This is a genomic window from Cypionkella psychrotolerans, from assembly GCF_001294535.1.
In the GTDB taxonomy this organism is placed as follows: domain Bacteria; phylum Pseudomonadota; class Alphaproteobacteria; order Rhodobacterales; family Rhodobacteraceae; genus Cypionkella; species Cypionkella psychrotolerans.
This window is the reverse complement of sequence record NZ_LGIC01000052.1, coordinates 1-55822: the sequence shown is the minus strand read 5'-3', so window position 1 is coordinate 55822 and position 55822 is coordinate 1. Positions and strand designations below refer to the sequence as shown.

59 protein-coding genes, 1 tRNA gene and 1 pseudogene (1 of these 61 cut by a window edge) are annotated in these 55822 nt (G+C 59.0%); 19 read left to right on the top strand and 42 right to left on the bottom strand.

Going from position 1 to position 55822, the window contains the following annotated elements; translation table 11 throughout:
• From AKV04_RS10495 to AKV04_RS10460, 8 genes and pseudogenes are all read right to left on the bottom strand, one after another.
• Nucleotides 1-469, bottom strand: a pseudogene (locus tag AKV04_RS10495) (ParB N-terminal domain-containing protein); its annotated part reaches 432 nt to the left of the window's first position; the annotation flags it as partial.
• 148 nt (nt 470-617) lie between these two features.
• On the bottom strand, nt 618-3665 hold the full coding sequence (locus AKV04_RS10490) for a bifunctional DNA primase/polymerase (protein WP_054006380.1): 3048 nt from the start codon (nt 3663-3665) through the stop codon (nt 618-620).
• On the bottom strand, nt 3665-3865 hold the full coding sequence (locus tag AKV04_RS10485; RefSeq protein ID WP_054006379.1) for a helix-turn-helix transcriptional regulator: 201 nt from the start codon (nt 3863-3865) through the stop codon (nt 3665-3667). The genes AKV04_RS10490 and AKV04_RS10485 overlap by 1 nt, the downstream gene beginning before the upstream one ends.
• On the bottom strand, nt 3862-4770 hold the full coding sequence (locus AKV04_RS10480; RefSeq protein ID WP_235815601.1) for a hypothetical protein: 909 nt from the start codon (nt 4768-4770) through the stop codon (nt 3862-3864). Before AKV04_RS10480 ends, AKV04_RS10485 begins: the two co-directional genes overlap by 4 nt.
• Before the next feature lies 1 nt (nt 4771).
• A complete protein-coding gene (locus tag AKV04_RS10475; protein WP_156317471.1) occupies nt 4772-4951 on the bottom strand; it encodes a hypothetical protein in 180 nt (59 codons plus the stop codon).
• Entirely contained in the window at nt 4941-5621 is a 681-nt protein-coding gene (locus AKV04_RS10470) for a sigma-70 RNA polymerase sigma factor region 4 domain-containing protein (protein ID WP_054006377.1), read from the bottom strand. The genes AKV04_RS10475 and AKV04_RS10470 overlap by 11 nt, the downstream gene beginning before the upstream one ends.
• 238 nt (nt 5622-5859) lie before the next feature.
• Nucleotides 5860-6075, bottom strand: a complete 216-nt coding sequence (locus tag AKV04_RS10465; protein ID WP_054006376.1) for a hypothetical protein — start codon at nt 6073-6075, stop codon at nt 5860-5862.
• A 91-nt stretch (nt 6076-6166) separates the two neighbouring features.
• Nucleotides 6167-8338 carry a hypothetical protein gene (locus tag AKV04_RS10460; RefSeq protein ID WP_156317470.1) on the bottom strand — a complete coding sequence of 724 codons (2172 nt, stop codon included), beginning with the start codon at nt 8336-8338 and terminating at the stop codon, nt 6167-6169.
• Nucleotides 8339-8672: 334 nt separating this feature from the next.
• Here AKV04_RS10460 and AKV04_RS10455 point away from each other — a divergent pair, with 334 nt between their 5' ends.
• The 4 genes from AKV04_RS10455 to AKV04_RS10440 all read left to right on the top strand — a co-directional run bounded on the left by AKV04_RS10455 (nt 8673) and on the right by AKV04_RS10440 (nt 13252).
• A complete protein-coding gene (locus AKV04_RS10455) occupies nt 8673-9125 on the top strand; it encodes a DUF2924 domain-containing protein (RefSeq protein WP_054006374.1) in 453 nt (150 codons plus the stop codon).
• Nucleotides 9122-10444, top strand: a complete 1323-nt coding sequence (locus tag AKV04_RS10450) for a recombinase family protein (protein ID WP_054006373.1) — start codon at nt 9122-9124, stop codon at nt 10442-10444. Before AKV04_RS10455 ends, AKV04_RS10450 begins: the two co-directional genes overlap by 4 nt.
• The gene (locus AKV04_RS10445) at nt 10441-10830 is read left to right on the top strand and encodes a hypothetical protein (RefSeq protein ID WP_054006372.1); all 390 of its coding nucleotides are present in this window, start codon (nt 10441-10443) and stop codon (nt 10828-10830) included. Before AKV04_RS10450 ends, AKV04_RS10445 begins: the two co-directional genes overlap by 4 nt.
• Before the next feature lie 208 nt (nt 10831-11038).
• Nucleotides 11039-13252, top strand: a complete 2214-nt coding sequence (locus AKV04_RS10440; protein WP_054006371.1) for an adenylate/guanylate cyclase domain-containing protein — start codon at nt 11039-11041, stop codon at nt 13250-13252.
• A gap of 28 nt (nt 13253-13280) precedes the next feature.
• Here AKV04_RS10440 and AKV04_RS10435 read toward each other — a convergent pair whose 3' ends face one another.
• Together AKV04_RS10435 and AKV04_RS10430 are read right to left on the bottom strand one after the other, a co-directional pair.
• Nucleotides 13281-13793 carry a YHS domain-containing (seleno)protein gene (locus AKV04_RS10435; RefSeq protein ID WP_202905601.1) on the bottom strand — a complete coding sequence of 171 codons (513 nt, stop codon included), beginning with the start codon at nt 13791-13793 and terminating at the stop codon, nt 13281-13283.
• Nucleotides 13794-13807: 14 nt separating this feature from the next.
• Nucleotides 13808-14398: an ankyrin repeat domain-containing protein gene (locus tag AKV04_RS10430; RefSeq protein WP_054006370.1), complete on the bottom strand. Its 591-nt coding sequence runs from the start codon at nt 14396-14398 to the stop codon at nt 13808-13810.
• 166 nt (nt 14399-14564) lie between these two features.
• Between AKV04_RS10430 and AKV04_RS25535 the strand changes: the two genes are divergently transcribed.
• A protein-coding gene (locus AKV04_RS25535; protein WP_268871788.1) for an IS5 family transposase occupies nt 14565-15334 on the top strand; the annotation gives its coding sequence in 2 pieces (ribosomal slippage) (nt 14565-14901 and nt 14901-15334; 771 coding nt in all).
• A gap of 20 nt (nt 15335-15354) precedes the next feature.
• Here the strand turns inward: AKV04_RS25535 and AKV04_RS10415 are convergent.
• Nucleotides 15355-16440 carry a glycosyl hydrolase family 8 gene (locus tag AKV04_RS10415; RefSeq protein WP_054006368.1) on the bottom strand — a complete coding sequence of 362 codons (1086 nt, stop codon included), beginning with the start codon at nt 16438-16440 and terminating at the stop codon, nt 15355-15357.
• Between the two features lies 1 nt (nt 16441).
• Here AKV04_RS10415 and AKV04_RS10410 point away from each other — a divergent pair, with 1 nt between their 5' ends.
• Nucleotides 16442-17668 (top strand): cache domain-containing protein, encoded by a 1227-nt coding sequence (locus AKV04_RS10410; RefSeq protein ID WP_156317469.1) that lies wholly within the window; start codon nt 16442-16444, stop codon nt 17666-17668.
• A gap of 17 nt (nt 17669-17685) precedes the next feature.
• On the opposite strand, the gene AKV04_RS10405 is transcribed toward AKV04_RS10410, so the two are convergent.
• The 6 genes from AKV04_RS10405 to AKV04_RS10380 all read right to left on the bottom strand — a co-directional run bounded on the left by AKV04_RS10405 (nt 17686) and on the right by AKV04_RS10380 (nt 25007).
• A complete protein-coding gene (locus AKV04_RS10405) occupies nt 17686-19674 on the bottom strand; it encodes a glycosyltransferase family 2 protein (protein WP_054006366.1) in 1989 nt (662 codons plus the stop codon).
• Nucleotide 19675: 1 nt separating this feature from the next.
• Nucleotides 19676-21013 (bottom strand): HlyD family efflux transporter periplasmic adaptor subunit, encoded by a 1338-nt coding sequence (locus AKV04_RS10400; RefSeq protein WP_235815600.1) that lies wholly within the window; start codon nt 21011-21013, stop codon nt 19676-19678.
• A gap of 215 nt (nt 21014-21228) precedes the next feature.
• Nucleotides 21229-21305 (bottom strand) — tRNA-Arg (locus AKV04_RS10395).
• Between the two features lie 106 nt (nt 21306-21411).
• A complete protein-coding gene (locus AKV04_RS10390) occupies nt 21412-22833 on the bottom strand; it encodes a sensor histidine kinase (RefSeq protein WP_054006364.1) in 1422 nt (473 codons plus the stop codon).
• Nucleotides 22834-22901: 68 nt separating this feature from the next.
• Complete coding sequence (locus tag AKV04_RS10385) at nt 22902-24311, bottom strand: dihydrolipoyl dehydrogenase family protein (RefSeq protein ID WP_054006363.1); 1410 nt, start codon at nt 24309-24311, stop codon at nt 22902-22904.
• Complete coding sequence (locus AKV04_RS10380; protein WP_054006362.1) at nt 24312-25007, bottom strand: TVP38/TMEM64 family protein; 696 nt, start codon at nt 25005-25007, stop codon at nt 24312-24314.
• A 262-nt stretch (nt 25008-25269) separates the two neighbouring features.
• Between AKV04_RS10380 and rpmH the strand changes: the two genes are divergently transcribed.
• The 7 genes from rpmH (at nt 25270) to yihA (ending at nt 31150) form a co-directional block, all read left to right on the top strand.
• Nucleotides 25270-25404 carry a 50S ribosomal protein L34 gene (rpmH, locus tag AKV04_RS10375; protein WP_008032609.1) on the top strand — a complete coding sequence of 45 codons (135 nt, stop codon included), beginning with the start codon at nt 25270-25272 and terminating at the stop codon, nt 25402-25404.
• A gap of 39 nt (nt 25405-25443) precedes the next feature.
• On the top strand, nt 25444-25857 hold the full coding sequence (gene rnpA, locus AKV04_RS10370; RefSeq protein WP_054006361.1) for a ribonuclease P protein component: 414 nt from the start codon (nt 25444-25446) through the stop codon (nt 25855-25857).
• Nucleotides 25854-26102, top strand: a complete 249-nt coding sequence (gene yidD, locus AKV04_RS10365) for a membrane protein insertion efficiency factor YidD (protein WP_054006360.1) — start codon at nt 25854-25856, stop codon at nt 26100-26102. The genes rnpA and yidD overlap by 4 nt, the downstream gene beginning before the upstream one ends.
• A 163-nt stretch (nt 26103-26265) precedes the next feature.
• On the top strand, nt 26266-27810 hold the full coding sequence (locus AKV04_RS10360) for a putative bifunctional diguanylate cyclase/phosphodiesterase (RefSeq protein ID WP_054006359.1): 1545 nt from the start codon (nt 26266-26268) through the stop codon (nt 27808-27810).
• A gap of 138 nt (nt 27811-27948) precedes the next feature.
• Complete coding sequence (gene yidC, locus AKV04_RS10355) at nt 27949-29754, top strand: membrane protein insertase YidC (RefSeq protein WP_054006386.1); 1806 nt, start codon at nt 27949-27951, stop codon at nt 29752-29754.
• A complete protein-coding gene (locus AKV04_RS10350) occupies nt 29751-30497 on the top strand; it encodes an MOSC domain-containing protein (RefSeq protein WP_054006358.1) in 747 nt (248 codons plus the stop codon). The genes yidC and AKV04_RS10350 overlap by 4 nt, the downstream gene beginning before the upstream one ends.
• Entirely contained in the window at nt 30494-31150 is a 657-nt protein-coding gene (yihA, locus tag AKV04_RS10345) for a ribosome biogenesis GTP-binding protein YihA/YsxC (RefSeq protein WP_054006385.1), read from the top strand. The genes AKV04_RS10350 and yihA overlap by 4 nt, the downstream gene beginning before the upstream one ends.
• 51 nt (nt 31151-31201) lie before the next feature.
• Here the strand turns inward: yihA and AKV04_RS10340 are convergent, their stop codons facing one another.
• Nucleotides 31202-31933, bottom strand: coding sequence for an SDR family NAD(P)-dependent oxidoreductase (locus AKV04_RS10340; protein WP_054006384.1), 732 nt, complete (start codon nt 31931-31933; stop codon nt 31202-31204).
• Between the two features lie 227 nt (nt 31934-32160).
• On the opposite strand from AKV04_RS10340, the gene argB reads away from it, so the two are divergent.
• From argB to AKV04_RS10320, 4 genes are all read left to right on the top strand, one after another.
• Nucleotides 32161-33039 (top strand): acetylglutamate kinase, encoded by an 879-nt coding sequence (argB, locus tag AKV04_RS10335; protein ID WP_156317474.1) that lies wholly within the window; start codon nt 32161-32163, stop codon nt 33037-33039.
• A gap of 139 nt (nt 33040-33178) precedes the next feature.
• On the top strand, nt 33179-33967 hold the full coding sequence (locus AKV04_RS10330) for a sterol desaturase family protein (RefSeq protein ID WP_054006383.1): 789 nt from the start codon (nt 33179-33181) through the stop codon (nt 33965-33967).
• Nucleotides 33910-34614, top strand: coding sequence for a hypothetical protein (locus tag AKV04_RS10325; RefSeq protein WP_054006356.1), 705 nt, complete (start codon nt 33910-33912; stop codon nt 34612-34614). The genes AKV04_RS10330 and AKV04_RS10325 overlap by 58 nt, the downstream gene beginning before the upstream one ends.
• Nucleotides 34611-35114, top strand: coding sequence for a SixA phosphatase family protein (locus AKV04_RS10320; RefSeq protein ID WP_054006355.1), 504 nt, complete (start codon nt 34611-34613; stop codon nt 35112-35114). The genes AKV04_RS10325 and AKV04_RS10320 overlap by 4 nt, the downstream gene beginning before the upstream one ends.
• A gap of 125 nt (nt 35115-35239) precedes the next feature.
• On the opposite strand, the gene AKV04_RS10315 is transcribed toward AKV04_RS10320, so the two are convergent.
• The 18 genes from AKV04_RS10315 to rplO form a co-directional block, all read right to left on the bottom strand.
• Entirely contained in the window at nt 35240-36019 is a 780-nt protein-coding gene (locus AKV04_RS10315) for an amino acid ABC transporter ATP-binding protein (protein ID WP_054006354.1), read from the bottom strand.
• A gap of 16 nt (nt 36020-36035) precedes the next feature.
• On the bottom strand, nt 36036-37478 hold the full coding sequence (locus AKV04_RS10310) for an amino acid ABC transporter permease (protein WP_054006353.1): 1443 nt from the start codon (nt 37476-37478) through the stop codon (nt 36036-36038).
• 1 nt (nt 37479) lies between these two features.
• Nucleotides 37480-38742, bottom strand: a complete 1263-nt coding sequence (locus AKV04_RS10305; protein WP_054006352.1) for an amino acid ABC transporter permease — start codon at nt 38740-38742, stop codon at nt 37480-37482.
• A 130-nt stretch (nt 38743-38872) separates the two neighbouring features.
• Complete coding sequence (locus tag AKV04_RS10300) at nt 38873-39889, bottom strand: amino acid ABC transporter substrate-binding protein (protein ID WP_054006351.1); 1017 nt, start codon at nt 39887-39889, stop codon at nt 38873-38875.
• Between the two features lie 234 nt (nt 39890-40123).
• The gene (locus AKV04_RS10295; RefSeq protein WP_054006350.1) at nt 40124-40831 is read right to left on the bottom strand and encodes an ATP12 family chaperone protein; all 708 of its coding nucleotides are present in this window, start codon (nt 40829-40831) and stop codon (nt 40124-40126) included.
• Nucleotides 40828-41868, bottom strand: a complete 1041-nt coding sequence (locus tag AKV04_RS10290) for an RluA family pseudouridine synthase (protein WP_054006349.1) — start codon at nt 41866-41868, stop codon at nt 40828-40830. Before AKV04_RS10290 ends, AKV04_RS10295 begins: the two co-directional genes overlap by 4 nt.
• Nucleotides 41865-42215, bottom strand: a complete 351-nt coding sequence (gene crcB / locus AKV04_RS10285) for a fluoride efflux transporter CrcB (RefSeq protein WP_054006348.1) — start codon at nt 42213-42215, stop codon at nt 41865-41867. Before crcB ends, AKV04_RS10290 begins: the two co-directional genes overlap by 4 nt.
• Nucleotides 42216-42372: 157 nt before the next feature.
• The gene (locus tag AKV04_RS10280) at nt 42373-43683 is read right to left on the bottom strand and encodes a replication-associated recombination protein A (RefSeq protein ID WP_054006347.1); all 1311 of its coding nucleotides are present in this window, start codon (nt 43681-43683) and stop codon (nt 42373-42375) included.
• 193 nt (nt 43684-43876) lie between these two features.
• Entirely contained in the window at nt 43877-44515 is a 639-nt protein-coding gene (locus tag AKV04_RS10275; protein WP_054006346.1) for a glutathione S-transferase family protein, read from the bottom strand.
• Nucleotides 44516-44755: 240 nt separating this feature from the next.
• Nucleotides 44756-45346 carry an acyl-homoserine-lactone synthase gene (locus AKV04_RS10270; protein WP_054006345.1) on the bottom strand — a complete coding sequence of 197 codons (591 nt, stop codon included), beginning with the start codon at nt 45344-45346 and terminating at the stop codon, nt 44756-44758.
• Nucleotides 45347-45397: 51 nt separating this feature from the next.
• Complete coding sequence (locus AKV04_RS10265) at nt 45398-46009, bottom strand: autoinducer binding domain-containing protein (RefSeq protein ID WP_054006344.1); 612 nt, start codon at nt 46007-46009, stop codon at nt 45398-45400.
• 244 nt (nt 46010-46253) lie between these two features.
• Nucleotides 46254-46673 (bottom strand): 50S ribosomal protein L17, encoded by a 420-nt coding sequence (gene rplQ / locus AKV04_RS10260; RefSeq protein WP_054006343.1) that lies wholly within the window; start codon nt 46671-46673, stop codon nt 46254-46256.
• A 137-nt stretch (nt 46674-46810) separates the two neighbouring features.
• Nucleotides 46811-47827 carry a DNA-directed RNA polymerase subunit alpha gene (locus AKV04_RS10255; protein WP_054006342.1) on the bottom strand — a complete coding sequence of 339 codons (1017 nt, stop codon included), beginning with the start codon at nt 47825-47827 and terminating at the stop codon, nt 46811-46813.
• 114 nt (nt 47828-47941) lie between these two features.
• A complete protein-coding gene (gene rpsK, locus AKV04_RS10250) occupies nt 47942-48337 on the bottom strand; it encodes a 30S ribosomal protein S11 (protein WP_054006341.1) in 396 nt (131 codons plus the stop codon).
• Nucleotides 48338-48352: 15 nt separating this feature from the next.
• Nucleotides 48353-48721 (bottom strand): 30S ribosomal protein S13, encoded by a 369-nt coding sequence (gene rpsM / locus AKV04_RS10245; protein ID WP_054006340.1) that lies wholly within the window; start codon nt 48719-48721, stop codon nt 48353-48355.
• A gap of 197 nt (nt 48722-48918) precedes the next feature.
• Complete coding sequence (locus tag AKV04_RS10240; RefSeq protein ID WP_054006339.1) at nt 48919-49569, bottom strand: adenylate kinase; 651 nt, start codon at nt 49567-49569, stop codon at nt 48919-48921.
• A 63-nt stretch (nt 49570-49632) separates the two neighbouring features.
• Nucleotides 49633-50994: a preprotein translocase subunit SecY gene (secY, locus tag AKV04_RS10235; protein ID WP_054006338.1), complete on the bottom strand. Its 1362-nt coding sequence runs from the start codon at nt 50992-50994 to the stop codon at nt 49633-49635.
• 116 nt (nt 50995-51110) lie between these two features.
• On the bottom strand, nt 51111-51605 hold the full coding sequence (gene rplO, locus AKV04_RS10230) for a 50S ribosomal protein L15 (RefSeq protein ID WP_054006337.1): 495 nt from the start codon (nt 51603-51605) through the stop codon (nt 51111-51113).
• A gap of 529 nt (nt 51606-52134) precedes the next feature.
• Here rplO and AKV04_RS10225 point away from each other — a divergent pair.
• A complete protein-coding gene (locus AKV04_RS10225; protein WP_156317468.1) occupies nt 52135-52638 on the top strand; it encodes a hypothetical protein in 504 nt (167 codons plus the stop codon).
• Nucleotides 52639-52679: 41 nt separating this feature from the next.
• A complete protein-coding gene (locus AKV04_RS10220) occupies nt 52680-53027 on the top strand; it encodes a hypothetical protein (protein WP_156317467.1) in 348 nt (115 codons plus the stop codon).
• 57 nt (nt 53028-53084) lie between these two features.
• Here the strand turns inward: AKV04_RS10220 and rpmD are convergent, their stop codons facing one another.
• The 6 genes from rpmD to rpsN are packed head-to-tail and all read right to left on the bottom strand — an operon-like array spanning nt 53085 to nt 55494.
• The gene (gene rpmD, locus AKV04_RS10215; RefSeq protein ID WP_054006382.1) at nt 53085-53273 is read right to left on the bottom strand and encodes a 50S ribosomal protein L30; all 189 of its coding nucleotides are present in this window, start codon (nt 53271-53273) and stop codon (nt 53085-53087) included.
• 14 nt (nt 53274-53287) lie between these two features.
• Entirely contained in the window at nt 53288-53866 is a 579-nt protein-coding gene (gene rpsE / locus AKV04_RS10210; RefSeq protein ID WP_054006334.1) for a 30S ribosomal protein S5, read from the bottom strand.
• An 11-nt stretch (nt 53867-53877) separates the two neighbouring features.
• Nucleotides 53878-54237: a 50S ribosomal protein L18 gene (gene rplR / locus AKV04_RS10205; RefSeq protein WP_054006333.1), complete on the bottom strand. Its 360-nt coding sequence runs from the start codon at nt 54235-54237 to the stop codon at nt 53878-53880.
• Nucleotides 54238-54248: 11 nt separating this feature from the next.
• Nucleotides 54249-54782: a 50S ribosomal protein L6 gene (rplF, locus tag AKV04_RS10200; RefSeq protein ID WP_054006332.1), complete on the bottom strand. Its 534-nt coding sequence runs from the start codon at nt 54780-54782 to the stop codon at nt 54249-54251.
• Nucleotides 54783-54792: 10 nt separating this feature from the next.
• Complete coding sequence (gene rpsH, locus AKV04_RS10195) at nt 54793-55191, bottom strand: 30S ribosomal protein S8 (RefSeq protein ID WP_156317466.1); 399 nt, start codon at nt 55189-55191, stop codon at nt 54793-54795.
• A gap of 12 nt (nt 55192-55203) precedes the next feature.
• The gene (gene rpsN, locus AKV04_RS10190) at nt 55204-55494 is read right to left on the bottom strand and encodes a 30S ribosomal protein S14 (RefSeq protein ID WP_054006331.1); all 291 of its coding nucleotides are present in this window, start codon (nt 55492-55494) and stop codon (nt 55204-55206) included.
• Nucleotides 55495-55822: the final 328 nt, after the last annotated feature.

Here is a 55822-nt window from a genome sequence, read left to right as displayed (position 1 = left end):
CCGTCGCATCACCCCTGAGCAACCGATCGATTTCCGCACTTTCAAAGCCAAGGTCGGTGAGTTCAACGCCCAGGGCCTCAAGATCCCCCATCTCAAGCGCAAGCAGGTCCGCGTCCCACCCCGCCTGTTCGGCCAAGCGATTGTCGGCAAGAATATACGCGCGCTTTTGTGCCTCGGTGAGATGGGCAAGCTCAATCACCGGCACCGTAGCCAGCCCCAACTTCTGCGCCGCGAGGACCCGGCCATGGCCTGCGATGATGCCGTTTTCCCCATCGACCAGCACCGGATTGGTAAAGCCGAACTCCCGGATCGAGCCTGCGATCAGCCCCACCTGCGCCGGACTGTGCGTGCGGGCGTTCCGCGCGTAGGGGATCAGATTGCCGATCGGGCGGTAGGTGATGTGCAAGGCCTTGCCGCTGGCGTGGTCCAACTCCGCACCCGGGGCTGTTCCGCCGCCACTTTCGCTCATCACCGTTGCCACCATCGCTCGATCTCCGATCCCCCCTTTGCAAAATCGCGGGGGTAAAACATCTCGTGGCGACAGTATATCATGGGCTTAAGCTATTGTCTTTACGACATTAAATGACAATTGACGACATGGCGCGACATGTTGGCCGCTACTCAGGAATGTCGGAGACCCACTCGGCCAACGCCCCAAGGGCTGCCTCGACTTGCGCCCGCCGTTCGTCGGCAGAGCCGTTTACCCACCAGGCCCGTTGCCAGCCACGACCGCGGCCGGACCGTCGATATGCAGCCGATTTAAGGGACATTTCCCTATAGGTACCTCTTATAGGGAAATGTCCCTTAAATGCCCCTCGTTGGAATGCTTTCTTAGCCTGCTCCTGCCCCGAGAATAATCCCGGATGAAGCATTGCCGCGTCGGCAGGGCTATCCACCGCCATCCCGCACAGAAGCATGCGCTGCACAATATCAGGACAAACCATCTCCCAAGCCATCACACGATCATATGCGAGGGGCAAAACAACGTGGGCCATCAGATGAACCTCGAGCGGGGTTGCATCCGTGCGATTGATCCCACGCCCCCGCCCCATCGCCTGCATCACCTCGTCATCGCAGATTGCGGCACGCAAGATTTCTGCGGCAGGGTCGGTGTGGCGTATCGCTTGGCCCGACAGTTTGCGCCCGGTCTCGGTTAGAATGCCAACCGCAGACGTTTGATATTTGCCATGAGCAGAGTGATCGAGCACTGCCCCAGTCAATTCGTGCAATTCCACCGATGATGGCAGCGGGCGGCCGATCAAAAACAAGCAGCCAATGTCCCCCCAGCAGTCCAAGCCTGCGACAGCATTGTAATGTGCAACCTCCACACCCGGAATATCGGCAAACGCCGCTTCAATCGCCTTGTAGGTAATGACAAGGCAGCGCTGCGGCGCATGCCGCTTGGCATGCCACCGCACATAATCGAGGCAATCGCGCAAACGATTGGCGCGACGATTGATCTCTGCGGCGTCTGCTTGTGGGGCAGGACAAAGCGAGCCCATGCCAAAACCGCCCCCGATCAGCCGCACATGTTGATGGGGTGCCGCAGCCTCGATCGTCACGATCTCTAACCTTGGCAGCACGGCCTTGGCGATTTCGGGGCGCAGCGTCGCATCGAGATGAAGTAAGGGCAGGCTGATGAGATCAGGGGCCATTGCCTTGCGCCGCCACATGCGGATCGGCCTTTGCCCAGATTGCGCGGCCGGCCCATCCAGCCAGACCTTAGCGAGCGCCGCAGGATCACCCCGCAACAGCGCCGCAAGCGCATCCCAAAGAGCAATGATCTGAAGCCCCAGCGCCCGGCGCACGCTCGTGGCGAGAGCCGCCCTACGCGCGCCCGCGCTCTGACCAGGCACAAGCCCACAGCGCGCCAAAGCCGCAACCTCCAACCGGGAGGCATCCTCGCAAAAGCGGCCATCAATGTGCAGCGCCGCCAGATCAGCCGCTCTGACCTGCCCCAGAGGCAATGAGGCAAGAGCAGCCGACAACCGCTGCCGGCAGATCACAGCATCTGCCATGTCGGCTCCTCGGGCATCTTGTTTGCGCGCGCCCCCAAGCCCGGTGATCCCAAGCAGCGGAAGCGCCTCGATCGTCAGCCCCGTGGTCTCTTCCAAGCTCCGCGACCAGCAGGCTTCATCGACCAGAACCAGCGCAAGCTCCTCGGCATCGCCTGCAAAGCCAGTGTACATTGCGTCATAGGCCGCAACCACCACTTGGACTTTTGCAACCTCGCGACGATTGGATTGCTTGGCACACCCTGCATAATGTGCACATTTCTCTTTTTCGCTCCTGAAGCAGACCGAGGATTGAATATCTAAGCCCGCAGCAACAGCGGCCCTGACGGACGGTACATCGCGGCACATCGGCGCACGCGTGGTCAGCTGCAAAGCCTCATAGCCACGCAGCACCTGAGCCTCCACGCCCAGGCTCTGCCAAGCCGCTGCCGTCTCATCGGCCAGCGCCAGCGACGGTACGAAGTTCAGCAACCGCGCTGGTTGCCCTTCTTCCGCGAGTGTTGCGAGAAGCTTCACGACATGACGTCGAGCAGCTGTGCTTTTGCCAAGCCCAACTGTCGCACGAACCCCCAAGCACGGGGCCTCATCCACACGCCCACCCCGATGCCAGTTGGCAATCTCGGTCATTGCGGCGTCAAAAACGTGGTCCAGCTCCACCCGCGCGCGATCAACCGGGAGTGTGGGCAACACGTAGCTGGGTTCTATCCGCGGCCTTTGGCGCTCCGGCAACTGGCCAAGACCCAAAAGGCGCAGCTTGTCGCGCACTTTCTTGAGGGCATCGTCAGGTCCATATCGATGCCGACCATCCTGTTTCGGGCGATCGAGATCAGTGCTTGCCAAAAACCGCTGCCAAACCGCGGCGGCAATCTGATGCGCGTCAAGCGTCTCGCCGCGATCCACCGCGTCGTACACGCCATGATAGGCGATCAGCGAAAGCCATTGGTCGCGCCCGTCGATGACACGTCCGTCCGCCGCCCTGATCGGACCACTTTGCGTATTGTCGCCACCACGCGGCACACGCGATCCGGACGGTGCAGGCCCGGCAATTGGCTGCAGCGGCGCAAGCAGCGTTTCTATTGCCCCTGCATCCACAAGAGGCAGCGCATCTAACGGCACGTCCAGCGGGCTTTCGCCCAAGGGCCAATCGTAAGGCTGGCCGGTATCGGGGTGGATGCCGAAGGCCACGAACTGTTGTCCGAGGCCGAGGATCTCCACCTTGCCAACAGCCCGCTTTGGCTCCGGGCTGCGCGTGCGGTACAGCAGCAACCGCTTGGGCCAACGCCCAACCCGCAGCAGCGTATCGCCGAGATGCAGCCGCGTGATCTCTGCAGCGTCGTGCGCAAGATCAGGATCGAGCAGGTCGATATCTACGGCAACAAGCTTGCCGGTGCGCAGCCCGATGCCGCAATGGCCAAATCGCTTTATCCAATCCTCAACCTGTGCCTCGTCAATTGTAACCGTCGTCCAGTTTCTTGCGGCCACCTTTTTGGCATGCGGCAGGATCGGCACCGGCTCATAGCCGTTGTCCACCAAGCGCATGGCGATTTCTGCAAAAGTGGGGACGGACACGCCTTCGGGGCGGCGCTCGGCCACCCTGTCAGTCGTTTCGTCATGCTTCGGCAGGTCCCGATGGGGGCCCGCCTTGTCCATCAATCGAGCGCCTCGCCAGTTTGCCCGCGTTCCCAAGCGAGTACATCTTCGCGGCGGTAAAGTATGCGGCCCCCCATTCGCAGCGGGCGCGGACAGAGCCCGGTAGCTGACCACCGCTCAATCGTGCGCACGCTGACCCGCCAATGATGGGCCAATTCTTCACGCGTCAGGCGCAGCGCAAGATCCTCTGCGCCGTTCATGCCAGCCCCCCGACAAAATCAAGCAGAGTGGCGCGCTCCAGAGCCTCGATGTTCTTGAGGTAGGCAAGCTGCACTTGCGGCAGGTGATCTTCGATCGCGTCCCGCACGATGCGGCGCAATTCGTCCGGCGGCAGCGCGTCGAGTTCGGCCGCAAAGGCATGCGGCCAGCGCCGGTCTGCCTTGGTCCCATCTTTGGCCGGGCGCGTTGGCAGTTTGAACTGCGTGACCTGGTCAAAAGACAGCCCAAGCGATCTGAACTGGACGGGGACACCGTAGTCGTGGCCGAAACGCTCGACTTTTTCGCACAAGGATCGTGACGCGTCACCGCCAGACCGGTCAAAGTCGTAAAGCGCGTGCACAATCAGCGTGCGTCCTGAGCCACGCAATCGCGCAACTGCCTCATGAGCGAAGGTTTCGGAGCTAAAGCCGCCCGTGCACATCAACGGCACGTCGTATTCCGACGTGACCGGAAACAGGACGCCCGCCAGCGCATTTTTCTCCAGCCATATCTCGACTTCAAGATCGGTGTCGGCCCACAGATCCTTGCGGTAGAACCGTGCCGTGTCGCGCAAAGCATCTTCCCAGCCGTTAAACGTTTGCGGCTTGCGCATGAAGCGTGATGAATCTGCGATGGCTTCGTAGTTCAGCCGACCCTCACGCCGCAGCTTCAGAACCTGTGCCTGAACCTTGCGGTAGCCGCTTTCGGTCTTGTCGATGCCTGCAACGGCGTGCACCTCGGCCTGGTAGTAGAGGCCGCGCACGGTGATCGGACCGTGCGCGTGTGCATAGTTGATCAAGAACGCGTCGCGATCCGCCATTTCGGCATGGCTTGCGCGCTGACGCTTTATAGTGCCAGCACGATAAAGCGGAGTGTTGGTATCGGGGTTCGCATCGTTATGCTTCATCTCAGTGCACCATTGCCGAGACGAGGACCTGATAGATGGCAAAGAGCGTGGCTCCGTCCCGCGTCAGCCCGGCTTCTTCGATCCGGTAAATCGCGCCCGGCACGATCACCCGTGCCAGATCCCAAACCCGAAACAGGCCCGGCAAGCGCTCGAAGTCCTCTTGCTCGTTTTCATGCACCATGACCACCTCCATCGCGAGGCACATCCGCGGCCTCTCGATCTGCAAAAGCCAAACGCGACCGCGGAATGGGACAGGGCGGAACGAATTGTGCGGGTGCAGGCAGTCGCGCCAGCGCACGCTGATGACGCTTGCGCGCTGCCGCATGGGACAGCCCTAATGCGCGTCCTGCCTCGGCTTGGGTTTCGCCCAAGAGCATGATGCGCAAGAACAGCTCGGTATCTTTGCCGAGTAGCGGGACCAGCCGCTGACGCCACTCCATCGCAGCTATGAGTTCAACATCGTCTGTTGGCCCGATGAGCGCATAACCGCATGTGTCATCCCACGAGATCTGATCGCGGCGTTCATCGCGCAGGCGTTTAAAAGAGCGGTGGATGTCGCGCTGGGTGTTCATAACGAGAGTCGCCGCCACCTTTTGCACGGCGTCCAAGTCCATGTTCAGAATGCCCAAGGTGACGCGGCCAAGGATTTCTGCCCCGACCTCATGCCGCTCGTGCGGGTAGTATCGACACAGCCGCCCGTGGACCGCATCAAGCCCAGGCCAAAGTGCGAGCAGCAACAAGGTGGTGGCTACCTCGGAGCGCCGCGCATCGCCCTGCGCAACGATCACGAGCGCGCGAAGCATGTCGTTGCGGATCGCCGGGTCCCCAACGGGCGCATGCAAGCGGTCCATCAGATCGCCCGGATCCCGCCCACCGCACAGGGCGCTGTGGTCTTGGCATATTTGGCAAAATTCCGTTTGGAAACGGAGACGATTGGTCGCCTGGACCAAGTCAGAATAGAGTGCTTGCCAACTGGCTCGCATGTGACGCCTGCCTTACGGCCGGGCGTCACGCGCCTCACGGGGGACCAGTTAATTTTGTGAGGGGGCTGGATGACAAAACGGGCGCCCTGAAAGGCGCCCGCTCATGTCAGGTCCGGTTGTGTGTGCCGCAGCCGCGACAGATAGCTTCAGCGGGCAAGCTCACGGTGTAATCGTGACCTTGAACCCGCACGTGCAACTTTGCGCCGCGGCGCACGCCCAGCAGCTTGCCACATTCAAGGCAGCGCCAGTCGTTTTGCAGAAAATCAGCGGGATGTTTGCGCGCTAGGCGCTGTGTCAGTTGATCGGGATCGACATAGGCCATTTTAGGCTCCTGCGATTACGGGAGCCGTGGAATTGTCATGGCGAATCGGAGTTCGTCAGTCCCCCGCAACGGAGTTGCAACGGAGTTGGGTCTAGGTGGCGATTTCCCAAAACGGTTTCTTGGGTGATCGAATGAAGTCTGCCTTCAACTTATCCCAAAGCGGCTGATTGAAGATATTTGCCAGAGATTGGTCCAAGATCCCTTTTCGCAGATCGTCACTCGCGGTTGGGGACGAGCCGCTGTTATGGGCGTCGACAAGCCGCTGGATCACCCTAACTTTATGCTCTCCCGATATGTAAATGCTGCCCTTTTTAGGCACGAATAACGTACCCGCCGTGTCGCCCAGCGGGACAAATTCCACGATCGCGCCCCCATTTGCCAACACGCAATTGCGCTCGTAGACAGAGCGCAGGCTTGCCAGGTTCAAACCAATTGCGGGCAACGTGCCCTCCAAGTGATCAATCAGGCGCGTCAACACATTGCCAGAAATAGAGCTGCCCAGCGCAGATCCCGCCTGCAAAACCAATCCAACCTTGCCACCTGGGCGCGATCTTAGTTTTGTATCGATGGACTCGCGTGCTCGCTCGTCATCAAGCCCGCGGACAAGGTAGACCGGCACATCCCGACCTTCGATCTGCAATGTTCCCAGCGCCACAAGATTGGCGTCATCGTCGGGCACTGCAGAATTATCGAATGATTTGGCAGTAAATTCGCGGACGTACTGCGCAACCCAACCTTTTCGAACGCGATAGCGGCAGTATCGATCAGCGGGGCCACCGGGAGCCTCTTGGCCCCGTATTGTTTTGACACCGATCCCATCCGACCTTGTTACAACCTCGGCGGTAGCTTGGCCGATGCCATCTTCATCGTCGATCACGTCGCCGTCATCCGCACCAGACGGAACAAGAAAGCCAATTTCGATCAAGAGTTGAGGATCGATCTGCCGCTCAAACAACCAAGCCCCGGAGAGCGTCTCCGCCCCGATATCCCAAATTTCCAACAGGGCTGGCAAAACCGACATCGCGTCAGTCTCACTTGGCGCGCGACCTTCCCGAAGAATGCCCCAATGCCTCAATAGCCGATGCCCCAGAACCCGCTCAAACGGATCGTCGACGCTGAGAAGGCTGCATGTATTTCGATCCGTCACTGTAAATGACAGTGTCCGTGTCTCGTCTTTGTCCTTGCGCCGGTATCGCACGGCAATTTCAAGAAACCGTGTCGCGATCGCCCGTTCGAATATGCGCGCCAGCCCCGGCTGGTTTTCGACGAGTGTTGCGAGATCACTCTCTATCGACGTCGAGACGGAAAGTCGGCTTGCAAGGTCTTCCACGCTTACTTGGACTTGAATAACCTTGGCCGCCACGATTTCCACATCGGCCATCGCAGGCCGAGCCAGATCAAACTCGGATCTGAATTTCGATATATCGTAAGCTTGGAAGTCGACCGGTTGACGCGAGGGCTCTTGGCTAAGGACCTTTTCGATGAAGGCATCAGCGATTTTATGGCGCAGTGAACGCGTCCCGGCCCGAACATGCACCCTGCCCGTCGACGGCGTGTAGACGATCATCGCCTCGCCAGGCGGGCGGAAATATATCCGAGCACTATTGCCGTCGTCGTCCATATCCCGCGCGCTGGTTGGAGGGCTGGGATGTGAAAGCAAATACATCACGGCTGCAGGTTCATCGGCCTCTTCAGGCAGATCAAAGCGGTCAATTCGATAACCATCCCCACGATTTAGGCTCCCTTTCAACTCGGCCAGCAAATCCTTGACCAGACTTTCTTCGACATCGCGGTCGGTTCCCGGGGAGGGTTCGGCCATAAAGGTCTGATAATGGCGGTCGTAACGCCGGTAGAGGCGCATATGCATGCCGTTCTCGGTAGCATCGAACAGGCTGGATTCGTGAACATAGGCCCAAAGGCTACGCGCAAGTTCATCCCTCTGGCCAATCAGAATTTGCAATCGATCTGCGGTCAATTTCGTCGTGGCCAGACCCTCCAACGCAAACTGGCCGCGGTTGCCTGCCATCGTGACAATACGCGCGGCCTCGGTTTCCAGCGGACCAAGACGCATTTTTGTTTCAGTCGCCAGCATTGCACGCGCGGGCTCGTTGCTTGGGATTCCGTCCAAACGGGGCATGTAGCCTTCAACCCATGTGAACCGTTCAAAAGGCTTCGATTTGAAGAAAGCAGCAACAAGGATCGGAGGGGCGGTGTCAAACAGGTTGGACAAATGCGGGCAGGTTCTAGTCGGCGCGCGTACCATCAAGCTCTCCAGCATAGTGCACTGTGGCCACCCTATCCGCGACTTGAAATCTGTCACGCGAAATAGCGCAGAAGAAGTGTCCCATTCTCGCCTTCGACTTGGCTTTTACCGGGCAGATACCACCGAAGGTCTGCCATGATACGCCCCAATCCCCTTGCCCCGTCCCATATGAAACCGCTCGAACGCCGGGCCGAACTCTGCGCGATCTTGGCCCTCGGCCTGCGTCGTTTGCGCGCACGAAATGCAAGCGATCTATCTGCGATTGCGGGAGATAGTTCGCTACACTCTCTGCCCGGCCAGAGTGCTCATGCAACTCCAACCATCGGAGAGACCCATGACCAAATCTGACCCCATCCCCGCCCGCTTGGCCGCGCTGAAGACCGCGCCGATATCAGAATTGAAGGCGCAATGGCACGATCTCTACGCAAGCGAGCCCCCGAGATATAACCGCAAGAACTTGGAAAGTCGCCTTGCTTACCGCATTCAGGAACTGGCCTATGGCGGGCTGAACCCGGAAATCGTCAAGCGGCTTGAAGCCTTGGGCGAACAGCTTGATGGCGGCAATATCACCACGCGGCGCATCCGTACCGACCTGATGCCCATTGCAGGCACCAAACTGATCCGCGCGCACCAAGGCGTCGAACATGTCGTCACCGTGCTGCAAACCGGGTTTGAATGGCAGGGTCGCCCCTATCAATCGCTTTCGGCGATCGCCCGCGCCATCACCGGCACGCGTTGGAATGGCTGGACGTTCTTTGGTCTCAAACACAGCCGGAGGGCCGCATGAACGCGCCCGTTAAACCTGATAATCTTTTGCGCAAACTGCGCTGCGCCATCTATACCCGGAAATCATCTGAAGAAGGGCTGGATCGCGACTTCAACAGCCTGCACGCCCAGCGCGAAGCGTGCGAAGCCTACATCACCAGCCAACGCTCCGAGGGTTGGGCGCTGCTGCGTGATCAATACGACGATGGCGGGGTTTCGGGTGGCACCCTTGAGCGCCCCGGGCTGAAACAGCTGATGGCCGACATCGAAGACGGGTTGGTCGACGTGGTGGTGGTCTACAAGATCGACCGGCTGTCACGTTCGCTGATGGACTTTTCGAAACTGGTCGAAGTGTTTGACCGGCATGGCGTCACCTTCATTTCGGTAACGCAATCTTTCAACACGACAACATCAATGGGGCGGCTTACGCTGAACATCCTGCTCAGCTTTGCACAATTCGAACGCGAGGTGACCGCCGAGCGCATTCGCGACAAGGTCCGTGCCAGTCGGATGAAGGGCATGTGGATGGGCGGTTGCCCCCCGATGGGCTACGAGGTGAAAGACCGCAAACTGGTTGTGAGTGCTGCCGATGCGGCCACGGTGCGTATGGTCTTCTCGGAATTTGCCAAGGTCGGATCAGCCACCACCATCGTGCAGTCCCTGCGCAAGATCGGCGTCACCACGCGCAAAGGCGCGCTGCTCAATAAATGCCATCTGTACCGGATGCTGAACAATCGGGTCTACATCGGCGAGGCCGTGCACAAGGGCACAAGCTACCCCGGCGAGCACCTTGCAATCATTGATCAACCCTTATGGGACAAGGTGCATGCCATCTTGACGGTCAGCCCGCGCAAGCGCGCCAGCAACACCCGCGCAGAGACGCCCGCCCTCCTGAAGGGCCTTTTGTTCGGGCCGGATGGCGCTGCATTCTCACCCACACATACCTGCAAGGGTACGCGACGGTACCGCTACTATGTCAGTCAGACTATCCTCAACCATGGCGCCGGAACTTGCCCTGTGGCACGGGTGCCTGCGGCAGAGATCGAAGGCGCTGTGGTGGACCAGTTGCGGGCGGTGTTTCGCCAACCGGAGATCATCATCGGCACATGGAAGGCTGCGAAGATGGACGACCCGCCTATTGTCGAGGGCGATGCGCGCGCGGCGTTAATACAACTTGATCCGCTCTGGGATGAACTTTTTCCCGCAGAGCAGGCGCGCATCGTCCAGTTGTTGATCGAGCGGATTGATCTTGGGGTGGCAGGCATGAATGTTCTTTTGCGCGTTGATGGACTTGCCGGACTTGTGCACGAGATGGCAACCGTCTCGGGAGGCGCGTCATGAGCCAAGTTTCGGCAGAAACTCTCACGCTTCATGTCCCGATGGCGCTGCGCAAGCACGGCAGACGAAAGACTATCGTTCAGCCGGAGGGCGCGCCCATCGCGCGCCGCCAGATCGACAACACGATGATCAAGACGCTGGCCCGCGCTTTCCGTTGGCGGCGGATTTTGGAATTGGGCACCTTCGCGACTATTACCGAGCTCGCCGCCGCAGAGAAGATCGACCCATCATATCTGAGCAGGGTTCTGCGCCTGAACAATCTCGCGCCCGACATCGTGGAAGCGATCGTCGAGGGGCGGCAAATTGGCGGAGCAACGATGGCGATGTTGCTGAATGCTGTTCCTGCCGAGTGGGGGCAGCAGCATCGGTTGTTTGCTTTGAATACGTGACTTTCGAGTTTTGAGCCGCGTCCGCCCCTCAACCTTGAACCACTAAGGCTCAGATTTTTTCGGCTTTTGGGTCATTCGAGCAAGACGGGCGACGGCCTTGACAGGCGCACGAGTTTGCTCTGACCCCTCCCTCTCCCGTCGATTGTGCACCCAGGTGCCTGAAAATGAATGTAGACTACGACAAAGACAGTTTTCAGCGAATAGGCAAATGGAACGACGACTTACCGCGATACTTACCTCCGACGTAGTTGGCTATAGCCGACTCATGGGGGAAGATGAAGTTGGTACGCTTGCGCGGCTCGTGGCGTGCCGCAAAGAGGTGATTGATCCGGCAATCGCGCAGTTCCATGGTCACATCGTCAAGCTCATGGGTGATGGCGCGCTGGTGGAGTTCGCCAGTATTGTAGATGCTGTACACTGTGCCGCCGCGATTCAGCGAGGAATGGCCGACTACGATCAGAGTACTTCCGAAGCTCAACGCATTCGCCTTCGGATCGGAGTCAATCTCGGCGACATCATCATCCAGGACAACGATATCTACGGCGACGGCGTCAACATCGCGGCGCGTCTGGAGAGTTTGGCAGAGCCCGGAGGTATCTGCATCTCTGGTACTGCCTTCGATCACGCCGCGCAGAAGGTTGATGTTGGATTTTCCGCTCTTGGCGAACAAAAGCTGAAGAACATCGCTACGCCGATCAGGGTGTATCGGATTCTGCTTGATCCCGGGGATGTCGGAAAAGTCAAATCTGCTTCGCGTCGGCCGGGTACGCTGAAGCTGAAACCGCTGGTGGTTGCAGCACTGGTGGTCGCCTCGATTGCGGTTGTGTTTGCATGGCAAACGCACTCCGTACCGGAACGGCCGTCGGTCGCAGTCCTGCCGTTCGAGAACTTGAGCGGCGATCCGGCCCAGGACTATTTCGCTGATGGCATCACCGAAGATTTGATCACCGATCTGGCCAAACTGACCGGGCTCGACGTGATCGCCCGCGACTCTGCGTTCGCGTACAGGGGCAAGCCCATCGTCCTCGCCAAAGTCGCAGGCGATCTTGGCGTCCGGTATGTGGTCGAGGGCAGCGTGCGGCGCGCGGAAGGACAAATTCGGGTCAATGCCGCACTCCTTGACGCAGCTACCGGAAAACATGTCTGGACCGACCGATTCGACCGTCCGGAGACAGAGGTGTTCGCCGTTCTGGACCAGATGAGAAAGGAACTTGTTGACGCACTCGGCGTGGAGCCTCTGGCAACCGAGGCGGCGCAGATCGCCCGCCCGCCGACAGCTAATCTTGAGGCCTACGATTACTTTTTGCGCGGCGAGCAGGTCGCGCGCAATGGCGACCTGAAGGGGCTGCGCGAGGCCCTCGATTTTTACGAAACCGCGGTGGAACTCGACCCCAATTTCGCGGAAGCGTTGGCAGCCGATGCCCGAACAGCCGCCTACATTTGGCGAAATACTTATGACGATGTGCTGCCAAACAGGGTCGCGGAAGAGCGGGCTTACCAGAAAGCCTCGCTTGCGCAGAAGTATAAACCCAGTTTGCCGCTGCCCTGGATGACGCTGGCGATCCTGCAAAATGTGGATGGACACTTCGACGAGTCAATCGCATCGGCCCAGAAGGCGGTCAATCTGGGCCCTGGGGATGCCGAGGCATATATCACGCTTGGTTACGTTCAAGTGTTTGCTGGCAATTTTGCCGAGGCAAGCGCCGCGATTGAGACTGCACTGAAGCTCGACCCCAATCTTTCGCCAATCAACCGGAGTATTGCAGGCCTCGTTTACTTCTTTAACGGCGACAACGATCGGGCTATCGCTGCTCTTGAACGTGCCTACTATGAGGGGCCGGAGATTGACGATGTTCTCATCTCCTTGGCTGCGGCCTATGCGCGGGGGGGCCGCATTGCCGACGCGCGTGCCGCAATCGGACAAAGTATTCGCCTGCCTTCAAGTGACCCGTCTTTAGCGGGCATGCGGATAAACCGGGCGCACTATCGTTATGAAAAGGATTTCGCGTTCCTGATCGCAGCGCTGCGCGAGGCAGGCATGCCTGAGTGGCCTTTCGGCTTTCGGGAACAGGGGCGGGAACGACTTAAGTCCGATGAGATCGAGAGTCTCTTTTTCAGGCCAACAAAGGAAGGCTCTCAAACTCTTAACGGATTTATTGACCCCGGAAAGCGGATGGCGACCATGTTTGTCGGGGCAGACAGGCGGATTGTGTTCTTTACGGGAGTCTATGGGCAGCCCCGCTCACAGGACGTCGCCTTTCAAGCAATGCTCTTCATCGATGTCGATGAGGACCTGCTGTGTTTGCAGAGCGAGAACGGTTTCGGGCGACGAGATTGCGGCCAGGTATTCAAGAGCGCCGACGAGTACCCGTTCGTTTTTGCAAACTCAAACTTGATCTTTCACTTCAAGCCGCAGAATTGAGGCTGATTCCGCGTTTACGATTCAAGTTTCAGTTGAACAGATCCTGTTCAAGCTCGGCCTTGACTTCGGGCCAGTTGGCATCGGCCTTTGGGATGTAGTCGCTTGCGTGCGCTTCGAAATCGTCCGCATCGGTTTTGTCGTAGATCAAATAGAGCTTGCCATCGATGATCTTGAACGCCTCCGGATCAATATCGACGGTGACCGATCCGCCGACAACCTCGCCCGCGCAGTAGCCGCCGTATTGCGGTGCATATTTGACCGGGTTGCTCTGAAACAGGTCCCTGTGCTTGGCGCTGACAAAATACCAAGGTGTTCCGAGCCATTCATAAGAATACTCTTCAGACCCTTTCACCGCACGGTTCTCGGTGAAATAGGCGACCGTATCGTAGCCCTTGATCGCAATGCCCTCGAAATAACCGGTGTTGAACGTACCGTCGGCGAGAACCGGCACAACGCCAGCCACCAAAGCCATTCCTGTCATGGCCGTGAATGCCAGCACTCGGGTCATATGCTTGCTGTTAACTTGCACTGCTTTGAACATTGCTCGTCCTCCAGTTAATCATGAATTTCCAAACATTGCTGATACCACGCAACTATCTTGACTTGACACGTTGCTCCGTGACGCTTGTACAATCGGATGATGTCGCTGTTACCTTTGAAGAGCGCACGTGTGATTGGCGTGTAGCCGTGCACTTCTGGGTGGCTAACATTTGCGCCCTTGGCGATAAGTAATTCGGCGACCGCTAAGCGATTTTCCTCTCCCGCCACCATCATTGGAGTGACACCTGCCTTGTTATCCGCGTCGTCCAGCAGCGCGCCTTTCTCAAGCAGCAATTCAGCGATCGGAACACTGCCGGAGTACGCTGCAGCATGAAGCGCCGTGAAACCGCCAGAATTGCGCGCCATGACATCGGCACCACTACCGAGCAGCAATTCTACAATGTGAAACTGGCTCGCAAGGGCGGCGGCGATGAGGGGTGTTGCCTGATCACGCGCCCGGCCATCAACATTCGCGCCATTTGCAAGTTCCCGCTTGATCGCAGCGCTATCGCCAACACTTATGGCTGCGAAGAGACGATCATCGGCAGCGGCAAGCTGAGGTGCCAAAGTCAAGAGTACTAACAGGATTGCGAAGGCTCGAACCATGACCTTACCCCGTACCTTGTCTCGATTTTACCACAGTTTCTTGATTTCTCAACCCGAAATAGTCATAGACCTCGTTCTCGGCGTCCCGCAGGTCCGTTTCTCTAGGGTGAGGACCCATTGAACTTGCAATGCAGGCGTGATTCAGGCTCCGCAAGGAGACCGATCAATGAGCAACCTTTTTTGGCTGAACGACGCGCAGATGGCCCGTCTTCAACCGTTTTTCCCCAAGAGCCATGGCAAGCCGCGCGTCGATGACCGTCGGGTTCTGAGTGGGATAATCTTCATCAATCGTAACGGGTTGCGCTGGTGCGATGCCCCCAAGGAGTATGGCCCTCCAAAGACCCTCTACAACCGTTGGAAGCGATGGGGTGACATGGGGGTCTTTGCCCGGATCATGGAAGGGTTGGCGTCGGAGGCGGCCGTTCCGAAGACGGTGATGATCGATGCGACTTATCTCAAGGCACACCGTACGGCTTCAAGCCTACGGTCGAAAAAGGGGGGCCTGACGACCAACGGGGCCGATTGATCGGCCGCACCAAGGGCGGCATGAACACCAAGCTGCATGCCGTCACCGATGCCGATGGCCGCCCGATCCGCTTCTTCATGACCGCAGGCCAGGTTAGCGATTACACCGGCGCGGCCGCCCTGCTGGGTAGCTTACCCAAGGCCGAGTGGTTGTTGGCCGACCGGGGGTATAACGCTGATTGGTTCAGAGATGCGTTGAAAGACAAAGGGATAAAGCCCTGCATCCCCGGCCGGAAGTCACGCGGCAAGCCCGTCAAATACGACAAGCGCCGCTACAAACGCCGCAACCGGATCGAGATCATTTTCGGGCGGCTGAAGGATTGGCGAAGAGTGGCCACGCGCTACGACAGATGCCCGAAAGTCTTCCTTTCCGCCGTCGCACTCGCCGCAATCGTCATGTTCTGGCTATGAAACGAGAACGAGTCCTGACCCTAACAGGTCAGGCCTACTGTGTCTGACGCAATCTGAGAAAACAAATGCAATGTCGCGGGAAAGTAGGGCTGATCGTCGAGAGATCGGGAGATCATCACATGCTCATCTGCCCCGGCGGCACAACTAACAAGCGCGGAAACCGCCTCGTAACCGGGGTAATCGCTGGTTGCTCGCACGGTTTTTCCAGATGAGGCGATCACTGTCGGAACTGGCGCGCCGCGCTTCGCTTCGGCGATATAAAAAGCAGCGGCCCGCTCCACGGCAGGATGGTCTAAGCTGCCCGACCAAATGAGGAACAATGCTGACCGCAGTGCATCATATCCACTTTGAGCTGGGTGCCCCTGCGCGTAACGCCAACCGAAAGGCCCAACGTCAATCCAATCCGGCACGAGCCCTACCGCCACCGCGAGTTCCGCCAGCAAAGCCTCGCCATCGTCCGCACATCGCAAAAGCGCTGGTTCCGAGGCTGCCAACCCCAGTTCTCGCATCGCCAAAGGCATGTAATAAGATGGATTGACTGTCGCATATTCATCGGTGCTGAAACGCTCGGCGCCCGGAAGAAATAGTAATCTGCCGTTTCCGCGCGGATCGGGGCGCACGCAACTTGCGGCTATAAAACGCGCGACTTCACGCGCCCTTGCCAGATAATCATCGCTTTTAAACCTCAGACCTGCCCGCAACAGCGCCCAAGCATGGAATAGATCACCGTCAGTCGCATTGTTGTAATCTGAAATTTGCGGCGATTGGTTCGGAGTCCAGCGCCAAGCGAGCAACGGGTCTTGACGCACAGCCAAAAAACTTGATGTCCAGCCGTCCATCCGCTGAAAAGCCTGCATATCACCAAACCACGCCGCGAGGAACATGCCGTAGCCTTGGCCCTCAGAATGGCTCGCATCGTCTTGCAAATGATCGACCACGCGGCCGTCGTGCGTCAGGAACGCGGCCTTCCATAGTTCCCAATCTGTCGTGTCTCTTTTAGGCTGACCGCTGGGGGCGCTGCGGGCCTTTCCTATATCCGCATTGACGCGGAAGGCCAACGTCGATGCCAGAAACGCCATCAGCCGTATGTAGCTCCGGCGGTTCATTGTGCGTCGTTACTATTGCAGCGTTCAAGGCAAAGCCGATCTTTCACACCATGAGTTACGGGTTGAACGGTGCTGCGGTGGTCGTTACGATAGTTTCGGATGTATTTCCGCGCGCATACACAACCTTGAGGGGTATAAAACGATGACATCACGTCCATCCTCCGTAATCTCGCTTTCAGTCGCAGTTTACGGCTTTGTGATGCTCGGGGCGATCCTTTTCGGGCTGGCAACGACAATTCTCTTGCAAGACCGGGTTGGACGCGCCGAGGCTGCGGCTCTAGAGCAAGCCGTTACAGTGCGCGGGCGCCACGCCGCCCGCGATTTTGCGCGGGTGCTGGATCAGGACTGGAAAACACTCAAGACTATCGCAGACAAGATCGCGCTCACCGATGGCTTCGCGTTAAAGGGCGCGCTTGATCTTGCAGCAGGAAATGGCGAGCGCATCTCATGGGCGGGGTTTGCCACACCAGATGGATTGGTTTCTGAAGCCTCGAACAATCTGCTCAAGAACGTTGATGTCTCAGCACGTCCGTGGTTCCAACGCGGCCTCAGTGGCAATTTTGCCGGAGACGTGCACGATGCGGTACTGCTGAACAAGCTTCTGGGCGGTTCGGCAGATGATCCGCTTCGCTTTATTGACCTTGCCGCGCAAGTGAAAGATCCAAAAGGGCAGATCGCCGGAGTCCTTGGGTTTCACATCAACTTTACATGGGCGGAGGCGTTTCTGGCCGAGACGGCGCAAGACCTTGGGTTAGATCTGTATTTGGTCAGCCAGAACGGTGACGTGATCATAGCGACGGATGGCTCAAAACCTGGGATCCAAGACTTGCAGAGTTTTCGCGCCGCAGCAGCAGGGGTCGCGCAATCCAACCGGGAAATATGGCCAGATGGTGTGGAATACTTCACGGTGGTCATTCCCGATGTCATCTATGGCGATCTGCCCTCCTTTGGTTGGCGTATGGTCGCGCGCATTGCGCCAAATGAGTTCGAAACAATGTCATCCGGGTTGACCAGCTCGCTTTTTGTCGTGCTGTCAGTGGCAGGGCTCTTGCTGCTGATCCTGACGGTTGGCTTCAACCGGATTTTTATTCATCCGTTTTCGCTATTGGCCGACAACGCCAAAAGCATCGCGGATGGGGCGGATGAATACCCGCTTGAACTGCGGCGCACGAGCGAGCTTCAGCGCTTGTCAGCGGCGCTGGCGCAACTTCAGGGTCGCAGAAACTGAGCCAGAGATGATCCCGGTCAGTTGCGCGAGGTTGACGAGAAAGACAGCCTGCGGGCGATGTCGTCCAGCAATGCTGTCAGGCGCACGGCGACGACGCCGGGGGCGTCGCCTTCGGTGTAAAAACGCCGCATCATTGCGGCATATTGATCTTCCGTCGGCCGCAGGGCGAGCCGGGCTCCATCGTCTGTTTCCGCCACCACGATCGCCTCGACATCCCCAATATCGCGCACACGAAGCGTTCCGCGCACACCTGCATTAAACGTGCGGCCGCGGATGCGCACAGTGTTGCGTGTAAGATTTTGCAGCCAAACCCGGCGTGGGGTGCCTTCGGCCACGAAGATTGCCCGTTCGGGTGCATCCGCAAAATGGCGTTCCTGGCGTGGCAACTCCACACAAGCGATCAATGTCGCAGCCAGAACGAATGCGTTGTAGATCGTCCAGAACAAGATCACGATCTTGCCGTCTCCGGCATCGTAATAGGCAAATCGATCTGAGGTGAGCGCCAACAAAAGACCAACAACCGTGAGTAAAAGCAGAGTCAGGAATGGCATCATCAGACGCCATTGAACCGTGATCTTGCTTCGGTCGCCACCCTTGGCGGTCACCGTGAAAGGATGGCCTTTCGGTTTGATCAAGCCGACAATCGCCGCGCGGGTGATGGGAATAGCCCCCAGAAGCTGGCTGACATCATTGACGATTGGGACGACCAATCCCCGCGTGAGGATGTTCAGCGACATGATGACCCAAAGAAAGTAAGTCCCAAAATAGCTCAGCACGTCCGGCACGCTTGCGTTAACAACGGTTACGTTGAAAAACCAGTAAAGCAAGGGATAGGTCAGCGACGCGATCCGGAACGGAAAAGTGGTGAGCCAGTAGAAAACCGAGTCGATCACGCTCCAGCGGTCGCGCAGACGCAAGTTGTTGCGTGACAGCGGACCGAGGCGGCTGCGGGCGATCTGCATCAGGCCAAGACACCAGCGTGCGCGCTGCGTGACGTATTCCTTCAACCCCTCGGGCGCGAGGCCCTCTGTCAGCGGTTCGTTCAGATAAACAGTCCGCCAACCCACGTCTTGAAGTGCGAGTGTTAGCATAAAGTCTTCTGTAATGCTTTCGGTCGGAAAGCCACCGGCCTCCTGCACCGCGCGCCACCGCGCGATGGACGACGTGCCGCAGCAAAAAGCGATACCCCATGCATCGCGTGCGGGCTGCATGTGGTCAAAGAAAAACCGCTGCTCATCAGGGTAAGAACGACTTAGACCAAGATTATGTTGAATCGGATCGGCATTGAAGAAGTGCTGTGGGGTTTGCACCAAGCCAACCTTCGGATCATGGAACAGCGCCAGAGATCTGCTGATGAACCCCCGATGCGGTACGAAATCGGCGTCGAGCACCGCGATGAAATCTGGTGGCAGAGGATCGGCGGCCAGCACGTCGAGAGCATGATTGATGTTCCCAGCTTTTGACCCCCTGTTGTCAGGCCGCCTTAAGTAACGCACGCCTTGGCTAGCACAATAGTCGCGCAACCAATCTCTACGGCCATCGTCAAGAACCAGAACTTCCTTTGCCGGATGGTTCAGCGCTAGCGCCCCAACAATAGTGCGTTCCAACACCTCAAGATCTTCGTTGTAGGTCGCGATCAGTATGGCAACACGCGGATCCGCAGCCGGCGCCCACCAACCAAGATGAGCAGCCACCTCATCTTGACGCTGTCGAGTGCGTGACATGATCACAAAAGCACTCATCGACCCGATCAACGCCGCCATCTCCAAAACGAACAGCGACCAGCTTGCCAGAAACGCACTCGTCAAGCCAACGGGAGCAAGTGTTTCGGTAAACCGCCAATGGGCATAACGCAGTGCCAGAAGTGTCGCCACCGCGAACAGAAGAGTGCGCTGCCAATTACGAGCCGGGTTCACGACCATCGGCAGGACAAGGGCCATCCCGGCCACAAGCGCCATGTGCATGGCACTGGACTCAAGCTCACTCAGATAGAATGGCAGCACCATCTTAGCGCCATATGTCCCGCAACCAATCCAGTGGCCGTGCGTCAAAGAACGCCCGTCCGGTCCGACCAACGGTGCAGCGCAACTCGGGTACTTCGCGCAAGCTCGGGACCACCAGCGCCACATCGTAGCGTTCTAAGTGGCGCTGGCTGGGTGCAATCGCAAGATTCTGGTAGATTGTCCCGGCACCCGGGCCTGCCAAGCGGATCACGCTTGCGGCGAAGTTGCGCCCGTCGCCGGATAGCCGGAACACTGCCGCCTCGCCAACTGTCAGGCGATTGTAAACGCCTTCTGTCACGGAAACCGTGACTATCGTTGAATCACAGTCAAGAAGACGCAGCACATCCTGTCCACGCTGAACAATTTCGCCATCTGCGGCAAGAACTTCCCAAACTTGGCCATTGGCGGTGGAACTAAGTGCGGCTCTTCCCAAAAGCGTTGTCCGCTCGCGCTCTTTCAGAATGCGGGCTTCGATGGTGCCTAACCGGACTTTAGCATTCGTCCAATCCGCATCTAGCCCGCTGCGCAATGTTTCAAGCTCGATGCGCCGCTGCTCGGAAAAGGGCGCATCATTGTAACCGTCGCCAAGGAATACCCCTGATTTCGCGCTGCGCAGAGTGATTTCCAGGACGGCGACCCGCTCGCGCGCGTATTCAACGGCAATACCTTCGATTTGCGGATCACCTTGATCGCCTGACTGGCCTTCTTCGACCAAGCCGGCCACCGCCTCATCGCCCAATATCCCACGCTCTATCAGGTCAAGTCGGGCGCGTGCACGCGACAGTCTGATTTCAATTTCGGTGACGCGTTCGAGACTATAATCTTGCCGCCGCGCCTCTAATGCTTCGATCTGCGCCGTCGCCCGCTCGACTTGAAGGCTCAATCTGGCGACTTCGGCTTCTGCAAATCCGCGCTCCATCGCCAGATCGTCGAGTCGGATTTTGTCGACCAGCGGGTCGGTCACCGAGACCAACTCCTCGCCAACACTCACCGAGGACCCCAATCCACGCGGCGGCATTGATAGTTGCCCAGCAATAGGCGAGCGCAGGGTAGTCAACCGCGCGTTGATTACCGCATCGGCACTCGCGCCCGCCATCTGTTCGCTGACGATCACCCAGAGCGCAATCAGAATGAGTGCGAAGCCAATGAAAAGACGGGAGTAGCGCATTGAGTCACCTGATGATTGAGCACTTCTATGACACGGCAAGGCGCTGGAAGCAAAGCAGGCTTTAGTTACTCTAAGCGTGCGCTTGGTCGTCCAGCGACAGAGCGACTGCCGATTAAAGCCAGCACAAATTTCGATACCAGACCCGTCTGCCACCCAAACGAAACTGAAAAACAACAAATTCCCACCTAATAAAAAAACTTACAAAACAACGGCTTACAACTGTGGAGTAAATTACCGCAGTCCACAGCTTCGGAGAGAATTCGCGCAGAGACAGGCTTTTTGGGGCTTGGGCCGGAGAAACAACTCCTGAGCCAAAACTGCATAACCCTCTAAAACAACAACAATTTCTTGCCGCGATCGAGCCTGTATATTTGTTGGAGGATTGAAAGTGGTGGACCCAGAGCGATTCGAACGCCCGACCCTCAGATTCGTAGTCTGATGCTCTATCCAGCTGAGCTATGGATCCACTCTTGCGGCTGCATTTAGCCCCCCCTGCCGGGCATTGCAAGAGCGAATACGCAGCGAAATGCAACTTGATGCGCAATCCCCGCGTAACCTTGGGCAAATCGTGATCAGGTCGCAGAGTCGATGGTTTTCGGCAAATGCACCAGAAACTCGGTGCCATCCGCGTCACTGCGCGCCAGTTCCAGCCGCCCGCCATGGCCGCGGATCAGCTCGGCGGCAATCGCCAGACCCAAGCCGATGCCGCCTTTGCGCGCGCCGCCCTGAAACGCCTCAAACAGATGCTCACGGGCCTTTTCTGGCAGGCCGGGGCCGGTGTCGCCGACCCTGACCCACCATTCTGACGCGCTCTCTCCGGCGGAGATTTCGATGCTGCCCTCGACCCCCGTTGCCTCGATCGCTTGGCGCGCGTTGCGCACAAGGTTGGACAGCACCCGGAACAACTGATCGTAATCGGCATGGATCACCAGCGTCTCGGGCACTTCGATCAGGCAGGTCACCGGGCCTTCGCCCGCAAGGCCCTCGCCTTCAGCGACATCCTCGGCCAAGGTCGCCAATGCCACCTCGCGCAACTGCGGCGCGGGTTCTTCGGCCTTGCCAAACGCCAATGTTGATTCGCACAGAGCCACCGCGCGGGCGATGGAGCCGACCAGTTTCGGGGCAGCACGCGCCACCATCGGATCGGTGCTGCCCTCGATCCGGTCGGCAAACAGCTGCGCCGTGGTCAGGATGTTGCGCAGATCGTGGCTGATCTTAGCGACCGCCCCGCCCAGCTGTGCGAGGCGTTCCTTTTGCCGCAAAGAGCCGGTCAGCTGGGTCTGCATCGCGTGCATGGCTTCCTCGGCATCGCGCAGCTCCACCACCGAGGCGGTTGGCTCGATCACCCGGCGGGCATCCTCGGGCGCTTCGGCATAGGCGGTCATGTGGTTGACCACCCGGCGGATCGGCAACACGATCAGGCGCTGCACGGCGAGGAACAGAAAGAACGCGGTGACGCCAGAAATCAACGCCGACAGCAGCAGAATCCGCCCGCCGTAATCCAGCATAGCATTGCGCATCGGCGCGGAATCCATCGTGATTTCAATCAGAAGCCCTGCGGACTGCACCGGGTAGCCGATCACCCGGATGATCTGATCATCGGGGTCCAACAGGCAGGCAAATGCATCGCGGATCAGCGCCCAAGGCCCCGCCTCACGCAGATCGAAAGTGTCCGAGATCGGCGTTGGCAGCGGCGAGGACAGCACCAGCTGGCGCACCTCATCCCGGCGCAACACAACGTTGTAAACCTCGGCATTGGCCAGCAGTTCTTTTTCCAGTGCAGGTGTCACCATGTCTTCGGCAGCCAGCTGGGCCAGCGAAGCGATTTGCGCCTTCTCCAACCGCAGGGTCAGAAAATCGGCGCGAAATCGGGCAATCGAAGGCACGAAGATCAGCACTTCGGCCAGCATGACAAAGGCCACGGTCAAGGCCAAAACCCGCCCCGACAGGGTGTTCAGAAATCCGCCCCGCCTTGCTGCCACGCTTCTGGTCATCCTCTGTGTACAAATATCCTTAGGGGGTCTGGGGGACGAAAGCCCCCAGCTTGGCCCGCAAACGCAGCTTATGGCAAAAGCCGCTGCACCAGCCGCACCACCCGCTTCACGGCCATGTTATCAAAGAGTTTCGGTGAGAAATAGGCCCCCGCTGCACGCTTCGAAATCTCGCCGCGCGTGGGATATGGCGCGATCATCCCGGCCAGCGCGCCGATCTTCAGGTCCGAAGTCATCGCCAGCGCCCAAAGCCCGATCAACTCACCCGCGCCAGCGCCAACAAGGGTGACGCCAATGGGGCGGCCCTTCAGCAGCATGAGCTTGAGAAAGCCTGTGGTTTGACCATCGGTCACTGCACGGTCGTTGTGCAGAAATTCTTGCCGGATCACCTGCACGCCCGGATATTTGGCGCGCGCTTCTGCCTCGGTCAGCCCGATCTGCGCCAGTTCGGGGTCGGTGTAGGTGACCATTGGCACCACGCTGGCTTGCTTGGCGGGCAGGCCGAACAGTATTTGTTTGATCACCACCCCGGCATGAGCTCCTGCGACATGGGTGAATTGCAAGCCCCCCGCCACATCGCCCACCGCATAAATCCGGCGGTTGCTGCTGCGCAGATTGGCCCCCACCGTCACACCTTTATCGCTGTAAGCCACGCCTGCGGCTGGCAAATCCAGCTTTGCGATGGCAGGCGTGCGCCCGGTGGCAACCAGCAGATGCGATCCGGTTAGCGTGGTGCCATCATTCAGCACCGCTTCCAACCCCAGCGGCGTGGGCCGCAGCCGCGCGATGTCGCGGCCCTCCAGCATCTCGATGCCCTCGGCGCGCAGGGCGGCGAGGACGACGGCAGCCGCCTCGGGGTCAACGCGGCTGAGCACACGGCTGCGGGCGATCACCGTCACCGCACAACCCAAGCGCCGATGCGCCTGCGCCATTTCCATCGCAATCGGGCCACCGCCGAGGATCAACAGATGATCCGGCCGCGCGGTCTGCGCGAAAATCGTTTCATTGGTCAGATAGGGGATCGCCTCCAACCCCGGCAGCTCTGGGATCGTGGGATGCGACCCTGTCGCGATCACAAAGCGCCGGGCGCGAATGATCTTTCCGCCCGCCTCCACCTCGCGCGGGCTTATAAAGCGGGCATAAGCGCGGATCACTTGCACACCAAAGCCCTCAAAGCGCTCCTGACTGTCCACCGGAGCAATCTGCGCGATCACCGCCGCGACCTGCGCTTTGACGGCAGCAAAATCAATCTGCGGCTCGGCCCCCCGCACACCCGGCGCGCCCATACGGATCACCTGCGCCGCGCGGCCCGCCGCCAACAGCGCCTTTGATGGCACGCAGCCATAGTTCAAACAATCACCGCCCATCGCAGCGCCCTCAATCAGCACCACGCGCGCACCCATCTGCGCCGCCCCCGCCGCAACAGAAAGCCCCCCCGAACCTGCACCAATGATGCAGATATCTGTCGAAATCCGCTCCATTCAGCCGCCCTTCTTGCGTTTTTTCAACAGGATCGGCACCGCGGACAAAGCCGCAAGCCCTAACAAGGGTAGCAGCACAGGGGCCGAGAAAATCACCCCCAAATCGGGCCGCTCACCGCGTGCAAACACTTTTCCTAATCCCGCGCCGACCGAAGTAAACACCAACGCCGCCGGAATAATGCCGAAAAATGTCGTCACCGCAAACGGCAAAAGCCGCACCCCCACCATCGCAGGCAGCAGATTGGCCAGCACAAACGGCAGCGCAGGCACCAGCCGCATGATCAACAAGGCCGACCATTGGTTCTCGCGCAACGCGGTTTGCAGACGCGAGGCTGATCCGCCTTGCAGACGCTCGGCCAAGCTCGCCCCAAACCCCGCGCGCGCCGCCAGAAAGATGCAGACAGCGCCAATGCTGGCGGCAAGTACGTTATAGAATGTGCCGGGGAACATGCCGAACAGGAAGCCGCCCGTCAGCGTGGCGATGGTGGCTCCGGGCAGGCTGAGACCGACAATCACGATATAGACCGCGATAAACCCAAGACTCGCCCAGAGGAAATGCGCGTCGCGGTAGGCCAGCAGCGCCTCACGGTTCTCGGCCAAAGCCTCAAACGACAACCGCTCACGCAGAAACACCGCACCAGCAACAGCGGTGCAGAGAATCAGCACAATCGGGATCAGGCGCGCGCAACGGGTCATGGTCTTCCTTTAGCCTAAGATGGTCGGATTGGCCTGCCCACGCCAGCCGTCTCACGCCAGCTTGATCTGGTTTGCGAAATCGGCGATCTAAAGCCGCCGATTTGTAACAGTTTGCCCCGCCCCAGACGCGATGATCGGCAAATGTTGCAGAAATCTCGCAGGACGCGCGTTGACTTACCGATGATCCGCCCCTAAAGACCGGGCTTCAAGTTTACGCCGTCGAATCTTTAAGGTTCGCCGTGCCCGTCTGATGGAGACCGCGATGAAGCGCACTTTTCAACCGTCGAACCTGGTTCGCGCCCGCCGTCACGGCTTCCGCGCCCGCATGGCTACCAAAGGCGGCCGCCTTGTGCTGGCAGCCCGCCGCGCCAAGGGCCGCAAGAAGCTGTCGGCTTAATTTCTGACTGACCCTGCGGGGTCGGATGCAGGAGCAGACATGACACCGCCGAAGGTATCGGACATTGGCCCCACCGCCGAAGCGTCCGAAGCGCCTCCGGCGGTTTCTGTTTGTGTTCAGACCATGAAGAACCGCCCGGATTATCTGCGCACCGCACAAGGGCGCAGGCAGGGCACGGGCAGCTTTCTGTTGCAGGGCCGTGCGCGGGGCGATGATCAGGCCACGGTGCGGATCGGCTTCACGGCCTCGAAGAAAATCGGCAACGCGGTGGCGCGCAACCGGGCCAAACGGCGGATGCGGGCCTTGGCGCGAGAGGTGCTGCCGCGGCTGGCGCGGCCCGGCTGGGATTATGTGCTGGTCGCCAAGCCAGAGGCCACAATAGCGCGCGATTACAAAGATATGCTGGCCGATCTGGCCACCGCTTTGGCCTCGGTGCACAAGGCGCGGCCATGACTCCGCTGGCGCGCATCGTGGCCCTGCCCGTGCGCGCCTATCGGTTGGTGCTGTCGCCTTGGATTGGCCATGGCTGCCGCTTTCAACCCACCTGCTCGGCCTATGCAATGGAAGCGTTAGAGCGGCATGGCGCGGCCAAAGGCGGTTATCTGATGGTGCATCGGATTTGCCGCTGCCATCCATGGGGTGGGCAAGGCTATGATCCGGTGCCCGGTGCCGACCCCGAGTTTGACGCCAAACGTTAAGGCGGAACGCGGGCCGCTTTGGCGCCGGATGATTAACAAACCGTGGAACAAATAGCGAAAATCCTCTGCAACTTTGAGGTGAGGATTAACCTTCCGATCAGGGTGTTTGCCTAGTCTTGCCGCATCGGGGTGGCGTTGCCCCGCAGCAGATAGGGCCGGACCGATGGTTTCACGCTTTTTCACCGCAGTCTCCACCGGGTTCGCCCACATTGGCGTGCTGATGCGCAGGCCAGAGGCTTTTGTGTTCCTCCCCGCCCTGACCCTCGCCGCGTTCTGGCTGGGCGGAGAGAGGGATTTGATCCTGACAGCACTTGGTGCGCCGCTGTTGTTTGCGATTTCAGGCGCAGTGCGGCCACAGGAAACCCCGACCGATCAATCGCAAGTGCTGGAAGGTCTGTCGCTGCGCGCCCAAATCGTTGGCACTCTGGACGCGGTTTTGCGCGAATCGCATCTTAGCGGGCGCACCACCGCCTGTTTGGTGCTGCAATTCGATCTGGCAGAGCGGATGATCGAACAACATGGCCGCGCCGCACAGACCGAGGTGCTCGCACGCTCGGCCGAACGGATTTGCGCCTCTTTGCGCGCGGGCGATGTGGTGGCGCGGCTGGAAGGCGGCGGCTTTGCGGTGGCACTGGCCCCGGTGCGGCGGCTGGATATCGAGACGGTGGTGCAGGTCGCGGCGCGCCTGCAATCGGCGCTGTGCGCCCCGATCAGCCTGAACGCAACCCGGATCTACATCACCTGCTCGATTGGCTTTTGTCTGGGCAGTCGCGCACCAGAGGCAAGCGGTGCCAGCCTGCTGAACGCCGCGCAGATTGCCGCCGACGACGCCTTACGCCACGGCCCGAGCGCCATTCGCAGCTTTTCCGAGGACATGGCGGCCAATCGCGCCGACCGGGACGCTTTGCGCGATGAGTTGGAGCACGCGCTCGACGAGGGCCAGATTCGCCCACATTTCCAGCCGCAAATCTCTACCCATACCGGGGCGATCACCGGGTTTGAGGCGCTGGCGCGCTGGTATCACCCCGATAAGGGCCTGATTCCCCCCGCCGAATTTCTGCCGATGATCGAAGATGCGGGCCTAAGCGAACGTCTGGGTGAGGTGATTTTGTACCACGCGCTCTCGGCCCTCGCCCGCTGGGATCGCGCCGGGTTAAATGTGCCAACCGTGGCCGTGAACTTCTCATCGCCGGAACTGCGCAACCCGCGTCTGGCCGAAAAATTGAAATGGGAGTTGGATCGCTTTGATCTGGAGCCCAAGCGACTGTCGGTTGAGGTGTTGGAAAACGTCGTCGCTCAAACCGACAATGACATCATCGTCTCAAACATCGCAGCGCTGGCGGCGTTGGGCTGCGGCATTGATCTGGATGATTTCGGCACCGGTCACGCCTCGATCACCTCGATCCGCCGCTTTGCGGTGCGCCGCATCAAGATCGACCGCAGCTTTGTCACCCGACTGGATGAGGATCGCGAACAGCAAAAGATGGTGGCGGCGATCCTGTCGATGGCCGAGCGGTTGGGGCTGGAAACCTTGGCCGAAGGGGTTGAGACCCCCGGCGAACATGCCATGCTGTCACAATTAGGTTGCGGAGATGTGCAAGGCTTCGGCATCGCCCGCCCGATGCCGGTGGATGAGACGATGGAATGGATCGCCCGTCACCGCGCCAAGGTCGGGGCGATTCCGCGCATCGGCTCACGCGCCCGTTAGGGTCAAATCGGCGCGCACACCGCGAATTGCGCGGCAAACCCGGCGCGAAGCCCTTTGAGTCGGGGAAAACCGCTTGACCTTTGCGCCCCCCTATCGTTGAACCACGCCTGACCCTGAACAGGAATGGTGCTTGTCCCGATGGACGATCAAAACAAGAATCTCATCCTCGCAACCGTGCTTAGCTTTCTGGTGATCCTTGGCTGGTTCGTCGCAGGCCCGATGCTTTTTCCGCAATGGTTTCCCGCTGAGACCCAAGCGCCGCTGACCCCGGTTGCCGCGACACCCGAGGCTCTGGCCACTGCAGCCCCGGCAGGCACCGTCGCGTCAACCGAGCCTTTGCCGGAAGCGCCGCGGCTGACCATCGACACCCCGAAACTGTCGGGCTCGATCTCAATGCTGGGCGGGCGGTTCGACGATCTGTCACTGAAAACCTACCATGAGACGATCGAGCCGAATTCGCCCACCGTCAAACTGCTGTCGCCTGTCGGCCAGACCACCCCCTATTACGCCGTGTTCGGCTGGGCTCCGGGTGTTGGCTTGACCGCCGAAGACGTGCCGGGGGCTGCGACTGAGTGGAAAATCGCCGCAGGCGGCACCTTGTCGGTGGGTCAGCCGGTGACGCTGCAATGGGAAAACACCAAGGGCCTGAAATTCCTGCGCACCATCGCGGTGGACGAGGATTTCATGTTCTCTGTGACCGATCAGGTGCAAAACACCGGAACGGCGGCTGCAAACCTGTATTCATACGGCCAGATCGTCCGCCAAGGCCTGCCGAAACTGCAAAATATCTATGTGGTACACGAAGGTCTGGTGCGCCGCACAGATGGCAGCCTTGAAGAACTGAAATATTCGAAATTCGCCTCGATGACCCCGAATGAACGTGAGGGTTACCCTGCCGAAGTGACCGAGGCCACCAAGGATGGCTGGATCGGCTTCACCGACCACTACTGGATGACCACTCTGGTGCCCGAACAAGGCAAACCCTATACCGCAGTGGCGAAATATCTGCCCGGGTCGGACATCTATCAGGCCGAGGTGCGCCAGCCTTTGATGACGGTTGCCCCCGGTGCAACCATGGAAACCACCACCCGGATGTTTGCGGGCGCGAAAGAATGGGAAACCATTCGCGCCTATCAGGATAAGGCAGGCATCGCCGGTTTCATCGATTCGATCGACTGGGGCTGGTTCTACTTCCTGACCAAACCGATCTTCTTCGTGCTGCATTGGCTGCACGGTCTGATCGGCAACATGGGCCTTGCGATCATCGGGCTGACCTTCTTTCTGAAACTTCTTGTGCTGCCGCTGGCCTATAAATCCTACGTCTCGATGGCGCGGATGAAGGAATTGCAGCCTGAACTCGAGGTGCTGAAAGAGCGTGCAGGCGACGATAAGCAAAAGCTGCAAAAGGACATGATGGCGCTGTATAAAGAGCGCAAAGTGAACCCTGCTGCGGGCTGTTTGCCGATCTTCATCCAGATTCCGATCTTCTTCTCGCTGTACAAGGTGATCTTCGTCACGATTGAATTACGGCAATCGCCGTTCTTCGGCTGGATCCGCGACCTTTCCGCACCCGACACCTCGTCGATCTACAACCTGTTCGGCGCTTTGCCTTGGGGTGCCCCCACGCCTCACACTTTGCTGGCAACCATCTTCATCGGCGTGCTGCCGATCCTGCTGGGTGTGACGATGTGGCTGCAACAGAAACTGAACCCGGCCCCGGCCGATCCGGTGCAGCAACAGCTGTTCGCTTGGATGCCGTTCGTGTTCATGTTCATGCTCGGCGGTTTCGCCAGCGGTCTGGTGATTTACTGGATCACCAACAACACCATTACCTTCACCCAGCAATATCTGATCATGCGCAGCCACGGTCACAAACCGGATATTTTCGGCAATATCAAATCCGGCTTTAGCAAGAAAAAGCCCGTCGAGGTCGCCAAGAAATGACCAAGCGGCTGGCGCAAATTTGCCGCCACCCGATCAAGGGACACGGACGCGAAACCCTCGCGTCCGTTCGCCTTTTGGCGGGGGAGTGTCTGGCTTGGGATCGGCATTGGGCGGTGGCGCATGAGGCGGCGAAACTCGTACCCGGTTGGAATCGCTGCGTGAATTTCGCGCGGGGCGCGAAGGCTCCGGCGCTGATGGCGATCACCTCCAGCTTGGATGAGGCGACCGCGACCGTTACCCTGAACCATCCAGAGCGCGGTGAGATCAGCTTTCGCCCGGATGATCCCGCCGATTTGCCTCGGTTTCTGGACTGGGTGACGCCGCTGAATCCGCCTGATCGTGCGCAGCCGGTAGCGATTGCGACCGCCGGGCGCGGCATGACGGATACCGCCCTGCCCGCGCTGTCGATCCTATCCACCGCCTCACTGGCAAATCTGTCGGCGCGAATGGGGATTGAATTGTCGAGAGACCGCTGGCGTGGTAATCTTTGGCTCGACGGGGCGGACCCTTGGGCCGAATTGGCTTGGGTTGGACAGAACATCCGTATCGGCGGCGCGGTGTTGCGGGTTGAAGAACGCATTGAGCGGTGCAGTGCCACCACCGTTGATCCTGAAACTGGCCGCCCGAACGCACCGACGCTGCAAGCGTTGAACCAGCATTTCGGTCATCAGGATTTCGGCGTCTATGCTGTGGTTGTGGAAAGCGGGCCGATTGCGGTCGGCGATGAATGGAGATTGGCATGAGCAGCCTAGAGTTCACCTTGGCCCCCGAGCCGGAATTCCCCTCGCGTGAGGCCGGCCGCTTACTGTTCGCAGGCCCGGTTGATTTCGTCAAAGGCGTGGTCGCAATGTCGGGTCTGCCCGAACCGGATCGGTTGGAGGTCTGCTTTGCGGGCCGCTCGAATGTCGGCAAATCCAGCCTGATCAATGCTTTGACGGGCCGTAAAAACCTCGCCCGCGCCTCGAACACGCCGGGACGGACGCAAGAGATCAACTATTTTGCCTTGGGCGAGATGAACCGTTTTCTGGTCGATTTGCCCGGCTATGGCTATGCCGAGGCGCCAAAGCCGATTGTCGCAAAATGGCAGGCACTGCTGAAGGCCTATCTGGCGGGGCGGCAAACTTTGCGCAGGGCGTTTGTTTTGATCGACACAAGGCATGGCGTGAAGGCTGTGGATGAGGAGATTATGGATCTGCTCGACCGCTCGGCTGTGACGTTTCAAGTCGTGATGACCAAGATGGATAAGGTTTCTGCGGCGGAGCGCGACGCGAATATCGAGCAGGTTAAAGGCGCGCTGGCGAAACATGCTGCGGCTTACCCGGAATTGGTGGTGACCAGTTCGGAAAAAGGCGATGGCATTGAGACTTTGCGGGCGATCATCGCGACGCTGGTATAGGCAGGCGATTTCTGCGCAGAAATCGTGCCGGAATTCGCGCGAATTCCGGTGTCAGACGTGCTGGCCGCCGTTGATCTGGATCTCGGTGCCTGAGATATAGCTCGACTGCTCGGAACACAGAAACCAGATCGCGTCGGCAACCTCTTTCGGTTGACCCAAGCGGCGCATCGGCAGTTGATCTACGATTTTATCGGTGCCGGGCGAGAGGATCGCGGTTTCCACCTCTCCCGGAGCAATCGCGTTGACCCGCACGCCGAGGGGACCGAAATCGTGGGCCATCTCGCGGGTGAGCGCCGCCAGCGCGGCTTTCGACGTGGAATAGGCGGCACCCGCGAAGGGATGCACCCGGCTTCCCGCAATCGAGGTGACGTTCACCACCGAGCCTTTTGCGGCGGCGAGTTCGGTTTGCAGGCCGCGGGCGAGGATCACGCTTGCGAAGAAGTTGACGTGGAAGACTTGGCCCCATGTCCGCAGATCGGTCTCTAGGGTGTTCAGCCGTTTGCCACCCTCACCTTTTGGAGAGATTCCGGCATTGTTGACGAGGGCGTGGAGTTTTCCGTTCAGCTTGGCCTTGATTGTCTCCATCGCGGCGATGGTTTTGTTGGGGTCAGCCAGATCAATCTGAATGTGGTTTTCTTCCCCACCCGGCCACGGGCAGCGCGGATCGAAGGGGTGGCGCGAGCAGGTCAGCACGCGCCAGCCTTCTGCCCCGAAACGTTTGACGGTGGCGTGGCCGATTCCCCGGCTGGCTCCGGTCAGGACGAGGGTTTTCTGCTCGGGCATCATGGCCTCCTTGGCTGGGGCTCAAGCTAGGGCATTGCGGGGCGATTGCAAGCCTGTCCGCGCGTGGACACCGGCTCAGCTTACATCATTTCAATCACTTAGCGGGGGGCCGTTTACGGGAAATTAACCTCTGCCCAGACACAAAAGCTTTGCTTGGCAGGGGGGGCTAAAGGGGCTATCAGGCAAAAAATCCTGGAGTCTTCCCCATGCAAAAGCAGACCCTGACCATGAGTGATGCGATCAACACCGCCAAGATGCTGTCCGAGGCCCTGCCCTATCTGCAACGCTTTGAGGGCGCGGTGGTGGTGGTGAAATTTGGCGGCAATGCGATGGGCGATGATGCCGCGATGGCAGAGTTTGCCCGCGATGTGGTGCTGATGCGGCAGGTTGGGGTGAACCCGGTTGTGGTGCATGGCGGCGGGCCGATGATCAACGAAATGCTGGCCAAACTGGGCATCAAATCGGAATTCGTGCGCGGCAAACGGGTGACCGACAAGGCGACGGTGCAGGTCGTTGAGATGGTCCTGTCGGGTCTGGTCAACAAGCGCATCGTGCAGGCGATCATGGACGCGGGCGGACGCGCGGTGGGGATTTCCGGCAAGGATGATGACCTGATGGTTTGCGTCGCCGATGATCCTGAACTCGGGTTTGTTGGCCGTCCCGTGGAGATGAACGTGCAGGTTTTGCGCGATTTGTACAATGCGGGGATTATTCCCGTGGTCGCTCCGGTCGCCACCGGGATGGCAGATAATGAGACGTTCAACGTCAATGGCGACACCGCCGCAGGGGCGATTGCCGGGGCGTTGCAGGCCGATCGTTTGCTGTTGTTGACCGATGTGCCGGGGGTGAAAAACGCCGCAGGCGAGGTAATGACCCAGATCACGCCGGAAGAAATCCGGCAGATGACGGCGGATGGGGTGATCTCGGGCGGGATGATCCCGAAAACTGAAACCGCGCTTGCGGCGATTGAGGCAGGCACCCGGGCGGTGACGATTCTCGACGGGCGGATTCCCAATGCCTGCCTGTTGGAACTGTTCACCGATCACGGCGCGGGCTCGCAAATTCGCTCCAGCACGCCGCGCGTCAAGCCGCATGTGAAGCGCTAAGGGCTTTCATACTGGTCTAAATATCCCCGCCGGAGGCAACTATTGCCAGCCAAAAGAGCCTCCAGCGGGGATATGTGAGCCAATGTGAAAGCGCTTGCCTTCGCATTTTGTCAGCCTAGGCTGCTTGACGGAGGCTGCGATGCAATATGAAGTTTTACTGCGATTATCAGTATTTCTGAGCCTGTTTGTGGTTTTTGCCGGGCTGGAGGCTTTAGCGCCAAAACGCAAGCGGGTGCTGGGGCGCGGGCGGCGCTGGCTTACCAATCTGTCGATAACGGTGTTGAACACGCTGGCTTTGCGGGCGCTGTCGATGGCTTTGCCGTTTCTGGCAGTCGGCGCGGCTGTGGATGCGTGGTCAATGGGTTGGGGTGTGCTGAATCGGGTGGCGTGGCCGCTGTGGGTTGAGGTGTTGATCGCTCTGCTCGTGTTGGATTTTGCGATTTGGGCGCAGCATTGGTTGACGCATAAGGTGCCGTTGTTCTGGCGGTTTCACCGGATGCACCATGCCGACCGCGATATGGATGTGACCACGGCTTTGCGGTTTCATCCGGTGGAGATTTTAGCCTCGATGGCGCTGAAAATCGGGCTGATCTATGCTTTGGGGCCGCAAGCGGTGGCAGTGGTGGTGTTTGAGATTTTGCTCAATGGCATGGCGTTGTTCACCCATGCCAATCTGCGGCTGCCTGTGTGGTTGGACGCAGTGGTGCGGTTGGTTTTGGTGACGCCAGACATGCATCGGGTGCATCATTCGGTGGTGCGGGCCGAGCATGACAGCAATTTTGGCTTTGCCTTGTCGGTTTGGGACAGGATCTTTCGGACCTATCGGGCGCAACCTGCGGCGGGGCATCAGGGCATGGTGGTGGGGCTGCAATGGCAAGACGAGAAACCGGCGCGATTGGGGTGGAGCCTGTGGCTGCCGTTTCGTTAAGCGCGATTGAGGACTTGGCGGCGCGGCATCATCTGGCAGTGTTGGGCGGGTTTTGTTGTGAGGATGAGGCTGGGTTGCCTGCGGGGACACGCTCGGTTCTGCTGCTCGGGCCTTTGGAGCCGGGGTATTGGGCGCATGTGAAAAGCCAGCCGGAGTGGCTGGACTATGTTTCAGCAGGTAAGGCTGATCCGATTGACCGCTGGTCGCGGCGGGTGATTGGGCGGATGGCATGTGATCTGGGCGCGAAGGCACTGTTTCCGTTTGGCGGCGCGCCCTATCATCCGTTTTACCAATGGGCGCTTAGGACCGGGCGGGTGTGGGACAGCCCGGTGCGGTTGCTGGTGCAGGCAGAACAGGGCTTGATGGTGTCGTTTCGTGGCGCGCTGGCTTTGAAGCAGCTTGTGGAAGTTCCGGTGGCGGTGTCGCCTTGTGAGGAATGTGCGCGGCCTTGTGTGTCGGCCTGTCCGGTGGGGGCTTTGGATAGGGCGGGCTATGATGTGCCTGCCTGTCGCGCCTATTTGAGCGGGCCAAGTGGCGGAGATTGTATGAATTACGGTTGCGCTGTGCGACGGGCTTGCCCGGTATCGCAAGGCTATGCAAGACTGGCGGAACACTCGGCTTATCACATGGGAACATTCCACACATGAAACGCCTAATTTTGACTCGCCACGCCAAGTCTGCTTGGGATGATCCACTTACGCCGGACCACGACCGGCCTTTGAATGAACGGGGGAAGGCGGCGGCGGCGGATTTGGGGCAGTGGCTGGCCTCGCGCGGGTATGTGCCGCAGAAGGTTCTGTGCTCGGATGCGGTGCGGACCCGGCAGACCTGGTCGGGGATTGCACCGGCTTTGCCTGCAACTCCGTTGATGGAGTTGAAGCCCGCGCTGTATCACGCCGGGGTGGATGTGATGCTGGCGGTTTTGAAGCACGCGCAGGCGGATGTGGTGATGATGATCGGGCACAATCCGGGGATTGCCGAGTTTGCCGAGAAGTTGGTGGCGAAGGCCCCACTGAATGCGGAGTTTGGCCGCTATCCGACGGGGGCGACACTGGTCGTTGATTTCGCGGTCGATGCTTGGGATCAGATTGATCTGGGCCAAGGCGTGACGGTGGATTTTGTTATCCCGCGCGAGATGGTGGTTTAGGGAGGTCCCGAGTTGGGACCTCTTAGAGATTATCGCTAGATCAATCGGTTAGGTTTTGACGGTAAGGAATTGTTAACGAAAAAGGCGCCCAGGGAGGGGCGCCTTTTTGTTTGTGTTGGGTGGTGTCAGTGCCCGAGAATCTGCGACAGGAACAGCTTGGTGCGTTCCGACTGCGGGTTGTTGAAGAACTCGCGCGGCTCGTTTTGCTCGACGATTTGGCCTTGGTCCATGAAGATCACCCGGTTGGCGACGGCTTGGGCGAAGCCCATTTCGTGCGTCACACACAGCATGGTCATGCCTTCTTCGGCGAGAGAGATCATGGTGTCGAGCACTTCTTTGATCATCTCGGGGTCCAAAGCCGAGGTCGGCTCGTCGAACAGCATGATGCGGGGTTTCATGCAGAGCGAGCGGGCGATGGCGACGCGCTGCTGTTGGCCGCCCGAGAGTTGGCCAGGGTATTTACGCGCCTGCTCGGGAATTTTCACCTTATGCAGGAAATACATCGCGGTTTCTTCGGCTTCTTTTTTCGGCACCTTGCGGACCCAGATTGGGGCCAGCGTCAGGTTCTCAAGGATGGTCAGATGCGGGAACAGGTTGAAGTGCTGGAACACCATGCCGACTTCCGAGCGCACCTTGTCGATGTTCTTCAGATCAGAGGTCAGTTCTGTGCCATCGACGATGATCTGGCCCTGCTGGTGTTCCTCTAGTCGGTTGATGCAGCGGATCAGGGTGGATTTACCCGAGCCGGAGGGGCCGCAGATGACGATACGTTCGCCCTTGTTCACCGTCATGTCGATGTCGCGCAGCACATGGAAGGTGCCATACCACTTGTTCATATTGGTGATTTGAATTGCCACCTCGTCAGAGATTTGCATCTTACTGCGGTCGATTGCGGGGTCTGCCATGATGTAAGTCCTTGATTTAGCGGTGATCAGTCTTCAGCTTGTTCTCCAGATACATCGAGTACCGGGACATGCCGAAGCAGACGATAAAGAAGATTGCGCCGACGAAGATGTAGGGCTCCCAGTAGATGCCCTTCCACGCGATGTCGGCGCGCACAATGGTGGTGATGCCGCGCAGCGGATCGGCAAGGCCGACGAAGGACACCAGCGTTGTGTCTTTGAACAGGCCGATGAAGGTCGACACGATGCCGGGGATCGAGATTTTCAGCGCTTGCGGCATAATGATAAGCCGCTGCGCCTGCCAGTAATCCAGACCCAAAGCGTCGGCAGCTTCATACTGGCCGCGTGGCAGGGCGGCGAGGCCGCCGCGCACCACTTCGGCGTTATAGGCGGCCGAGAAGATGGTGACGAGGATGACGACGCGCAGGATCAGGTCGAACTTGGTTTGCGGCGGCAGGAAGTATTGCAGCAGCAAAGATGCGGTGAACAGCATGGTGATCAAGGGCACGCCGCGGACAAATTCGATGAAGCCGACCGAGAGGGTTTTGACGAGGAACATGTCGGAACGGCGACCGAGGGCGAGCAGGATGCCCAAGGGCAGCGAGATCGAGATGGATGAGACGCCGATCACGAAGGCCAACAGGAAGCCACCGAATTTGTCGGAGTTGACGTAGGTGAGCTGGAACGGAAGCAGCGCTTGCCAAGCCTCAGACACATAGGATTGCAGGAACAACCACCACAGGCAGGCGGCAATAAAGCCGATGCTGGCGCCCATCACCGGCCCCAGTTTGGGGGCTACGAGGCCATAGATCACGACCATAACGGTGAAGCCCAAAAGGGCGGTGATCGGGCCCCAGATCGAACCGCCCCAGAGCAGCCAAAGCGCGACGAAGGGGAACAGCAGGGTGACGATCAGCAACAGGCGCGGTTTGATCGCGGCGAGGGCGGTGAGGGCGGCCATTAGGGCGATGGCAAGCACGGTGTGGAACGAGAAACCATCTGCGCCGATCAGGCAGAGCACGGTGAGGGCTCCGACCACGCCGCAGAGTTTCGACATCGCGCTTTTGTTGTCAGAATACAGCACCGGGGCGAGGGCGACAAACAGCAGACCGAAGGCGAGGATCGGACGCCACCACAGGCTGGGCGGGTAGAAGCCGAAGATGAACTGCGACCAACGTTCACGGATCATCGCCCAGCAGGCACCCGAAGCATCGGGGCCCGCGCTTGCGGCGACGATTTTGCGGCAATCGGCCATCGAGTTGGCGTCACTCCATACCCCATTGGCGAGCCAAGGCCACGACAGGGCGATCAGTTGATAGAGCGTCCAGATCGCAAGCAACGTCAGGATGGTGTTGAATGGGCCCTTGAACAGGTTATCACGCACCCAGCGGATTACGCCGCTTTGCGAAATGGGTGGGGCCTGCGGGGCAAGCATGTCTTTGCGGATGTAAGAGAGAGACATCTTAACGCTCCTTCAGTTTGACAGAGGCGTTATAGGCGTTCATCACCGCAGAGATGATCAGGCTGATGATCAAATAGATCAACATCATCAGGGTCATACATTCCAGCTCGCGCCCGGTCTGGTTTAGGGTGATGCCGCCCAAAGTACCGCGCAGATCGAGGTAACTGACGGCAATGCCAAGCGAGGTATCCTTGGTCAGCGAGAGATATTGCGAGATCAGCGGCGGGATAATGACGCGCAGGGCTTGCGGCAGGATCACGAGGCTCATGGTGCGACCGGGGCGGATGCCGAGGGCAGCGGAGGCTTCGGACTGGCCACGGCTGATGGCTTGGATGCCAGCGCGGACGGTTTCGGCGATCACCGAGGCGTAGTAGAGCGTCAGCGCGATGGTCAGAGCGGTGAAGGAATGGGCGATGTTGATGCCGCCCTTGAAGTTGAAGCCTTTGAACACCGGATATTCCCAATGCAGGCCCATGGCGAACAGCAGGGCTACGACCGGGACGAACAGGATCAGCACGGATTTCCACCAGATCGTGGGGCGGATACCGGTGGCTTCTTGGATGACTTTGGTGCGGCGGCGCAGCAGGATATTGGCGTAGATCGAGGCCGCAATCACCGCGATGACGGCGATCAGTGACAGGCTGATCGGCATGAAGCCCAGATGCACGGTCGGCAGCGGATTGGTCAGCAGCGGCAGGGGTACGTTGGTGCCACGGTTGGTCACAGCGATGGTGTCGAAGAAATTCATATGCGCGGCAGAGGTTTGGCCTTCGACGAGTTTGAAGGCTTTCGGCTCGGGCCGGGTCTCTGAGAACACCACATAGACGAGGATGATCCAGAGCAGCAGAGGGACGTTGCGGAAGATCTCAATGTAGACGGTCATCAAACGGGCGACGAGCCAGTTTTTCGACAGCCGCAGCACGCCGATGATCACGCCGAGGATGGTCGACAGGATACAGCCGACCAAGGCGACGACGAGGGTGTTGCACAACCCGACCAGCAAAGCGCGGAAGTGGCTGTCGTCGTTGGTGTAGGGGATCAGGTGTTGATCAATGTCATAGCCTGCGCGGTTCCACAGGAAGCCAAAGTTGATGTCTTTGTCCTTGGCCGCAAGGTTCACGATGGTGTTGTTGGCCAACCACGCCACACCCAGCGCGAACAGGATCAGAACGATCACTTGGATGGTGTAGCTGCGGTAGCGGGTGTCGTAAATCAGCATGCCCAACCGAAAGTTTGCTTTCGGTGGCTCGGTCGCGAGCGTCATATGTATTCCCCCTGCCCTGCCGCTGCCGGGCTTTTGCCGGTCGTTTGGGGTGGTCCCCTGCGGTCAGGTGATGTGCCGGATCAAGGTGAAACGGGCGCGGATTTCCCCGCGCCCGAATGGTCAGGTCAGATTACCGGAACGGCGGAGCGTATTGCAGACCGCCTTGGGTCCACAATGCGTTCAGGCCGCGTGCCAGACCGATTGGGGTCGAGGTGCCGATGTTGGCTTCAAAGATCTCGCCGTAGTTGCCGGACGCGGCGATGGCGCGCTTGGCCCATTCCTTGTCGAGACCCATCATCGCGCCCATGTCGCCTTCAAGACCAAGCAGACGCTTGACTTCCGGGTCGGTGGTCGATGCGCCAACGGTGTCGATATTGGCTTTGGTGATGCCTTTTTCTTCAGCTTCGAGCAGCGCGTAATAGGTCCAACGGACGATATCGCCCCAGTTGTTGTCGCCATGACGTACGACCGGGCCGAGCGGCTCTTTCGAGATGATTTCTGGCAGGATGATGTGGTCAGCCGGGTTTGCCAGCGAAGCGCGCGACGCAGCGAGGCCCGAGGCGTCAGTGGTGTAGGCGTCGCAAGCACCGGCGTCATACTGGCGCAAAGCTTCCGAATCGTCGCCGACGGTGACTGGGGTGTAGGAGATGTTGTTGGCTTTGAAGAAGTCAGCCAAGTTCAGCTCGGTCGTGGTGCCAGTCTGGATACAGACGGTGGCGCCATCAAGTTCTTTCGCCGAGGACACGCCCAGCTCTTTTTTCACCATGAAGCCTTGGCCGTCATAGTAGTTCACCGCGACGAAATCGAACTTCAGGTCGGTGTCGCGCGAGAAGGTCCAGGTCGAGTTCCGCACCAGAACGTCAACTTCGCCGGAAGCCAGAGCGGTGAAGCGGGTCTCACCGGTGGTGGGGACGTATTTCACTTTGGCAGCGTCGCCCAGAACGGCAGCGGCAATGGCTTTGCACAGATCAACGTCGAAGCCGACGTAAGCGCCGGTTGCATCCGGGGCACCAAAGCCGGTCAGACCGACGTTCGCGCCGCAGATCAGCTCGCCGCGGGCTTTCACGTCATCGAGCGTGCCGGCAAATGCCGCGCCCGCAAGGACCGTGGTGGCCGCAAGTGCGCCGAAGAATACGGATTTTTTCATTCTTACCTCTTCCTGGTTTCCGCCCGTTTTTCGGGCGAAGGTTATATGCCCTGCACAAGTTACAGGTGCCTTCCCGAGTGACGGCAAGCGCCGCCAGTGTCAGTGATACTCGGACATAGCGATGCAATCGGTCAAGCAAAACTGCCAATATAACGGATTTTAGCGCTATCATAACGCTTTGGGGCAGTCAGACAGACAGAATGTGCAAAGAAGCGGCAAGATGGGAGAAGATTGTTACCCGCACAATACGAAGAATCGTGCCGCTTCGGCCAGTGCCTGCCGTTTAAGCGATTCTAACGCCGCCGCATCTTCGTCGACGCCCCAGAGTTCGTTCTGCCACGTCTCGTCGATTCGGCTTAACGACCATGCCTCGTCCAACGACAGGCGACCTCGGGTCACCGCAAGGGCGAGGATCAGCGAGCCTGAAATCGCGATCAGATCATGCACGGCGGCGAGTTGAAATGGGGTGAAGGCATGGACCTGCGCCGTCAGTTTGGCGATGGAAGCTTCCGGCTGCCGGATATGCATCACGCCAGCGGTGGCGATCAGGGGGCTGCGCAGGGCGGCGGCGGACCAAGCCAGCAGTGGGTCCCATGCGTCAGCCTGACGGTCGATCAGTTCTTGCGGGCCAGTGGCGCGGTAGCAGAGCAGATCAGTTTCGCCGTAGCGGGCAAGGTCATGCGCGACGGCGACGAATTGGATCGCGACATTGTCGATGGCAGAATTGGCGGCGCGGGTGGCGGGCATGGTTTCGGGTTTGACGCGGCCTTGTTGGGCATCCCATTCGGCGGCAATCACTTCGGCCATCGCCATTGTCGGCAGAACCAGCAGGCGCTTGGCCGGGGTTTTGACCGCCCGGCCATCAAGGGTTACGGTGAAACCGCCGTCGCAGGGCCCTGCAATGGCTTGTTTCCAAAAACGTTTTGCCGTCCAAGCGCTCATTCAGCACCCGAGAACGGATCGGCGGGCACTTGGTTTTCGCCCCAATCAAGGGTCTTCCACGTGCGGGCCATATGCTCGGGCAGTGGTGCTGTGAAGGTCATCATTTTTTTCAGGATCGGGTGTTCGATGGTCAACATGCGGGCGTGCAGATGCAGTTTGCGGCTGATATCGCCGCCGATGCTGGCGCCCCATCCGTCACCCATGTTTTCGGTGCCCGAGACACCGTATTTGCTGTCGCCCAAGATCGGATGGCCGATCTCGGCCATATGGGCGCGCAACTGGTGAGTGCGGCCAGTGACGGGCTCCAGCGCCATCCACGACAGGCGGGATCCGAGGAACCACAGGGTGAAATAATCGGTCTGGGCGCGTTTGGCATCGGGGTGTTCGGCCATTTTCGCGGGGTGGATACAGATCATCTTTTCGTCGCCGTGACGACCGCCGCCGGATTTTTGCAGCCCGTATTTGATCGAACCTTTGCGCGGGTGCGGCACGCCCGCGACGGCGGCCCAATAAATTTTGCGGGTGAGACGGTGGCGCAGGGCTTCGCTGAGCGCACGCGCCACGCGGTCGGTGCGGGCGAGCATCAACAGGCCCGAGGTGTCTTTATCGAGGCGATGCACCAGTTTGGGGCGCTCTTTGTAGCCGAACTTCAGGGCTTCGGTCAGGCCATCAACATGGCGGTCGCCTTGGCCGGAGCCGCCTTGCGACGGCAGGCCGGGGGGCTTGTTGAGGATGATGATATGCTCATCCTTCCACAGCACGGCGTTCTGGATCATTTTCTCGTCGGCGGCGGAATAGCTGCCCGCGCGGCGGGCAACCGGGGCTGCGGCATCGGGCAACGGCGGGATGCGGATGGTCTGGCCGGGGGCGACGTGATCCGACGCCTTGCAACGCGAGCTGTCCACGCGGACTTGCCCGGTACGGCACATCTTTTCGACATGGCCTTGGGTGACTTGCGGAAAACGTCGCTTGAACCAGCGGTCGAGGCGTTGCTCGCCTTCGTCTTCGGTGACAGTGATCAGTTGAACGTCGCTCATGCGAGGGCTCCACGGGCTAGGGCTGCGCCAAGGGCGACGGCTATGAGAGAGAGGGTGACGGAGGCCAGCATATAGGCTGCGGCCTGCGGGATTTGGCCGGATTGCCAGAGTTTTAGGGTGTCGAGGCTGAAGGCGGAGAAGGTGGTGAAGCCCCCAAGCACGCCGGTCATCAGCAGGGGCGATAGGGACGTGCGGCTAAGGGTGACGAAAAAGATGCCCATGACGAAGCTGCCCGCGATGTTGACGAGGGCGGTGGCCCAAGGTGCGCCGAGGGTCGAGATGCACAGGTGGCGCAAAACCGAGCCAATGGCGCCGCCGAGGGCGACTTGGGAGAGCGTGTAGAACATCAGGTTTCATTGGGCGCAGGCGGGGGATTTGTCAACTGCCGCTCAGCGCTTGCTGGCGCGCGCTTTTCGCTAAGGCGGGGGCGCGGAGGCTTGATAGGGCGGCGGATCGGCGGGTGTGGGACGCTCCGCGGGGGATATTTAGGCCAAGATGAAACGGCTAGCTGTCGTTTCTTTTGGCGCGGAGTTTGACGAAATAGTCGATGCGTTTTTTCAACTCACGCTCAAAACCGCGCTCGGGTGGGGTGTAGTAGATCGGGCGCTTCATGTCGTCGGGGAAATAGTTTTGGCCGGAGAAGCTGTCTTCGGCGTCGTGATCATAGGCGTAGCCCGCGCCGTAGCCGATGTCTTTCATCAGTTTGGTGGGGGCGTTGCGGATGTGCAAAGGGGGCGGTTGACTGCCGGTTTCGCGGGCGCTCGCGCGGGCGGCTTTGTAGGCTGTGTAGACCGCGTTCGATTTGGGGGCGAGGGCGAGATAGACGAGGGCTTGCGCGAGGGCGAGTTCGCCTTCGGGAGAGCCGAGGCGTTCGTAGGTGTTCCAGGATTCGAGGCAGATTTGCTGGGCTTGCGGGTCGGCGAGGCCGATGTCTTCGACGGCCATGCGGGTGATGCGGCGGGCGAGAAAGCGCGGGTCTTCGCCGCCCTCCAGCATGCGGGCAAACCAGTAGAGGGCGGCGTCGGGGTCCGATCCGCGCACCGATTTGTGCAGGGCCGAGATTAGGTTGTAATGTTCTTCGCCGGATTTGTCGTATTTGCTGGCGCGGCGCATCAGGCGGGTGGCGAGTTGGTCGCGAGTCAGCGGTTTGTCGAGTTTCCACGCGGTGATTTGTTCGATCAGGTTCAGCAAAGCGCGGCCATCGCCGTCGGCCATCTCAATCAGCGCTTCGCGGGCATCGCCGTTGAGCGGGAGGGCGCGGTTCAGGTCTTTCTCGGCGCGTTGGGCGAGCAGTTCCAGGTCGGTCAAGTTGAGGCGTTCAAGGATGATGACTTGGGCGCGGGACAAGAGCGCGGCATTGAGCTCGAAACTGGGGTTTTCGGTGGTGGCACCGACCAGAAGAATGGTGCCATCTTCCATATAGGGCAGGAAGCCGTCTTGCTGGGCTTTGTTGAAACGATGGATTTCATCGACAAAAAGCAGGGTGCCTTGGCCGTTTTGGCGGCGAATTTTGGCGGATTCGAACATTTTGCGTAAGTCAGGCACGCCAGTGAAGATCGCGGAGATTTGCACGAAGGCAAGGTCGGATTCATGGGCGAGCAGGCGCGCGATGGTGGTTTTACCGACGCCGGGCGGGCCCCAGAGGATCAGCGACGACAGGCTGTGGGCGGCGATCATCGCGCCTAAGGGGCCATCGGGGCCGAGGACATGACCTTGACCAATCACCTCGGACAGCGTGCGCGGGCGTAGGCGATCCGCCAAAGGGCGCGGGGCCTCTGGCACGGGTTTTCCGGGGGTGTCGAAAAGGTCTGACATGCGGGGAGTTTACGCGGCAAAGCGGAGCGGGGGAAGGCGGATTGCGCCCAAGCTGTTGGGGCGGGGGAACTGGCTCAAGCGGGCGGAGGAGATTGCCTTGGGGCAGCTGATTGGAGAAACCTCATTTGAGCCCAAACCAGACCTTCATCAAACCTCCGATTTGATAGCAGCACGCATCGAGTGTCGACTTTGCTCAATCAGCTGCAGCAAAATGCGCCATCTGATCCACATGCGCCTTTTGGAAGGCTGGTCTTTCCGTGGCCCGCACAACGTAATCTCGACAGGCGGGATAGTCTGCCAAGCCTTCAAACCGGTCGACGAGACGCAGCACATCCGCCATGAGGATGTCAGCCACCGAGAAGCGCCCAGCCAGCCATTCACCCCCAGCAAGCACCGTTTCCATATGCGCTAGCCGGTGGGTCAGAAAATCGTCGAAAAACTTCCACATCGGCGTTTCGCCGGTCTCACCGGAAAACTTGAAGAAAGACCATGGCTGACTTGCTGCCTCAACCGATGCTAGTGCGGCAAAAAGCCATTCTTTGACTTCGCTGCGGCCTCGCGGATGGGTAGGCATTAGTATCTCGCTGAGCTCGCCCAGGTGCAGAAGGATCGCACCGCTCTCGAAAATCGTGAGCTCGCCATCAGTCAACCAAGGTATCTGACCGAAGGGCTGATGAGCCAAATGTGCAGGCTGCCGGTCCCTGAAGGGTGTGCTTTCGACGCGATAGGGCAAGCCAGCCTCTTCTAACGCCCAACGCACCCTTAAGTCGCGCACAAAGCCGCGCGGCATGTCTGGAACCCAGTCATAGGTCGTTAGGAACAGGTGATTCATTGGTGACTCCAAGGAAATCGGCAGCCTATCGACGAGACCATCCTGCCCCAACCTTCACCTTTTGTTTGGCAGAGTAAAGCACTGCCAATGACAGCTCCGTCCCACATAGCTGACCCACGCCACCACGAGTCATCATATCCCACCGCATAGGGGCAGTTTCGTCACCACTTCCACCTGCCCCGCTGCGTGATATCGGGGGCTGCGGGCGGCCCTGCTCCCCATAGGCCGCCGCAGGTTTGGTCAGTGCTTGGTCAGGCTGAAATCCATCTCGACCACTTGGTTGTCGATGGCGTCGATTTCCATCACCGGGCCCATCGCCTTCATCTTGACGCCGACGCGATCGGCCCAACGGGGCCAAGTGGCCGCGAGCAGGGTCAGGCAATGCGTCGCCCCCAGGCTGCGCACGGTGTCGCCGAGTTGGGCGATCAGCTGCGCGTGGACGCGGCGGCGGATCGAGGATGGCACGTCATGGGCGACGAACAGGCGGCTCGATTCCCAGATGTGATCGCCCACGGGGGCTTCATCGGTCAATAGGTTGGCCGGAATCGTATCCAGCAAACCGCGCTGCGCGTCGCGGATCATATAGCTGTAGATACCGCATTTTGCGGTGGTGGGCGTCAGACGGTTGCCCGCCAGAACCCGGCCCTGATCATCATGCACGACCACCCAGCGGCTGGCCGGGGTGTCGTACTGATCGTATTCCATCCCCAAAGCCTCGGGCAGGTCCCATTTGTTATGGACGATGAATAACTCGCGCCGGGCGCGAAGCATATTCGCGAACAGCTCTCCATGGTTGTGGAGGTTGGCAAAAGACAGTGTGGTGGTGAGCATTGTGGTCTCCGTTATGTTCAGATGGCAGTCGGAACATCGCGGAGGGGGTTGTCAGATCAGCCGATAATCCTTTGCGCGTTGAATGGCCTCGGCTGTGGTGCGCGCCATCAAGCGCACGCGCGCTGATGTGATACGCGCTTTAAGCGCACTTTCTGATATACCCAGTTTCGCCGCAGCGGCAGTAAACCGGTCCCCCCCAGCGATACAGCGCAGAGCCTCGATCTGAGCCTTGGTCAGCTCTTCGGGTGGCTCTGTCACGTCATGCAGCCGGTGCACAATGGTGGCGATGGCTGCAATTTCATGATCCTCGAATTCGCGGTCAGCCCGCGCAAATGAGGCAATGGATCGTGATTTGACCGGGCCACAGGCAACTGTGGCGCCATAGTTCAGACCGTACCTTGCGGCCTCGGTGAACAGGCCAAACGGGTCTGGCAGGGCACTATCGCTCCAACGGATGGTGCCTGTGGCACTGAAGCCCCAGGCTACCATTGGATCGCGCAGGACGTAGCCTTTTTCGGTGTAGTAGTCGAGCCAGCGCTGGTCATAGGTCTGAAAGGTGAACAAGGGCGCTGTGAAACGGATATGGAGCCCGACGAAGTAACCCGCAGGAGCCATAAGCGAAAGTTGGTGTAACTCGACATCTATACCTAGCTTTACTGACATGTTTCTTCGATCTCTCGATTCATTTACAACTTTAGGCAGTTCGGAGGGTGGCTACTATACTCGGATCAGCAACATGCTATTTCCAATTTACCATCAATCAGCAGAATGGATGCGAAGGGAAGCAACGTTTGAAAATTGGCCTTCGCCCTTGCGGTTAACCCAACGTCAACCCGCGCGATGGCTCTTGATAGATATGAAAAAACCCGCCGGTTAGGGCGGGTTTTTAAGGGGGTTTGCGGTGGGCTTACGCCTCAAACGCATCCTCGGCGGCGGTGCGGGCGTGGTCGGCTGCACCTTTCGCGTTCGGGTCACGATCAACGAATTCGATGATCGCCATCGGTGCCATGTCGCCATAGCGGAAACCGGCTTTCAGCACGCGGACGTAACCGCCCTGACGATCCTGATAGCGCGGGCCGAGGATTTCGAACAGACGCGCGGTGTGGATGTCTTGCTTCAGTTGCGAATGCGCCTGACGACGGGCGTGCAGGTCGCCGCGCTTGGCAAGGGTGATCAGCTTTTCGATGATCGGGCGCAGTTCTTTGGCTTTCGGCAGAGTGGTTTTGATCTGCTCGTGCTCGATCAAGGACCCGGCCATGTTGGCGAACATCGCTTTGCGGTGTTCATGGGTGCGGTTAAGCTTGCGGTAACCATTGGCGTGACGCATTGGAATCTCCTATTCGCGTGTTTTACTTTGTCCGGCAGGGCCTACGATTGGTCCCGCTCACCTTGGGGCTTGCGCCCATATTTTCCCCGGCAGTCCGGGCATTTATAGTTGGGCGAGGTTGCCCCCGCCCCTAATTCTTAGAACTGGTCTTCGAAGCGTTTGGCCAGATCTTCGATGTTTTCCGGCGGCCAGTCTTCGACTTCCATGCCCAGATGCAGACCCATGCCCGACAGCACTTCCTTGATTTCGTTCAAGGATTTGCGGCCGAAGTTCGGGGTGCGCAGCATTTCTGCTTCGGTTTTCTGGATCAGATCGCCGATGTAGACGATGTTGTCGTTCTTCAGGCAGTTTGCCGAACGAACAGACAATTCCAACTCGTCAACTTTCTTCAGCAGCAGCGGGTTGAACTCAAGGCCAGCATCTTCGACGCCTTTGCCAGCAGCTTCCGGCTCGTCGAAGTTGACGAACACAGCCAGCTGATCTTGCAGAATGCGCGCGGCGTAAGCCACAGCGTCTTCCGGGGTCAGCGAGCCGTCGGTTTCGATTTTCATCGTCAGCTTGTCATAGTCCAGCACCTGACCTTCGCGGGTCGGGGTGACTTCGTAGGACACTTTCTTGACCGGCGAATAGATTGCGTCGATCGGAATCAGACCGATCGGCGCATCTTCCGGGCGGTTTTTGTCAGCGGCGACATAGCCTTTGCCGGTGTTCACGGTGAGTTCCATGAACACGTCAGCGCCGTCATCGAGGTGGCAGATGACGTGGTCTTTGTTCAGGATTTCGATGCCGTTGGTTTCCGAGATGTCGCCAGCTGTAACAACGCCCGGCCCTTTGGCGGAAATCGACAGGCGCTTCGGCCCATCCACATCCATCTTGATCGAAACGCCTTTCAGGTTCAGCACGATGTCGGTGACGTCTTCACGCACGCCAGCCACGCTGGAGAATTCGTGCAGCACGTTGTCGATCTGCACCGAGGTGATCGCCCCGCCTTGCAGCGACGACATCAGCACGCGGCGCAGCGCGTTGCCCAAGGTCAAGCCAAAGCCGCGCTCCAGCGGTTCAGCGAACACGGTGGCGGTGCGTTGTGCATCGGCCCCCGGCTTCACGACCAGCTGCGTCGGTTTAATCAGTTCTAGCCAATTTTTGTGGATCATGTGACCGCCTCCATACTTGTCTTCTGCTCATGTCCTAAGCAGAGGACGCCCGAGGTTCAGAAATGCAGAAATCGGGCCGTGCAGACATCGCACGACCCGACCTGTAGTGATGCTTTAGACGCGACGGCGCTTCGGCGGACGGCAGCCGTTGTGTGCCAGCGGCGTCACGTCACGGATCGAGGTGACGTTCAGGCCAACTGCGGCCAGAGCACGCAGTGCGGACTCACGGCCCGAACCCGGACCTTGCACTTCGACTTCAACCGTCTTCATGCCATGCTCTTGCGCTTTGCGGCCTGCATCTTCTGCTGCCATTTGCGCCGCGTAAGGCGTTGATTTCCGCGAGCCTTTGAAGCCCATGGTGCCCGAGGACGACCAGGAAATCGCGTTGCCCTGAACGTCAGAGATCAGGATTTTGGTGTTGTTGAACGAAGAGTTCACGTGAACCACGCCAGCGGCGATGTTCTTGCGTTCTTTTTTCTTCGTGCGGGATGCTTTGGTATCGCGTGCCATATCTAAACGCCCCTCTTATTTCTTCTTGCCAGCAATGGCCTTAGCGGGGCCTTTGCGGGTGCGAGCGTTGGTGTGGGTGCGCTGACCGCGGACCGGCAGGCCCTTACGATGACGCAGGCCGCGATAGCAGCCGAGGTCCATCAAACGCTTGATGTTCATCGAGGTTTCGCGGCGCAGGTCGCCTTCAACCGTGACGTTTGCGTCGATGTATTCGCGGATCTGCAGCACTTCGGCATCCGAAAGCTGGTTGACGCGACGGGCGCGGTCGATGCCAACAGATGCACAGATTTGCTCTGCGATATGCGGGCCAACGCCGGTGATATAGGTGAGCGCGATCGGAACCCGTTTCGCGGTCGGGATGTTAACGCCAGCAATACGTGCCAAACGTGTATTCCTTCATGGTTGCGGTTCCGTAGTGCCAGAACCTTTTTTCACAACACCGCCCCAAAGTCCAAACCAAGGCCGAAACCGGAGGGCGATTCGAATCCTTAACAAATAAGGAATCCCGCAAGCGATTCCGCTGCGGGACGCCGTGCTTTATGGGCTTTTGACCATATCGTCAAGGGCTGCAGGCAAGTTAGTTACGCTTTGTCAAGAACTTTGGCGATAGCGCCCGCAACCGCGTCCATTTCCGCCAAGCCATCCACCGCCGACAGCTGCCCCTTGGCGTAATAATAGCCGATCAACGGCGAGGTATCGCGGTAATAGGCCAGCATCCGGGTGCGCAGCGCATTTTCGGTGTCATCGGCGCGGCGCTTCATATCGTGGCTGCCGCAGACGTCACAGATGCCCGCCAGCTTGGTCGGGTGGTTGGTGTCGTGGTAGACGGCCCCACAGTTGCCACAGGTGTAGCGGCCGACGATACGGGCCTTCAGCGCCTCATCATCGACCTTAATCTCGATCACCGCATCCAGCGTCTCACCAACGCGCGCCATCAGCTCGCCCAAGGCATCGGCTTGTTTCAGCGTGCGGGGAAAGCCGTCAAAAATATAGCCGCCCGGCGCATGGGTTTGCAGCTTTTCCTCAATCAGCCCGATCACGATATCATCGGTGACAAGGTGGCCCTTGTCCATCACCTCGGCAACCAGACGGCCCATCTCGGTGCCAGAGGTCTTGGCCTCGCGCAGCATATCGCCCGTGGACAGCTGCACCATGGCGCGCTCATCCACCAGACGCTTGGCTTGGGTGCCTTTACCAGCGCCGGGTGGCCCGAGGAGGATGATATTTGCCATGGGTCGCCTTTCTGTCAAAGAAAAGGCCCGGCGGGGTGCGCCGGGCCTGAAGTCATAGCCCGATCACCGCCGCGCGGGCGGACGGTTGGCCGTGCTGCGCTTTTTGCCGCGCAGTTGCGATTTCTCAATCAGGCCTTCGTATTGATGCGCCAGTAGATGCGACTGGATCTGGTTGATCGTATCCATCGTCACCGACACCACGATCAGCACCGAGGTGCCGCCGAAGTAGAACGGGATCGAGAACTGGCTGATCAAGATTTCCGGCAGCAAGCAGACGAGTGCCAAGTAAGCCGCGCCCAACACCAAGATGCGGTTGACGACGTAATCGAGATATTCCTCGGTTTTCTTGCCGGGGCGGATGCCGGGGATAAAGCCGTTCTGGTTCTTCAGGTTGTCGGCCACTTCATCGGTTTTGAACGCCACGTTCGCGGTGTAGAAATACGCGAAAAACACGATCATCGAAACGAAGAACAGCAGGTAGAGCGGCTGACCATGGCCGAAATACGCCAAGATCGTCGACATGATCGGACCGGTATTGGCACCCGAAAAGGTTGCTATCGTGGTCGGCAGCAGCAGCAAGGACGAGGCAAAGATCGCCGGAATCACGCCTGCCGGGTTGACCTTGATCGGCAAATGGCTTGAGCCGCCATCATAGACCTTCATGCCGACTTGACGGCGGGGGTATTGGATATGGATCTTGCGCAAGGCGCGTTCCATGAACACCACAAAGGCGATCACGCCGACGACCATCACCAACACACCCAGGATCACTGGGGTCGAGATCACGCCCGCGCGGCCTTGGCTGAAGAACTGTGCCAAAGCGTGCGGAATCTCAGCGACGATGCCGGTGAAGATGATCAGCGAAGTGCCGTTGCCGATGCCGCGCGCGGTGATCTGCTCACCCAGCCACATCAGGAACATCGTGCCCGCGACCAGAGTGATCACGCAGGAGACCACGAAATACATGCCAGGCGTATGGGCGAGCCCACCTGCCTCAATAGACTTAGCGATGCCGAAGCCTTGCAGGATCGCCAGACAGACTGTGCCGTAGCGCGTCCACTGGTTCATCTTCTTGCGGCCCGCGTCGCCTTCTTTCTTCATCTGCTCCAGCGCCGGAATCATCGACGCCAAAAGCTGGATGATGATCGAGGCCGAGATATAGGGCATGATCCCCAAGGCAAAGATACCCATCCGCTTGATGGCTCCACCGGTGAACATCGACAGCATACCGCCGATGCCCTGCCCCGCATTATCCATGAAATGGCGCAGCTGCGTGCCATCAATGCCCGGAACCGGCACATAGGTGCCCAAGCGGTAGACCATCAACAGGCCAATGGTGAAGAAAATCCGGCTACGGAGATCCGTCGCCTTGCCAAGCGTACCCCAGCTGAGGTTCGCGGCCATCTGTTCGGCAGCTGAAGCCATGCCCAGTTCTTTCTGCGTAAGCCCGATATGGGAAGCGCCGCCAAACCGTTTCCGGTCGGCGGTGCGGGAAACATAAGCCGATGTAAGCGGTCTGTCGACTGCTCACAAGGCGTTAGTTATGCTTTGCGGACCGCTTTGGTGAAAGCTTCCAAGGTCGGTGCCACGGTCAGGGTGCCGCCAGCGGCTGCAACGGCTTCAACAGCGGCTGCGGATGCGCCAGTGACGTTCAGTTTGACCGCAGTGGTGATCGAACCTTTGTTCAGGATACGGATGCCGTCGCGCTTGTGACCGGTGAGGCCCGCGTCCACCAGCATATCCTCGGTGATCTCAACTTTGGCGTCGAGTTTGCCGAGGCCGATGAATTTCTCGATCAGGCCGAGGTTGATCACGGCAAAGCGATCCTGGTTCGGCTTGTTGAAGCCACGCTTCGGCAGACGACGGTACAGAGGCATCTGGCCGCCCTCGTAGCCGCCAATAGCGACGCCCGAACGCGATTTCTGACCCTTGATACCACGGCCAGCGGTTTTACCCGAGCCCGAACCCGGACCACGCGCCACGCGCTTTTGCTTTTTGGTTGCACCGGGATTGTCGTGCAGTTCATTCAATTTCATGTCGCATACTCCTATGCCGGAAAGCCCTTGCCTGCGACGGGCAAGAGCAACGCGGCTGTTTGTGATTCTTATGCCGATAGGTGAGGCATCGGGCGCGTATAGAGGGGATGCGGGTGGGGATCAAGTGGTGGCTTACAATCCGAGCCGTAAGCCTACAGACTTAGTGGCAATGCACCTTGCCCGTTGATTTCTGCATATGACAACATTGCCCTGGAGGTGAACTTTTGCGGCAGCCACCACCATGTTCGACCTGCTGGTGTCCAGAGGACGCGATCATGGGGGTTTGTGCTGTTGCCGCAACGCCGACAGATGGCAGAAACAAGAATCCCATGATAGAAAGAACTCGCATCGAACACCTACGTTAACAAAGGTTAATAGAACGTTAATAATCGTTAACACGGATGCGGTCGCAAAGATAGAACGTCAGGTTTTTGCCTACATGCGAAAGCGATGCCCTCGGACCGCCTACCCAACTAGACTCCCCCCGCAAATCCTGCGTATCTGCGGGTTGTTTTGCACGGGGGCTGTCATGGCGGTGGATACCAATTATCGGGCGGGGATTAAGCTGCTGTTCAAGAACGAATGGGGCAGCTTGGTCGCGACTTTTGCGCGGTTTGAATATGCGCTGAAGCTGGCGGGGTATTTGAAATATGAAAAGCCCGGCACCTCGGCGGAGGCCGGTTGGGCGGGGTTTGCGGGCGATTTGGGCGATGGGTTTCTGGCGCATTGCCGGGCGTTGCCAGAGGTTCAGGTGCTGTTCAATGTCCCACCTCGGTTGTTGAAGGTTGACCGTGACAGGGAAGTGTCTTGGAAAAAGGCGCGGGCGGTGAATTCGGTTTCGGATTTCTTTTTGGTCGTTCAGGACGTGCGGGGCAGTTTGTTCCACGGCGATGCTAAGGTGCATGGCGAGCGGGATGGCGAGCGGATTGAGGCGGCTCAGGTGGTGTTGGATGAGGCTTGGGGTTGGGCCTTGCAGGACAAGACCAACGCGCGGCTGGTGCGGTTTTGTGAGGCGTTTCGGTTTACGCAGTAACCCCACCCAACGCCTGCATGTTCAACACGAGTAAATTTGAAATGATCAGAAAAGAGAACGCCGATAAAACCAAGAAAATGTCCCGCTACTTGGTTCTCCCAATATTTGTAGGCATCCTTGGTATTTACGCCATTCTTATCCTTTTTGGCGAGATTAGCTTTCACCGTGGCACTGTGATGGCGCAGTATGGCTTATCGTCTAGCAAAGGTGCGGTCGCAACGCTGCGGGTATCTGTCGAAGGCCAAGAGTGGATGGTTCCGCTTCATGACATGCTGATCGAAAGCTATGCTGGTGCCGAGATATGCGTGAAATTCACATCATACCCGCCGTTAGGTATCATCAGAAAGTCTGCCGTGCCTCTCGGCTTTTGTAACAACGTGCCCCGCTAATAGCAAAACGCCCCACCTTTCGGCGGGGCGTTTTTGTTTAACCCGAAGGTGCAGCGATCAGCCGCGCTCTTCGATGATCGTCACAAGATGCGAGATCTTGTTGACCATGCCGCGCACGGAAGGGGTGTCTTCCAGCTCGCGGGTGCGGTTCATTTTGTTCAGGCCAAGACCTTTCAGGGTCGCGGTCTGTTTTGCCGGGCGGCGGGCGGCCGAAGCCACCTGCTTGACCACGATGGTTTTCTTCACGGTGTCGGTCATGTTCAAGCCTCCACAACTTCAGCGGCGGGCTTGTTCAGGATCTCTGCCACTTTCTTGCCACGGCGTGCCGCGACTTGACGAGGAGAGGTTTCCGACTTCAGCCCGTCGATGGTGGCGCGGATCATGTTGTAGGGGTTCTGCGAGCCGATGGACTTTGCCACCACGTCTTGCAGGCCCAACATTTCGAACACAGCGCGCATCGGACCACCGGCGATGATGCCAGTACCGGCAACAGCCGTCCGCATTACCACTTTACCGGCGCCATGACGGCCTTCCATGTCGTGGTGCAGGGTGCGGGCATCTTTCAGCGGCACGCGAATAAGCTGGCGCTTTGCCTGCTCGGTCGCCTTGCGGATCGCTTCCGGAACTTCCTTAGCCTTGCCCTTGCCGAAGCCGACACGGCCCTTTTGGTCGCCGACTACCACAAGTGCTGCAAAGCCAAAGCGTTTGCCGCCCTTAACGGTTTTCGACACCCGGTTGATCGCGACCAGACGGTCAGCGAATTCCGGGGTTTCTTCCGGCCGGTTATCGCGGCGATCATTGCCACCACGATTGTCCCGACGGTTATCACGTTCTGCCATTTTTCAACTCCTCAGAACTGCAATCCACCTTCACGGGCAGCCTCGGCCAAAGCCTTGATCTTACCGTGAAAGAGGAAACCGCCGCGGTCGAAGTAGCACACTTCAACACCGGCCTTTTTGGCCCGCTCGGCGATTGCCGAACCGATTTTCGTCGCTGCTTCGACGTTGTTCTTGCCGACCACACCGAATTCCTTCTCCAGCGTGGAGGCGGAGGCGATGGTGACGCCCTTCACATCGTCGATCAGCTGCACGCTGATGTTTTTGTTCGAGCGGTGAACGGACAGGCGCAGGCGCCCATGCGAAGTCGCTTTGATTTTGTTCCGAACGCGCTGACGGCGCTTGAGGAACAGGTCTCTCTTGGTGTTTGCCATGATTGTGTCCCTTACTTCTTCTTGCCTTCTTTGCGGAACACGAACTCGCCCTTATAGCGGATGCCTTTGCCCTTGTAGGGCTCGGGCTTGCGCCATTCGCGGATGTTCGCAGCGACCTGACCAACGAGCTGTTGGTCAATGCCTTCCACAATGATTTCAGTGTTCTTCGGCGAGGTCACGGTGACCCCGGCTGGAACGGCGAAGTTGACTTCATGGCTGTAGCCGAGCGACAGTTTCAGGATGTTGCCAGCCATCGCAGCGCGGTAACCCACGCCTTGAATTTCCAGCTCTTTCTTGAAACCAGCGGTGACGCCAGTGACGAGGTTTTCAACCATCGACCGCGCCATGCCCCACTGCTGACGCGCACGCTTCGAAGTGCCACGCGGGGTCACTTTGATGCTGCCTTCGTCGATCGTGAGCGTCACGTCGTCGGTTGCGGTGAAGCTGCGGGTGCCTTTCGGACCTTTCACTTCGATGGTTTGACCTGATACGGACGCCGAAACGCCCTTGATCAGTTCTACGGGTTTTTTGCCGATACGAGACATGCCACCCTCCTCAGAACACGGTGCAAAGCACTTCGCCGCCAACATTGGCTGCGCGCGCATTTGCATCTGACATCACGCCTTTCGGCGTGGACACGATGGAGATCCCGAGACCGTTACGCACGGACGGAATTTCCTTGACCGACATGTACACACGACGGCCGGGCTTGGACACGCGCTTCACTTCGCGGATCACAGGCACGCCTTCGAAGTACTTCAGGCTGATCACCAGCTCGCCCTGACCGTTGTCGGTCTTGGCGCGCTCGAAACCGCGGATGTAACCTTCGCTTACGAGCACGTCCAGAACCCAGGCGCGCAGCTTCGAGGCAGGGGTCGACACGGTCGATTTGCCACGCATTTGCGCGTTACGGATACGGGTAAGCATGTCGCCGATAGGATCGTTCATCATCATTTGGCGACCTCCTTACCAGCTCGACTTGACCATGCCGGGGATCTGGCCGAACGAGGCGAGATCACGCAGCATGATGCGCGAGAGTTTGAGCTTGCGATAATACGCATGCGGACGACCGGTCAGTTGGCACCGATTGTGCAAACGGACAGCCGACGAGTTGCGGGGCAGCTCTGCCAGTTTGATGGTCGCTTTGAAGCGCTCATCCACCGGTTTCGCTTGGTCGTTGATCACCGCTTTCAGTGCTGCGCGCTTGGAAGCATGTTGCTTCACCAGCTTCTCGCGCTTCACTTCGCGGTTCACCATTGCATCTGTTTGGTCAGATAAACGTTGGGCATGATGGGCCTCCGATGCCAGATCGTATCAGATGCTGACATAGAGACAAGAAGGTTGGTGGAGTGCATGATCTCTCACACCCTACTGCTATGTGGAGAAAGAGGCGCGGCAATTGGCGTCACCCGGCATTCAGTGGGCAAGATGAGGATTGCAGAGAAGTTTGGGTGAAGTCTATTCTTGGCACTACAAGTTGTAAGTGGAGTTTTTTGAATTTGGAAATTGATACAGGTCCGCGCCGGTTTACGCCGATCCTTAAACTGATCTTTTTCGCCGGACTTTGGGTTGTGCTATGTGGGTA

Coding starts and splice junctions, on each gene's coding strand:
- rnpA (WP_054006361.1), top strand. CDS start 25,444: ATGACACCGCCGAAGGTATCGGACATTGGCCCCACCGCCGAAGCGTCC.
- AKV04_RS10265 (WP_054006344.1), bottom strand. CDS start 46,009: ATGTCAGTAAAGCTAGGTATAGATGTCGAGTTACACCAACTTTCGCTT.
- AKV04_RS10415 (WP_054006368.1), bottom strand. CDS start 16,440: ATGAACCGCCGGAGCTACATACGGCTGATGGCGTTTCTGGCATCGACG.
- AKV04_RS10350 (WP_054006358.1), top strand. CDS start 29,751: ATGACCAAGCGGCTGGCGCAAATTTGCCGCCACCCGATCAAGGGACAC.
- rpsK (WP_054006341.1), bottom strand. CDS start 48,337: ATGGCACGCGATACCAAAGCATCCCGCACGAAGAAAAAAGAACGCAAG.
- AKV04_RS10295 (WP_054006350.1), bottom strand. CDS start 40,831: ATGAGCGCTTGGACGGCAAAACGTTTTTGGAAACAAGCCATTGCAGGG.
- AKV04_RS10330 (WP_054006383.1), top strand. CDS start 33,179: ATGCAATATGAAGTTTTACTGCGATTATCAGTATTTCTGAGCCTGTTT.
- AKV04_RS10275 (WP_054006346.1), bottom strand. CDS start 44,515: ATGAATCACCTGTTCCTAACGACCTATGACTGGGTTCCAGACATGCCG.
- AKV04_RS10460 (WP_156317470.1), bottom strand. CDS start 8,338: ATGGTACGCGCGCCGACTAGAACCTGCCCGCATTTGTCCAACCTGTTT.
- AKV04_RS10300 (WP_054006351.1), bottom strand. CDS start 39,889: ATGAAAAAATCCGTATTCTTCGGCGCACTTGCGGCCACCACGGTCCTT.
- rpsH (WP_156317466.1), bottom strand. CDS start 55,191: ATGATGATGAACGATCCTATCGGCGACATGCTTACCCGTATCCGTAAC.
- AKV04_RS10465 (WP_054006376.1), bottom strand. CDS start 6,075: ATGGCCTATGTCGATCCCGATCAACTGACACAGCGCCTAGCGCGCAAA.
- AKV04_RS10340 (WP_054006384.1), bottom strand. CDS start 31,933: ATGCCCGAGCAGAAAACCCTCGTCCTGACCGGAGCCAGCCGGGGAATC.
- AKV04_RS10390 (WP_054006364.1), bottom strand. CDS start 22,833: ATGACCAGAAGCGTGGCAGCAAGGCGGGGCGGATTTCTGAACACCCTG.
- AKV04_RS10470 (WP_054006377.1), bottom strand. CDS start 5,621: ATGGACCGCTTGCATGCGCCCGTTGGGGACCCGGCGATCCGCAACGAC.
- AKV04_RS10280 (WP_054006347.1), bottom strand. CDS start 43,683: ATGTCAGACCTTTTCGACACCCCCGGAAAACCCGTGCCAGAGGCCCCG.
- yidC (WP_054006386.1), top strand. CDS start 27,949: ATGGACGATCAAAACAAGAATCTCATCCTCGCAACCGTGCTTAGCTTT.
- AKV04_RS10360 (WP_054006359.1), top strand. CDS start 26,266: ATGGTTTCACGCTTTTTCACCGCAGTCTCCACCGGGTTCGCCCACATT.
- AKV04_RS10380 (WP_054006362.1), bottom strand. CDS start 25,007: ATGACCCGTTGCGCGCGCCTGATCCCGATTGTGCTGATTCTCTGCACC.
- rpsE (WP_054006334.1), bottom strand. CDS start 53,866: ATGGCAGAACGTGATAACCGTCGGGACAATCGTGGTGGCAATGATCGC.
- rplQ (WP_054006343.1), bottom strand. CDS start 46,673: ATGCGTCACGCCAATGGTTACCGCAAGCTTAACCGCACCCATGAACAC.
- AKV04_RS10320 (WP_054006355.1), top strand. CDS start 34,611: ATGAAACGCCTAATTTTGACTCGCCACGCCAAGTCTGCTTGGGATGAT.
- secY (WP_054006338.1), bottom strand. CDS start 50,994: ATGGCTTCAGCTGCCGAACAGATGGCCGCGAACCTCAGCTGGGGTACG.
- AKV04_RS10475 (WP_156317471.1), bottom strand. CDS start 4,951: ATGGTGCATGAAAACGAGCAAGAGGACTTCGAGCGCTTGCCGGGCCTG.
- AKV04_RS10310 (WP_054006353.1), bottom strand. CDS start 37,478: ATGTCTCTCTCTTACATCCGCAAAGACATGCTTGCCCCGCAGGCCCCA.
- rpmH (WP_008032609.1), top strand. CDS start 25,270: ATGAAGCGCACTTTTCAACCGTCGAACCTGGTTCGCGCCCGCCGTCAC.
- AKV04_RS10225 (WP_156317468.1), top strand. CDS start 52,135: ATGGCGGTGGATACCAATTATCGGGCGGGGATTAAGCTGCTGTTCAAG.
- yihA (WP_054006385.1), top strand. CDS start 30,494: ATGAGCAGCCTAGAGTTCACCTTGGCCCCCGAGCCGGAATTCCCCTCG.
- AKV04_RS10435 (WP_202905601.1), bottom strand. CDS start 13,793: ATGTTCAAAGCAGTGCAAGTTAACAGCAAGCATATGACCCGAGTGCTG.
- AKV04_RS10490 (WP_054006380.1), bottom strand. CDS start 3,665: ATGGACAAGGCGGGCCCCCATCGGGACCTGCCGAAGCATGACGAAACG.
- AKV04_RS10385 (WP_054006363.1), bottom strand. CDS start 24,311: ATGGAGCGGATTTCGACAGATATCTGCATCATTGGTGCAGGTTCGGGG.
- argB (WP_156317474.1), top strand. CDS start 32,161: ATGAGTGATGCGATCAACACCGCCAAGATGCTGTCCGAGGCCCTGCCC.
- AKV04_RS10445 (WP_054006372.1), top strand. CDS start 10,441: ATGAGCCAAGTTTCGGCAGAAACTCTCACGCTTCATGTCCCGATGGCG.
- AKV04_RS10440 (WP_054006371.1), top strand. CDS start 11,039: ATGGAACGACGACTTACCGCGATACTTACCTCCGACGTAGTTGGCTAT.
- AKV04_RS10485 (WP_054006379.1), bottom strand. CDS start 3,865: ATGAACGGCGCAGAGGATCTTGCGCTGCGCCTGACGCGTGAAGAATTG.
- AKV04_RS10480 (WP_235815601.1), bottom strand. CDS start 4,770: ATGAAGCATAACGATGCGAACCCCGATACCAACACTCCGCTTTATCGT.
- AKV04_RS10405 (WP_054006366.1), bottom strand. CDS start 19,674: ATGGTGCTGCCATTCTATCTGAGTGAGCTTGAGTCCAGTGCCATGCAC.
- yidD (WP_054006360.1), top strand. CDS start 25,854: ATGACTCCGCTGGCGCGCATCGTGGCCCTGCCCGTGCGCGCCTATCGG.
- AKV04_RS10450 (WP_054006373.1), top strand. CDS start 9,122: ATGAACGCGCCCGTTAAACCTGATAATCTTTTGCGCAAACTGCGCTGC.
- rpsN (WP_054006331.1), bottom strand. CDS start 55,494: ATGGTGAACCGCGAAGTGAAGCGCGAGAAGCTGGTGAAGCAACATGCT.
- AKV04_RS10455 (WP_054006374.1), top strand. CDS start 8,673: ATGACCAAATCTGACCCCATCCCCGCCCGCTTGGCCGCGCTGAAGACC.
- AKV04_RS10290 (WP_054006349.1), bottom strand. CDS start 41,868: ATGAGCGACGTTCAACTGATCACTGTCACCGAAGACGAAGGCGAGCAA.
- AKV04_RS10255 (WP_054006342.1), bottom strand. CDS start 47,827: ATGATCCACAAAAATTGGCTAGAACTGATTAAACCGACGCAGCTGGTC.
- rplF (WP_054006332.1), bottom strand. CDS start 54,782: ATGTCTCGTATCGGCAAAAAACCCGTAGAACTGATCAAGGGCGTTTCG.
- rplO (WP_054006337.1), bottom strand. CDS start 51,605: ATGAAATTGAATGAACTGCACGACAATCCCGGTGCAACCAAAAAGCAA.
- rplR (WP_054006333.1), bottom strand. CDS start 54,237: ATGGCAAACACCAAGAGAGACCTGTTCCTCAAGCGCCGTCAGCGCGTT.
- AKV04_RS10325 (WP_054006356.1), top strand. CDS start 33,910: ATGGCAAGACGAGAAACCGGCGCGATTGGGGTGGAGCCTGTGGCTGCC.
- crcB (WP_054006348.1), bottom strand. CDS start 42,215: ATGTTCTACACGCTCTCCCAAGTCGCCCTCGGCGGCGCCATTGGCTCG.
- AKV04_RS10220 (WP_156317467.1), top strand. CDS start 52,680: ATGATCAGAAAAGAGAACGCCGATAAAACCAAGAAAATGTCCCGCTAC.
- AKV04_RS10430 (WP_054006370.1), bottom strand. CDS start 14,398: ATGGTTCGAGCCTTCGCAATCCTGTTAGTACTCTTGACTTTGGCACCT.
- AKV04_RS10315 (WP_054006354.1), bottom strand. CDS start 36,019: ATGGCAGACCCCGCAATCGACCGCAGTAAGATGCAAATCTCTGACGAG.
- AKV04_RS10270 (WP_054006345.1), bottom strand. CDS start 45,346: ATGCTCACCACCACACTGTCTTTTGCCAACCTCCACAACCATGGAGAG.
- AKV04_RS10305 (WP_054006352.1), bottom strand. CDS start 38,742: ATGACGCTCGCGACCGAGCCACCGAAAGCAAACTTTCGGTTGGGCATG.
- AKV04_RS10240 (WP_054006339.1), bottom strand. CDS start 49,569: ATGGCAAATATCATCCTCCTCGGGCCACCCGGCGCTGGTAAAGGCACC.